Raw genomic sequence first — 44,018 nt, forward strand, 5'->3', positions numbered from 1 at the left:
CAACAACAGGAGACATCCGACCCGCGGGTCTTTTTGTGCCCGTGGTCGGCTGGCGCGCGCTTTTGTTTCGGACCGAACGATTCGGAAGACAGGCTGAGCGCCCGCCGGGATTTCCCGGCAGGTTGATCGTGTGGGTTGTTGTGAGCGGACACACCCGTCCGGTGCGGAACTGGTCCCGGTCCCACAGCGTTGCAGGTGAGGCTGGTCGTCATCCCGCCACGTCGACGTGTTCCTACACGTGACGTCGGTGCGGCCTTTTCACAGCCGCGATGAACTCATGCGCCGAAAAGGCGTCCCAACCCGACCATCAGCAGCAGGCACACAACCGCGCCCGCAAACGAGAGGAGGCGCCACATGATGGACAACACGAGCACCGACTGGCAGCACCGCGCGAGCTGCCGTGACCAGGATCCGGAACTGTTCTTTCCGGTGTCCGAGGTAGGCCCGGGCGCAGAGCAGGTGCAACGTGCCAAAGCAGTGTGTGGAAGTTGCCCCGTGCGTTCCGAATGCCTGGCTTACGCGCAGAGTAACGGACTCGATTTCGGGATCTTCGGTGGGTTGACCCCGGACGAGCGGCGCAAGTCCGCCCGTCGTGCCCGCCGTACCACCGCGTCCACCGGTGCCCAGTCCTCGACTGCCCGGCAGTGACCCAGTGAGGCCCCACCCCGCTGTCGGACACGTACTGGTTGTCGGGCGGGTGCGGTGAGCCCCTGACGGCTCGTTCCGATGCTCGGTCGTGCCCACCCCGGCGTGCGCAGAAGGAAGAGCTCGTACCCCGGTGACCTCGTCACCGGTTCCGGCCGTGTCTCGTGACGGTGTCCGAGTCGCAGATCCCCGCCGATTCGGACGCCGCCACGGGGGCCGCGCCTCCGTGAGTGGTCTCCGGGTGAATCCCATCCGCGGATCCGGTTCAAGTAAGTACTGTGAGCTGTCACTCTCTCGGTGAGAGCTGCCACGGTTCACCTTCCAGGGCGGACGACTTCTTTTCCTCGTCCGTGTCCTGCCGGCCACCCAGAAGTTCCACCCGGGGTGCGGTGGAACGTATTCACCCCGCGCGCGGAAAAGATTCCGTTCGTTGGAAGATTCACGCCTTTCGCGTGGTTGACCCAGACATGCGAGCAGTTGGTGTCACGGAGTTCGGCGGTCCGGAGAAACTACAGGTTCTGGACGTCGCCGAACCACATCCCGAAGCGGGTGAAGTACGTATTCGAGTGCACGCGGCCACGGTCAACCCCACCGACACCGCGCTGCGTGCCGGACAGCACCGCGTCGACGGACTGACCCCTCCCTACATCCCGGGAATGGACGCGGCGGGCGTGATCAGTGAGGTCGGTGATGGTGTCACCACCTGGCAGGTGGGTGATCACGTCATGGCGGTCGTCGTCCCGGTCGATTCGCGTGGCGGGGCGTATGCGGACGAGATCGTCGTTCCCGCGAACTCCGTGGTCTCCGTCCCGGAGGGGGGCGATTTCGCCGCGGCCTCCACCCTTCCCATGAACGGGCTCACCGCGCACCTCGCTTTGGAACAGCTCGCGCTCTCCCCCGGGGAGACCTTGGCGGTCACCGGTGCCGCGGGCGCTTTCGGGGGCTACGTGATCCAACTGGCCAAGACGAAGGGGCTGCACGTGGTCGCCGACGCTTCCGCCGACGACGAGAACCTGGTGCGTGAGCTCGGTGCGGATCGAGTGGTGCGTCGTGGCAACGACGTCGCCGAGCGAATCCGGGAACTGGTCCCCGAAGGGGTGGCCGGAGTCGCCGACGGAGCGGTGCTGAACGGGGAAGTGGCCCCCGCGATCCGGGACGGCGGTGGTCTGGCCGTGGTACGTGGCTGGAACGGCGACCCCGGTCGTGGAATCACTGTGCACCGGGTGATGGTGGTCGAAGCCGTGGAGGACAGTGCCGCGCTGGACGGGCTTCGCAAACAGGCGGAGCAGGGAGTGCTGAGTCTGCGAGTGGCGAGGGTCTTTTCCGCCGATCAAGCGGCCGAGGCCCACCGGGCTCTGGAGGCGGGTGGAACCCGTGGTCGCCTGGTGCTCGACTTCGCCTCCTGAACCTTCGGGAACCTCAACGCCCGTCGGGCCATGAACTCCGGGGGCCCGGCGGGCCCGGGACCGCCCCACCGCCCCGGCTCCCTCCCCGGAGAGGACGAGGTGCCGGCGTGGCAGGCCGCGCTCCGCGGCCCACCTCGTGGGGAGAGCCTTCCGTTGTCTTCCTCCCGACACTCGTTTCGTTCGCGTCTGGCTCTCGGGGTTGCTTGGGTGTGACACTGGTCGTGCCCGAGTGAGGAGCGGACAGCGAAAGCTGCGGGAGGTCGGCGATGTTGGACAAATACGAACGCCGCAGCCTGGAAGAGATCGAGAACCGACTCACCGAGGAGGACCCCGAGCTGGCCCGTGGACTGGCCGAGGGGACCCCGCGCTCCATCTGGAGCAGGATCTCACCGCTACTGGTGCTCGCCGTGGTGGTCATGGGACTTTCCACGGTCCTGCTCGTGCTCGCCGAGTTCGGCGCGGCTTTGATGGCCGCCGCGCTGGCGGGAGCGCTGCTGACGTTCCGGCTCTGGCGCGGGCGGACCGGGTAGGACCGTGCTGACCTCCTCGGGAGGCACCACGGTCCTGCCGCTGGGAACCGGCCGCTACTCCGGCTCGGTCGAGGTGCCCGGAGCGAAGGAGGCGAAGTACGCGGCTGCCATGTCCGAGTTCGCGTAGCCCGCTTCTTCGGCCCGCCGAAAGCGCTCACCGGCCGCACGGATGAGGTCCAGCCGCAAGGAGTCGCCGGCTGCTTCGCGAACCAGGGAAGCGTCCTTGCCCGCACCGTGCACCGTGAAGGACGGGGCGAGCCGATCGTTCAGGATCGCCGCCCCCTTCAGGTGGGCGTACGGGGAATCGGTGGCGGTGCCGTCGATGGCTTCCAGGAACAGGTTCGGGTCCAGTCCGAGGTGCTGGGACAGCGCCAGTGATTCCCCCACGGCGTTGGTGAGCGTGAGCACCCAGCTGTTGACCGCCAGCTTCAGTCGCGTTCCGCTCGCGAGCGTCGCGTCCTCACCCACCCACATGGTGCGCTGCCCGACCGTGTCCAGCATCGGTTGCACGGCGGGGCGAACCTCGGGGTCGGCCGCGGCCAGTACCGTCAGCGTCCCCTGCTCGGCGGGTGAGCGTGTCCCTAGCACGGGGGCGTCGACCAGTGCGACTCCCTGCGCGAACTGTCGGACCCGATCCATTCCCTCCAGACCGATGGTGCCCATCTGCACCCAGACGGAGCCGGGGCCCAGCGCCTCGACGGCCTCGCTGCCCGCGCGCACGGTCGCCTCCGCGTCCAGCAGCATGGTCACCAGGACATCGGCGTTGTGGGCCGCTTCCGCCGGAGTGTCCGCGACCACCGCTCCTTCCGTGCGCAGCGGAGCCGCCCTGTCCTGGGTACGGTTCCAAACCCTGACGTCGAAACCGGCTCCGAGCAGGTTGCTCGCCATTGGAGCGCCCATGGCCCCGGTTCCCAGAAACGCGACCGTCGTCATCGGTTTTTCTCCAGCTCGTCCAGCGTGTTCCCGGGCCTGCGCGGCCCCGGGACCCCGTGGTCGGCGTACCCGTGGCCGGTAGACGTTGCGAGAGCCTCGCGGAATGGTTCGCCTCGACCGGAGTGCCCGGTCGACGTGGATCGAGGCGTCATCTCACGTGCAGTTCCGGGAGCTTCCGGACAAACCGTTCCGCGCGAATCCTAGGACATTTCTCCGGCGATCACCGGTCCGGACACGCTCGGGTCGACACCGGACGACCTGATGCTCCCGTGCGGAACCAGCCTCCGGGAAGCCGCCCCGGTCGCCGGCGGGGGCGGTGACCCGCCCAGCCCCCGTGAATCCTGCGCATCCCCCCGACCGACAGACACCAGACGTGCACCCAGCACGAGCGTTCGGCGTCGACGGTCGAGCGCCTGACGTTCGTAGTCCGGCCTCTCGCAGCCGTGCGGCACGGAAACGCGCTCCGGGGAGCCCCGGTTCCCCGGGCTTCGGAGCGGGAGGCCGGGCGTTCACGCATCGACCTGCCACCGTACGATTGTCGCCGTGGCGATCGACAGGCCCGGTCCGGTGCGTTGGCTGTACTACCAGTACAGCGGCGGACTACCGGAACAGTACCGGGCCCGGGTTCTGCGCGATGCGACCTGTCGGTCCTGGATGTTCCGCGTGCTCGTACGCGGCCTCGTGCGCATTCTGCCGATCGCGGCTCTGCTGTTCTTCCTGCTCGGGCACTTCGGCGGGTCCTGGTCGTTGGCCGCGGGATCGTTGTTGCTGGGTGTGTTGGTGGTCGTTCGGATCGCGTTGACCGGAGCGACCGAGAGCGTCGACGCCCGAACGGTCCGGCACGGTTACTCGCCCGGGTACGCGGCCGCCGTACGAGCGGCCCGGCGCGGGGAGTGAGCCGCCGAGTCCGCGGCGTGGTCCTTCGAGCCTCCCCGCCCAGGTCCCCTCGGGTTCTACTCGGAACCGCCCGAGGGACTCCGCTTGCTCAGACTCGAAAGCAGTCGCTCCATCACCTGTGGATCGACGTCCTCGGAAACGTCCTCGGACTGCTCAGCGGATTGAGAGCGTTTCGGTTCACGGCGGGGGAGCGGGACGTCCGAGGCGCGCATCCCCTGGGGAAGCTCCAGTTCGCACCGCACGACACGCGGCCGGTCCCCGGAGGAGACCACTTCGGTGTGCACACCTGCCAGGTCCGAAGGGACGGTGGGGGGCAGCACGGGCTGGTCGTCCTCGAGCTCTATTACCAGGTTGTTGCCGTGGATACGCAGGCGTACGGAGACGAAGCCGGGGGAGTTCGTGTTGGAGCGCTCGACCACGGCGGAGACCAGTCGGGTGGCGACCTGCGTGGCCTCCTCGGTCATGGGGCGCAGTGACCACTCGCTCAGCGTGAAGCGGACGAACATGTCGGTGCAGTTCACGGCGCTCTGCAGCGCGACGAGCCGGAGGTCGTCGGTCTGCGCGATCTCGGTATCCACCTCGGTCCTTCCCTTGTCGGCATCTCAGCCGGCCGCCGAAAGGCCACACCCTGCCGAACCGTCGACCCCACTTTTGGTTCCGGGGCTTCTCGTGCCCGTCGAGCGGCACGGTACCCGCGGGCGACAGCGACGCGTGTCCTTACATGATTGTGTCCTGCCGAGCTTCGCTCCTGGCGAGCGGGGCGACGACAGCGCAACGTCCGTCCGTGACATGTGCGATGTTCGCATATTTTCGTTTCGCGACAACATCTTACCCGAGCCGAATCAGTGCTACCGGTGGATCGTGTGAACGGGCGCGTCGGCGGGGTTCGAATTCCGGGCGGTCCTCGCGGCCCCGGCGCGAGCGCACGAGGACGCGCGAATGATCTCTGCGGAGCACACCCATCGGTGTCATCGTGGCGACGGGCGGTCGGGCGCTGCCGGTGACCGTCTTGCGATTCATGCACACGCCTGCGGGGCGTGCTCGACGGCGAGCGTTTCGGAGCGTGAAGATGCGCAACTCCACCGCGAAACCGGTTCTCGTGGGGCTGGACGGCTCCCCCACCTCCTTCGAAGCCGTGCGTTGGGCGGCCCGCGAGGCCTCCTTGCGGTCGGCGCCGCTGCACGTGGTGCACGCCGATGTCTCCGCTTCCGATTACGTACCGGACACCCTGGGAACCTCCGCCCCGGAGTCGGCGGACGAAACGGCACGGGAGTTCGTGCGGGACTGGCTGCGCAGCGCGGCGGAGATAGCCACTGCGGAAGCTCCCGAGGTGGTGGTCGAGACGGGTGTGCGCACGGGATCGGCCCGCACCGTGCTGTTGGACGAGTCCGCGACCGCCCGGATCGTGGTGGTCGGCAGCCGGGGGTTGGGCAGCTTCAGCGGAGTGATACTGGGGTCGGTCGCGATCGCGCTGTGCCAGCACGGTCAGTGCCCCGTGGCGGTGGTGCGCGAGCCGGACGACGGGGAGGAGGCGACGGATCGACCGATCGTGGTGGGAGTTGACGGGTCCAGCGCGAGCGAACCGGCTCTGCGGTGGGCTTTCGAGACGGCCTCCGCGAGGTCGGCCGCGTTGCTGGCCGTGCACGCATGGCACGACCTGGTGGTGGGGCAGCTGTGGACCAGGGAGCAGGCCGAGGAACCACGGGCCTCGGTGCAGGCCGACGAGGAACGGCTGCTGTCCGAGGTGCTGGCCGGCTGGCGTGCCGATTACCCGGATGTCGCGGTGCACGAACTCGTCACCTACGGCAAACCCGCGCGGTGCCTCTTGGAGCAGGCCCGGACGGCGCGGTTCGTGGTCGTCGGAGCCCGTGGGCGCGGGGGGCTGGCCGGCCTGCTGCTCGGCTCGACCAGCCAGACGCTGCTGCACCACTCACCCTGTCCGGTCGTGGTGGCCCGCTGAGCGGGGAACGCGGCGGCGGACCGGACCGGCCCGGGACGTCGTTCCCGCCGGAAAGCCCTGATCTGAAGGTCCCGAACGGATCCTTCACGTTTCCACGGAGTGCGCGGAGGCGTTCTGCTCCGAACGACTCCGCGCCGCACGCCTCAGCGCCACGACCGCTTCGACGATCAGCCACACGGCAAGCAGGAAAATGATCAGGTCCAGCGGAGCGAGCACCCACTGGCCCTGCTGGAGGAATTCCAGCAGGTTCAGCACCAGGGCCCAGGTCGTCATCACCAGCAGAAGCACCAGCGGCAACACCACTACCAGGGGATTTCGGTTGTTCTTGGTCACCCAGACGGCCACCACGGCCAGGGCCAGTCCGGCCGTGAGCTGATTCGTGGTGCCGAAGAGTTGCCAGAGCACACCGAAGGTGTAGCCCTTCTCCCCGCCGCCGGGAAGCAGTGCCATGGCCATCGGAACGACCACGGCCGCGGTCGTGGCCACCGTCATGTTCCTGGACAACGCGGAGACACGGGTGATCTCTCCGATCTCCTGCACGACGTAGCGCTGCAACCGCACACCGGTGTCCATCGTGGTAGCGGCGAAGCTGATCACCACTATGGTGGCGAAGACGACGCCGATGCTCACGGGAAGGCCGAGGTTGTTCGCGAATCCGGCCACTCCCTCCACGAAGTTCTGCGTGGCTCCGTCGGAGGCGAGCGCGAAGCTCGAGTAGAGGTCGTTCCACTCCGCGCGGGAACCGACCGCTCCGGCCGTCACGGCCAGCACGGCCGCGAGCGCCAGAGCCCCTTCGCTGACGGCTCCCATGTACCCGACGTAGCGGGCGTCGGTCTCCCGGTGCAACTGCTTCGACGAGGTGCCGGAACAGACCAGGCTGTGGAAACCGGACACCGCGCCGCAGGCGATGGTCACGAACAGGAAGGGGAACCAGCTCGGCGCGTCAGCGGGAACGTCGTTGACCACCGGAGCGGCTATCCGGTCGAAACCGACGATGAGGCCGAGCAGGATGACGCCCAGGCCGACGAACAGCTGGTGGGAGTTGATGTAGTCCCTCGGTTGCAGCAGTACCCAGACGGGGAGTCGGGAGGCCACGAACGTGTAGGCGAACAGTATGACGACCCAGAGCGTTCGTTGCTCGACTCCCAGAGCTCCGGCGAGCGGTTCGACGGAAACGGGGAACTGGGTTCCGAGCAGGATGGTCAGGTACAGGACTACCACGCCGACGACGGAGGGCACGAAGGCCGAGGAGCGAGTGCGGTAGACGTACTGCCCGATTCCGATGGCCAGCGGTATCTGCAGTACCACCGGAAGAACAGCGGCCGGATTCGCCACGAACAGGTTGGCTATCACCACGGCGAACACGGCGTTGACCAGCGTGAGCAGGAAAAAGATGATCAGCAGGAAGAGGGTTCGCGCTCTTTTGCTGATCACTTCCCTGGCCACGGCCCCGATGCTCTGTGCCCTGTGACGTACCGAGATCACGAGTGAGCCGAAGTCGTGCACCCCGGCGGCGAACACCGTGCCCACGGTGATCCACAGCAGCGCCGGTCCCCAGCCCCAGAAGACCGCGATCGCCGGACCGACGATCGGAGCAGCCCCCGCGACCGAGGTGAAGTGATGTCCGAACAGTACGTGTTTGTTGGTCGGTACGAAGTCGACGCCGTCGTTCCGCTGGTGGGCGGGGGTGAGGAACTCGGGGTCCAGGGCATACACGCGGCGTGCCAGATAGGCCGAGTAGTAGCGGTACCCCAGGGCAAAGATCCCCAGGACCACCAGAGCTGGGACGATCGCGGGCATGTCTCACTCCTCCGGCATGGCCGTGATGTCTGACAACGTGGTATAAGCCACCGGCGGAGAGTATCTCCCATTCGGGGGACACACCAGAGTGGAAGGAAGTGACGGGTGCGGTGTTTTCGGTCCACGTGGCGGGAGGCGCTGACCGCCGAACTGTGCTGGGTGGACGGAGAGGGACGTCCCGGGGCGATCGCCGCCACTCCGCTGTCGGACGGGGACACCCCTTGCGTGGCGTTGCCGTACTCCTGGCTGCCCCTGGTCCGTGAGCTCTCCCGCGCGGAGGAGGCCGGGTTCTCCGTGACGGACGGACGTTCCCTCGGGGCGGGGGACGACGGCCTCGTGGCTTACGGTCCGGTACGGGTGCGGGAGGACCTCACCGGGGAGGGCTTCCTCCACGGGCTGCTCGAGCAGGAGCTGTTCAAGTACCCTCCTTCGCGGTTGCTGGCGGACAGCGTGCTCTCACGGCGGGAGAACTGGTGGTGGACGCCGCGGTTGATCGTGGAGATGCCTTCCCCCGATCGTGTGGTTGAGCTCGCCGCGCGCGTCGATCCGGGGAGACACGCCCTGGCGGTCGGTGACGTCTCCGCCCGGCCGGAGGTGAGCACCGTCTCGCTCGACGGATTTACCACTGGTCGGGTGAAGTGCTCGGGGCTGGCCGGAAACGAACCGCTCCGCGCCGCTTCGGGAGTGTTGTTCGGACACGACTACACGGCCTCCGATTTCGAACGGTGGGAGAGTTGGCGGATGTTCGGGCGGTTCTCCGCGGACGAACTGCTGATCGAGCACCGTGAAGGGGACGGGCCGGGACGGCGTCTCGCGCCCTTGGGGCTGCTGGAACGGGTCCGACGCAGGCATCGGTTGGCCAAGGAGTGCCGCCGGGCGATCGTGGCTGCCGAACGGGGCGGTTGAGCGGTCCCCGAACGTCCTCGGCGGGGGTGTTCCTGTCCGGTGGACGGACGTCCTCCGGGGCGGAAGCCGCGTTGTCGTGAGCAGCGATCCGAGCAGGACGGGGACCACCGGAACCACCGGCCCATTCTGGCATCCCGGCCGGTGGCGTCGCTTCTTTTCGGCGGCGTGCCGTGGTGTCCACCGGTTCCGGCGGGGATGACGGGTCCGCGTTTTTCTTGAAAAACTTTTGGAAAAATCGCGATCGATTGTTTCCCGTCGATGCGCGGTTCCGCTCCACCTCCCGCGAAAAGGATCGCGGGGGAGTTCGTGTTCTCCGGGCACCGACGAGCCCGTGAACGAGGCCCGGACGACGCGGCGACGAGCTCGTCGGCGGGAGAACCCGGTTGTTCACCGACTCGTTGCCGGAAACACCCGGCGAACCGGGAGGCGAACGATCGGAGGGGTGCGTTCGCGGCGTTCCGCGGTGCGATCGAGCCGTGAGGAGGGGATCACCAGCCCCGCTCACGCCACTCGGGCAGCTTGGGCCGTTCGGCCCCCAGCGTCGAGTCGTCGCCGTGACCGGGATAGAACCACGTCTCGTCGGGCAGCACCGCGAACACGCGGTTCTCGACGTCGTCGAGCAGCGCCCGGAAGTCCTCCGGTGAGTTGGTCTTGCCCACTCCGCCGGGGAACAGTGAATCCCCGGTGAACAGGTGGGGACGACCGGTCGGGTCCCGGTAGAGCAGGGCGATGGAACCGGGCGTGTGTCCGCGCAGGTGGATGACCTCCAGTGCCGAGTCGCCCACCTGGATGGTTTCCCCGTGCTCGACCTCCCGGTCCGGGGGCACCGGCAGGGGGTGGGCATCATCGGGGTGGGCCACGGTGTAGGAGCCCGTTTGCCCCGCGACGGATCCGAGGGCCTGCCAGTGGTCCGGGTGCTGGTGCGTGGTCACGATGGTGCGCAGCCGTGGTCTGTCCTCGTCGTGGCCGAGCAGGTCCGCCAGCCGTTCGGGATCGTTGGCCGCGTCGATCAGCAGCGCGTCCCCCGTGCTGCTGCACGTGAGCAGGTACGCGTTGTTGTCCATCGGACCGACGGAAATCTTGGTCACGGTCAGCGCGTCGAGCCTGCGCCTGGCGGCGGCCCCGCCCGGTTGTACGTGTCCGGTGTACTGTTCCTGGATCTCCACGTGGTCGAGCCTAACCGGAGTGGTTCCCGGACGCTCACAGCCACGGTGGGAGTTCCGGGGTGGACTCGCCGAGGGCTTCGGGGGCGGTTCGTCCCAGCAGCCACCCCAGTACCGTTCCGGCTCTGCCCCGCACCCGGTGGCGGGGGGAGTGCGGCGCTCCGATCTCCCACTCGGTGCTGTTGCCGTCGTCGAAGTCGATGGTCACCGACAGTGGTGGAACGTCCGGACGGCCACCGAACTGGCGGACCGCGTCGTTGAGCAGCCTCTCGAGATCGTCCCGCGGTATGTCCTCGAAACCGAATCCGCAATCGAGGTCGACCAGGTGGACCCTGACCTCGAGCAGCCGGGCACGCAGCACCTCGTGGGCCGGGACGGGTTTCCCGGGGGCGCCGATGACCAGGGAGTTCCAGGCCTCCTGCGGCAGGGTGCGGGCGGCTTCGAAGAAACGCCCGGACGAGGCGGCCAGGTCCTCGAACAGCAGCCGGTGATTGCGGTGGCTGCCCTCCGCGATGTCCGCGTCCCTGTCCGCCCGGCTCGGGTACATGGGGTGCTCCACGCCGGTTCGCGCCCAGGTGAGCAGGTTCACGCACCCGTCCGCGTTGCGCGCCAGGTGTGAGATCACGTGCGCCCGGCTCCAGCCGGGCAGCGAACTGGGAGCGTGCACCGAGACCTCGTCCATCGTCTCGACGGTCTCGAGCAGCGTGTTCGTGGCGCTTTGCACGGCGGCGATGAGACTGTGGGTTCTCGGCTGTTCCGTCGTGGTGTGTTCGCGTGGATAACCCGTGCGAGACTCGAGTTCGGCCATGCGCCTCCTTCCGGGAGTGCCTCGTTCCCCTCGGGCCCGTGGGGACGGCCGACGAAAGGATGTTCACCCGGTGTGTTCGAGGGTAAGCGTGTTTTCGGCTCCGCGGTAGTGCTCCCGGTCACCGCTGGTCGAGCTCTTCCGGGCGGTGAGGTGCGGGCAGGGGGCTCCGCGCCGTCCGGTGGAATTTCGGTGCGGCGAAAAACGTTCCCCCGCGGGGCCCGGGCCGGTTTCCGCGGCTGAGCAGCCGCGCCGAACAGCTCCGTCGGGCCTCTGCCATAGCATGGGAGCACCACACCCCGTGCCCGCGGATCGACGGTCGATCGGGCAGCGGAAGCGCGCGGGCGGGTAGTGGTGTGCGGTGGCGTACGGCGGACCGACGCCACCCGTGCATCCGCATTGACCACGCACTTTGCGAAGGGATCACCGAGTGGCTGACCGCCTAGTCGTTCGCGGCGCGCGTGAGCACAACCTGAGCGGAATCGATCTCGACCTCCCCCGCGACAGTCTCATCGCCTTCACGGGGCTGTCCGGTTCGGGGAAGTCGAGTCTGGCCTTCGACACTATCTTCGCCGAGGGGCAGCGTCGGTACGTCGAATCGTTGTCGGCCTATGCCAGACAGTTCCTCGGGCAGATGGACAAGCCGGACGTGGACTTCATCGAGGGACTCTCCCCGGCGGTGTCGATCGATCAGAAATCGACGAGCAAGAACCCGCGTTCGACCGTCGGAACGATCACCGAAGTACACGACTATCTGCGTTTGTTGTTCTCGCGGGCGGGCAGGCCCCACTGCCCCGAGTGCGGGGAGTCGATCAGCAAGCAGACTCCGCAGCAGATAGTCGATCAGGTCCTGGACATGCCGGAGCGCACCCGTTTCCAGGTGCTGGCCCCGGTGGTGCGTGGGCGCAAGGGCGAGTACGTGGACCTGTTCGAACAGCTGCAGACCCAGGGCTACGCCCGGGTGCGCGTCGACGGGGCGGTCCATCCGCTGGAGGCGCCCCCCACCCTGAAGAAGCAGGAAAAGCACGACATAGCTGTCGTGGTGGACCGGTTGACCGTCAAACCGAGTGCCAAGCAGCGGCTGACGGACTCGGTGGAGACCGCCCTGCGGCTGGCCGACGGTCTGGTCGTGCTCGAATTCGTCGACGTCGACGAGAAGGAGGGGCAGCGGGAGCGCAAGTTCTCGGAGAATTTCGCCTGCCCCAACGGTCATCCCTTCGGGGTGGAGGAGCTCGAACCGAGGGCTTTCTCGTTCAACTCGCCCTACGGAGCATGCGCGGAATGTGCCGGTATCGGAATCCGCAAGGAAGTGGATCCCGAACTGATCGTTCCCGATGAGGACCTTTCGCTGTCCGAAGGAGCGATAGCCCCGTGGAGCGGGGGTAACACGGCGGAATACTTCACCCGGATGCTGACGGCGCTTTCCGAGGCCGTCGGATTCCGTATGGACACTCCCTGGAAGCGGCTTTCCACCAAGGTCAAGAAGGCGGTGCTGCACGGCACCAACGACCAGGTGCACATGCGCTACCGGAACCGCTACGGCAGGCAGCGTTCGTACTACGCCGCCTACGAGGGCGTCATCCCCTTCCTGGAACGCAGGCTGGAACAGACCGAGTCGGACTACACCAGGGAGAAGTACGAGGGCTACATGCGGGACGTCCCGTGCCCCTCGTGCTCGGGCAGCAGGCTCAAGCCGGAGATCCTGGCGGTGACCGTGGAGAACTCCGAGCTGGGGGAGAAGTCCATCGCCGGGGTCAGCGCGTTGAGCGTGCGGGACTGCTCGGAGTTCCTCAACGGGCTGGTACTCGGCGAACGCGAGCAGATGATCGCGGGCAGGGTCCTCAAGGAGGTGCAGGCCAGGCTCGGCTTCCTGCTCGACGTGGGGTTGGAGTACCTCTCGTTGGACCGGCCCGCGGGGACGCTGTCCGGAGGCGAGGCACAGCGTATTCGGCTGGCCACCCAGATCGGATCCGGCCTGGTGGGGGTTCTCTACGTTCTGGACGAACCGTCCATCGGACTGCACCAGCGGGACAACCGGCGGTTGTTGGACACGTTGAGCAGACTGCGCGATCTCGGGAACACGCTGATCGTGGTCGAGCACGACGAGGACACCGTGCGCAGCGCGGACTGGGTGGTCGACATCGGTCCGGGCGCGGGCGAGCACGGTGGGCACGTCGTGCACGCGGGGCCGGTGAACGAGCTGTTGGCCAACGAGAACTCGTTGACCGGGGATTACCTGTCCAGGCGCAAACGTATCGAGCTTCCCGAAGCGCGCAGGGAACGTGATCCGAAACGTCAGCTGACCGTGGTCGGCGCTCGGGAGAACAACCTCGACGAGATCGACGTCCCCTTCCCGCTCGGTTGTCTGATCGGCGTCACGGGGGTGTCCGGATCCGGGAAATCGACCCTGGTCAACGACGTGCTGGCTTCCTCGTTGGCGAACAAGCTGAACGGGGCCCGCACGGTCCCCGGCAGGCACAAGCGGATCAGGGGGCTGGAACACGTGGACAAGCTCGTCCAGGTGGATCAGTCACCCATCGGCCGGACGCCGCGCTCCAACCCCGCCACTTACACGGGGGTTTTCGATCGGATCCGCAAACTGTTCGCCGCCACGAACGAGGCGAAGGTGCGTGGCTACCAGCCGGGGAGGTTCTCGTTCAATCTCAAGGGGGGGCGTTGTGAGGCCTGCGCCGGTGACGGAACCCTCAAGATCGAGATGAACTTCCTGCCCGACGTGTACGTGCCCTGCGAGGTCTGCAAGGGCGCCCGTTACAACCGGGAGACCCTCGAGGTGCACTACAAGGGCAAGAGCATCGCCGAGGTGCTGGACATGCCGATCGAGGAGGCCGCCGAGTTCTTCAAACCGATCACGGCGATTCACCGCCACCTGAGGACGCTCGTCGACGTCGGTCTCGGTTACGTGCGGCTGGGCCAACCCGCTCCCACCCTCTCCGGCGGAGAGGCGCAGCGGGTCAAGCTCGCCAGTGAGCTGCAGAAGCGTTCGACCGGTCAAACCGTCTACATTCTCGACGAACCGACCACCGGACTGCATTTCGAGGACATCCGGAAACTGCTCGGCGTGGTCAACGGACTGGTGGACAAGGGCAACACGGTGGTCGTCATCGAGCACAACCTCGACGTGATCAAGATGGCGGACTGGCTGCTGGACCTGGGACCCGAAGGGGGTGACGGCGGGGGACGGCTCGTCGCGCAGGGGGCTCCCGAAGAGGTCGCGCGGGTCGGGGAGAGCTACACCGGCCGGTTCCTCGCACCCGTTCTGGCCGAACACGAGTGAGTGCCCGCGTGGTTCGGTCGGGTACTCGCCCGGCAGGGGCGGTCGTCGTGCGAGCGGCGCAGCCGCCCGTAACCGCCTGACCCGCCGAGCAAACCGGCCCGCGAACCCTCCGGGCCGGTTCCCGGTCCGTCCTGCCGGTGCTCTCCGTGCGCGCTTCCCGAACGGGAACTCGCCCACGGAGAGCACCGTTTCCGGTGCGGCGGCACGATATCCGGGGCGGGGCCACGTTCGTGTCCCATGTGGATGATCATTCCGGAGTTTCGCGATATTCTCCGGGACACTATGTACTGCGGCCACACCCGACAGATCGCGCCTTCCGGACGATCGATACTCGTTCTCCGTCCGGAAGCCCTCTGGGCGTCGAGTCCCACGCTTCCGTATCGTCACAGTGTCGGAACGGAAGGTGGTCGCACAGCGTGAACGGGGTCGATTACTACGAGCTGCTCGGGGTGGGCCGAGACGCGTCGTCCGCGGAGATCAAGTCCGCCTACCGCTCCCTGGCGCGCGTGATGCATCCCGACGCCGGAGGAACGGCCGGCACCTTCCGGAACCTGCAGGAGGCCTACGAGACCCTCAGTGATCCGGCTCGCCGAGCCGCTTACGACCGCGGCGACCTCGGCAGCGGAACGGACGGGCGCGCCTCCGGAGGCCCCACGGTCGCACGGCGCCGGAGACGTCCCCACACGCGAAGAACGAGAAGGGACTTCGGCGCCGATCCGAACTTCGTGCCACCGAAGCCGGAACCCGATGTGGATCAGCTGCCGTGGTGGCACGCCGTGAACCCGAAGCAGCCGGTCCGCTACATCCCGCGAGCTCAGCACCGTGGCGGTGCCATGGCGGCAGCCGTCGGGGGATGGGCGCTGTTGTTGCCGGTGGTCCTCGTCAGCGAGGTGTGGCCGCTGCTGCTGGTGCTGTGGTTGATGCCCGCCATAGCCGTGGCCGGGGCCTACCGCTACGCACCGGAGTACTTGCCCGCGGCCTCCGAGGACCGGGCGTTCATCACCGAGTTCGGCCGCTGCACCGTCTTCGGGGAACCGGCCGGGGTCAGAGGCGAACACGGCGAACGACTGACCGCGGAACTGCTGTCCACCTATCTGACCCGTCTTCCCGGGGTCCGGATATTTCACGGCCTCTCCTGGCCCGACTCGGTGTTCGCCGACATCGACCACGCGGTGCTCTGCGGCAGGAGACTGGTGCTCGTCGAGTCGAAAATGTGGCTTCCGGGGCATTACACCGCCGACGCGGACGGCACGTTGCGGCGCAACGGGAGCGTTTTCCGGGGCGGGAGCACCGACCTGGCCGAGAGCATCGCCACCTACCGGGAACTGCTGCGGGACATCGAGGTGGTGGGAGCGCTGGTGCTGTACCCGAGCCGCGCCGGCGAGATCACCGCGAGCGAGTCCCCGGGCACCGTTTACGCGCCCCCGATGACTCCGGCGGGGTTCGTGGACGAGATCGGACACTACCTGGCCGCGGACCCGGCCAGGGTGCATCGGGACGCTTTCCGGCAAGTGCTGGCCCGGGTGGTCCCCTGAACGGGGGCCCGGGCGGCCGTCGGTGCTCGCCTGGCGGGAGCCTCCCCGCGAGCTTCGTGAGCGGGTGCCCGGGGTCGGGCAGCGGTTCGCTCAGCGCGGTTTTCCGGGGACACCGGGACGGGTTTGCCAGGGACGCGGGCCGTCCAGCGGACGGAACTCCACGCCGAGGGCTTCCAGCCTCGGCAGGTGGTACGTCGCGAGCCTTCGGTGGAACTCCGTGAAGTTCCGTGCGCGGGCGGAGAGCCAGGCGACCTCGGCGAGCGCGCACAGTCTCGGGAAGGCCGCGTAATCCACTCTGGAGGGGCTGTCCAGGTGTTCCGTCCACACCTGTGCCTGAGTGCCCAGCACGCGGTGTGCGCTCCCGTCCGGCATGTCCGAGGGGACGGGGTCGTAGTCGTGGACGTCCTCGAGGGTGCGGAGGTATCCGACGGGGACCGGCTCCTCGGGGTGATCCGCCTGCCTGTGGTCCAGGTAGACCTCCTGCTCGGGACACATGATCGTGTCGTGCCCGGCCGCGACCGCCCGCTTGCCGCCTTCCTCCCCGCGCCACGAGGCGACGATGCTGCCGGAGGGCAACGCGCCCCCCGCGTCGAGGACCTCGTCCCAGCCGAGTGCCCTCCTGCCGCGATCCCTCAGGTGTTCGGCCATCCTGCGCAGGAACCAACCGTGCAGGGCAGCCGGCTCGGGCAGGCCCAGCTCGCGACTGCGCTCCCGGCAGCGCCGGTCGTTCTCCCACTCGGTAGCGGGAACCTCGTCGCCCCCGACGCAGACGACGGGGGAGGGGAAGACGGAAACAACGTGGTCGAACACCCGGCGGAAGAAGTCCACGGTGCTTTCCTCCGCGTTGAGCACGTGCTCGCTGACCCCCCAACCCGTCCAGACGTCGAGTCGGCGGTGCGGATCGGTGCCCAGCCGGGGATAGGACGCGATGGCCGCCTGGCAGTGTCCCGGCACGTCCACCTCGGGGACCACGGTGATGTGGTGTTCGGCGGCGTAGGAGACGATCTCGAGCAGGTCCTCGCTCGTGTAGTAACCACCGTGCGGACGGGCCAGGTGCTCGGCTGTCGGTCCGGCCCCGAGCTGTGAACCGGACCGCCAGGCTCCGACCTCGGTCAGTCGGGGCAGCCCGGGGACCTCGATGCGCCATCCCTGGTCGTCGGTGAGGTGCAGATGCAGCACGTTGAGCTTGTGCGCGGCCAACAGCTCGACGAAGCGGAGTACCTCGCGCTTGGGCAGGAAGTGTCGTGCGAGGTCGAGGTGGCACCCGCGCCACGAGAAGCGCGGGTGGTCTTCGAGCTCTCCGCACGGAAGGGTCCACGGTCCGGTACGAACGACCGATTCGCGCCACGCGCCCGCCCCGAGAAGCTGTCTGAGCGTTTGCGCCGCGTAGTGCGCTCCGGCGGGATCGTGCGCTCGTACCGAAACTCCTTCGGGGGTGATGCTCATCCGATAGCTCTCGGGACCGTGGAGCTCCCCGGGGGTGACGCGGAAGGTGATGTGCCCGTTCCGAGCCTCCCGCAGCGGGAGGCCGGTCGCCCCGCCCACCGTCTCCCTGAACCAGCGGACGGCGTCCGCCTCACCCGCGATCGTGGTGTCGGCGTCCAGGACGAGCGTTTCGGGCCGGGGGTGCACGGTTGCCGGACGGGGGACGACCGCGTTCAGCGGGCAGGGGGTTTCGTGGTTCAAGCCTTCACCGCTCCCGCTATTCCGGACACCAGGTGGCGCTGTACCAGCACGAAGAAGACCAGCACCGGGATCGTCATGAGCGTGGAACCGGCCATGATCGCTCCCCAGTCGTTGCCCGTCGGTTTGAAGAAGACGAGGATCGCCAGCGGGAGCGTCTGGTTCTCCGTAGCCGAGATTATGAACGTCTTGGCGAACAGGAAGTCGTTCCACGCGTGGATGAACGAGAGCACGCTCATGGCGACCAGACCGGGTGCTACCAGCGGGAAGAGCACCTGCCAGGTGAATCGGAACCTGCCCGCCCCGTCCAGGGTGGCCGCTTCCTCGAGCTCGTCGGGCACGGCGGCGACGAAACCGCGCAGCATCCAGATCGCGAAGGGCAGGCTGAAAGCCAGGTGCACCAGGACCAGCGAGCCCAGGTGGTTGAGTCCGAACCACGGTGCTACCGAGCCGACCGAACGCATCAGGAAGAAAAGCGGTATCGTCAGTGCCTCGACGGGGACCATCTGGGCGACGAGGATCATCACCAGCAGTACCGTTCTCCCGCGGAACCGGAACTTGGTGAGGGCGACCGCGGCCAGAAACGAGATCAGCAGCGACACCAGGACCACGATTCCGGCCACGACGACACTGTTGAGGAAGTACCGCCCGAAATTGTCCACTGTGAACACGCGGCGGAAGTTTTCCAGCGTGGGCGACAGGGTCCACGGACGCGGATCGGTGGACTGGATCTGTCCGGTCGGTTTGAACGCCGTGAGCAGCATCCAGTACAGCGGGAAGGCGACCACGGCGGCGACGAGGACCGCCACGATCTCCGCCAGGGTCCTGGCCGGACGCTTGACCAGCCCTCTTCGTCCCGTCCCGTGTCGTGTGGAAGTGCGAACCGCGGTCGTCATGTGCTCTCCCCGACTCCTCGTTGCACGCGCAGGTAAATCATCGTGATCAGCAACAGCAGAACGGTCATCACCACTCCGATGGCCGAACCGAGGCCGTAACTGGATCCAGCGAACGCCTCCTGGTAGGCGTACACGTTGAGCACCAGGTTCCGTCCCGCGATGCCGCCTCCGTCGGTCATCACGTAGATCTGGGTGAAGATCTTGAAGTCCCAGATGATCGACTGGATGGTGGCGATGACCAGCAGCGGACGCAGCATCGGCATCAGCACGCTGCGGGTGGTGCGCCAGGTCGAGGCGCCGTCCAGCGCGGCGGCCTCGATCATCTCGCCCGGTATGGCCTTGATGCCCGCGTACATCGTGACCATGACGAAGGGGAAGGAGCACCAGATCACTTCACCCGCGACCAGGGCGAAGGCGACGAAGCGGTCGTAGGTCCAGGAGAACCCCTCCATGCTCTCCAGGCCGATTCCGCTGAGGACCTCGTTGACGAGGCCGAAGTCCTGGTCGAACAGGAACAGCCACACCGTGGACCCGGCCACGGCCGGGGTGGCCCACGCACCCAGGGCGGCCAGGAACAGCAGGGTGCGGGGCAGCCAGCGCACCCTGCTCGCCAACACGGCCAGCGCGATCCCCACCGTCAGACTGCCCAGCACGCAGACCGCGGCGAAGCCGCAGGTGTTGAGCAGCACCATCCAGAACCGCGCGTCCCCGAGCAGGGCGGTGTAGTTGCCGAGTCCGCGGAACTCCAGCGGGGCACCCCCGCTCGCCTGGGCCTGCCCGTACTCGTACAGCGAGAGCTGCACGAGTTGATAGAGCGGGTAGGCCATCACCGCGAGCAGCACGATGCCGGTCGGGGCGAGGTACAGAGCGGCGGTGCGTCCGTTCGTTCGGGGCCCGCGCGGACGCGGCCGACGGCGGTTCCCGGCCCGAGGGGGAGGCAGTCGCCGTGCGGTGTCCGGCTCGGTGCTGGACTGGGCGGTCATCTGATGAAACCCGTTTTCCGGTGTTCGGTGTGCCACCCGTTGGTTCTTGGCCGGGTGCGCTCGTTCGGGGTCCTGCTACGACCGGTCACCGAAACGCCTCGTCCATGCGCCGGGCCGCGTCTTTCGTGGTGCTGCGCACCCCGTTGCCGTTGGCTATTCGCTGCACCATCGTCGGCAGGATCTCCTGGGCGTCGATCTCGGACCACGCGGGTGTGCTCGGAACGAACCGAGTGCCCGACTGCAGCGTTTCGACGAAGGGCTGCACCGTGGGGTCGTCCGAAGCGACCTGGTCCTGAACGCCTTCGAGCGTGGGCAGGTATCCCATGGCTTCGTACATCTGACGCTGGTATTTCTCGCCCGCAAGAACCCGGATGAATTCCTGGGCCAGTGAGGACCTGTCCGAGGAGCGCAGCACTCCGAGAAGGTTTCCTCCGGCGAAGGCTGGCGCGATCGAACCCGGTTCGGTGCCGGGCAGCGGGACGACGTCGTAGTTCTCGCCCGCCGCCCCGGCGTCGACGGCCGAGCGGTTGAAGTCTCCCCCGATGGTCATGGCTGCTTTTCCGCCCGCGAAAGCCTGCACGCTTTCCGTTCCGGTCAACTGCGCGCACTGCTCGGGCGGGCAGACGGAGGGATCGATCAGTTCGGTGTAGCGGCGGATGCCGGTGCGGGCTTCCTCCGCGTCGATCGCCGATTCCCAGGAACCGTTCTTCGTCGCAAGCTCACCCCCGGACGCCCAGATGAACGGCATCATCGCGTAGGTGTACTTCCCGCCAGCCGAGATGCCGTACATGTCCGGACGTTCGGTGTGGACTCTCCGCGCCGTCTCGGCGAGTTCCCCGAGGGTTCGTGGTGGTTCGAGGTTCAACTCCTCGAACACGTCCGTGCGGTAGTAGAGCGCGCGGACACCGGTGAACCAGGGGACACCGTAGGTTTTCCCGTTCACTCCGGCGGTTTCCAGGACCGACTCGGACAGGTCGTCGGCCGCGGGCCACTGCTCGAGCATCTCGTCGAGCTCGGCCATTCCGCCTGCCGCTACGTAACTGGCCAGATCGGTGTTGCCGAATTCGGCCACGTCCGGGGCGCTCGACGGATCGTTGAACGCGCCGGTGAATCGTTCCGACCGAGTGTCCACCGCGATGTAGCGAACATCCACGGTGACGTCGTCGTGGGTGTTCTCGAATTCCCGGACGGCCGAGTTCACCACTTTTTCCTTCGGGGAGCGGTTGGCTTCGTCGAACAGCCACACCCGCAGGGTTCCGGTGCGTTTGTCTGCGCCGGAGCCGGACTGGTCGACCTGGGGCGGTCCACAGCCGACCAGCAGTGTTCCGGCTACGGCCACGGCGGCTAATCTCCAGAACCGCATGACACCTCCGTTGCGTTCAGTGCAACGTTTGTTCTGTTCTGTGCAATAGAGCTGATGCTAAGTGGCCAGTCGGGCCGAAACAAGGTCTAGACCGGTAGAGATGTCGGTGTGCTCGTGCTCGCGGATCGGTGCTCCTGCAGGGTTCCGCCACGAGTCCCCGGACAGTTTTTCCGGTCGAGTCGTTGGTGGGGACGGGGTTTTCTTCGGCGGGGCAGCGCCGATCCCACCCGATCGGCTCGTGCCGCCGCGGTTCCTCCCGTGGTGCTCTCGCGAGGACGGACCCGGCGTCGTGCAGGTGGCCCTGATATCGGGGCACCCGCTCACGAACCCGCGAGAGGTCCCGCTCGGCAACCACCCACGACGATCCGGAGGGAGGACACCGGTCAGCCTCGGAATGCCAACACGACAGCTCCGGGGGCTCCGACGGTCTCGGCGACGGGCCCGAGCCGTCCCGTGCTCCGGTCACGTGGCAACCGGGTGATGGTCCCGGAGTTCTGATTGGACACGTACAACCAGCGCCGACTCGGGGCGAGTGTGCAGTGACGCGGCCAGGCGCCGCCGGTGGAGACGGTGTCGCTCAGCCGGAGCCGAGCTCCTCGGTTCCCGATGGTGAACACGGCCACGGTGTCGTCCCCGCGGTTGGTGACGTAGCAGAACCGCCCCGCGCTGTCGACCGCGATCTCGGCCGGGAAGTTCTCACCGTCGGCGTCCGGCGGTCGGGTGTCGAGGGTGGAGACGGTGGTGAACTCTCCGGAGTTGGCGTGCCACTCCAGCACCGTCACGGTGCTGGCGAGCTCGTTGACCAGGTAGGCGTACCGCCCCTCGGGGTGGAATTCCACGTGCCTGGGGCCGTTGCCGCTCCGGACCGGCAACCGTTGGTTGAGCCGCAGCTTTCCGTCCACTGCGTCCAGGTGGTAGGTGTGCACGGCATCGGCGCCGAGGTCCACGGTGATGACCCACCGGCCGCTCGGATCGGTGATCACCTGGTGTGCTTTGGGGGCGCGTCGTGTCGCGGAGTGCTGAACCAGATCGGTGGGTTCACCGACGGCCCCGTTCCCCTCCAGGCGATGGACCGCGACCGTTCCGTCGGTGTAGTTGGCGGTCAGCAGGAAGCGCCCCGTCGGATGAACGCTCAGGTGTGTGGGGCCTGCGCCTTCGCTGGACCGCGTGTTCAGTATCCGGGGGTTCCACGGGTCGTCGAGGTTCAGCGCAGTGATCGATCCGTTCGGGACCAGCTCGTTGGTGGTGTACAGGACGTGGCGTTGCCGGGAGAAGGCCAACCACGACGCGTCCGGAACTCCGTCGATCGTGCTCCTGGGGCGGAGCGCGCCGGAAGCGGTGTCGTGCGCGACGACCTGGAGGCCCTTTCCGGGAGGGTCGGTCCAGCTGAAGCTGCCGAGGTACACGGGGCGGTGGTGACCGGCAGACTGGGCGCTGCTCGTGCCCGCCAGGACCGTGGTGGTTCCCACCGCGCCGAGCGCGGTGAGGAAAGCGCGACGATTCGGGGTGGTGGCCAATTCGTCTCCTCGAAGTCGTTCGTGCGGACCGGGGAACGGGTCGGTCGTGGTTCGGGGGCGGTTCGCCGGTCCGGCGGCTTCGGTTAGTGTGCCGCACTTTCGCCGAATGGACTAGACCAAAGTTTCGATGAATCGCCGATCGCCATCCGCGGCGCGGCGCCCGTGGCGGAACAGGGGCGGGCAGCCACGCGGTTGTTCGAACCGTTCCCGTCCCGGATGGACCGTGCGGGGCGACCGGATCGCAGAGAGGCGCTGTTCGAGGAGGTGTCCGCAGCGAGAGCGGTGGGGTGGAGCGAGTGCTCCGACGGACGGAACTGCCCGGTGAGCGAAACCTCCGTCAGAAGAAGGTGCGTACGAGATCGACCACTTCGTCTCCGTCGACGAGCGGTATCAGCGGCCACTTGTCGAACACCGTGCACGGATGCGAAAGCCCGCACTCGAACCAGTCGCCGACCTCCGTGGCGGAGTCCGCGGGCACCCGGACGAAAGCGTGCTGGTCGGCCAGTTCCGTCACCCGCGCACCCTTCAGCGGGCGGCTTCCGTCGCCGGTGCGCACCCGCTGCGGCTGTGGGAGGTCCTGGTCGAAGGAGGCATCGCGCCTTCCGAGGGTCAGCAGCACCAGATCCGGTTCGGGGCGGGAGACGACCTGGGCCAGTACGCGCAGTGCGGGGCGGAAGGGCTCTTCGGGACCTGCAAGTCGGTGGGCACGTCCGAAGGGCGACATGGTGCGGTACAAACCGTGGTCGTGGGTTATGTAGGAGCCGCTGCGCAGGACCGGGACGACGGGCCTGTCCAGTCCCCACGGCGTGGTGAGCGCCTCGGCCACCTGGTCGAAGTAGGAGCTCCCGCCCGCTGTCACGAGAATCTCGTCGACCTCGTCGAACAGCCCCGCCTGTGAGACACCGGTGACGACTTCGCGCATCCCGGAGAGGTAGTCGTCCACGGCGACCAGGTCGGTGTCGCTGAGATCGTGCGACATCGCGGCCTCGTAACCGGCGATACCGGCCAGGCGCAGGTTCGGGCTCGCGTGCACCGCCCGCGCGACCTCCAGCGCCTCCGTGGCGTTCCTGACCCCCGTGCGCCCGTCCTGTCCGCCGAGCTCGACCAGTACGTCCACGGGGCGGCGACACTCGGCAGCGGACAGCGCCTGCTCCATCAGTTCCACGTTCCGCGTGGAGTCGACCCAGCAGCAGAAGAGGAATTCGGGGTCCCGTTCCAACTCCGAGGCGAGCCAGGAGAGTCCGTTCGGATCGACGAGTTGGTTCGCCAGCAGGACACGGCTCGTCCCGAACGCTCGGTAGACCCGCAGTTGACTGATGTTGGCTGCTGTGATCCCCCAGGCGCCGTGGTCGAGTTGGCGCTGGAAGAGCTGTGGCGCCATGGTGGTCTTGCCGTGCGGGGAGAGCAGTACGCCGTGACGCGAACACCAGTCGGCCATCGTCGTCAGGTTGTGCTCCAGCGCGGGGCGGTCCAAAAGCAGCAGTGGGCCCACGAATCCGCTGTCCCGGAGGTTCGGGCGCGTCCGGAGGAACTGCTCGACCGTGCTGCCGAAGGCCTCGGAGGGCATTCCCTTGAAACGCCAGTCGATTCGCTCGTCCCGCAGACCGCGTACTGCCGCTCGGTCCATAGTCGCCGCCCGCACCGAACCTCCAGTTGCATCGAACGCAATGAGTGTTGCATATATTGGTACGGTGCTGTTTAGCATCCCGGTGGGTGCGCGTCAACGTGGACAGCGGGTGTCCGCGAACCGAAACCCCTGCGCAGCGCGATAGTGAGTATGAGGGAGCGGCTCGTGTGCGGAGTCGCCGCCCCGGACGGATCGAGGGCGAGGGAATGAGTCAGAGCCTGCAGCGTGGACTCGCGTTGCTCAACACCTTGGCGGAAGGGCCGCGGAACCTCGATCAGCTGGCGGAAGCAGCGGGAGTGCACAAGTCCACCGCGATGCGACTGCTGCGCTCCCTCGAGTCCGCGAGGTTCGTGAACCGCCCCGACGCGCACCACTACAGGCTGGGGAGCGCGTTGTTCGAACTGGCCAACTGCGCGCTGGACGGGATCGACGTGCGTGCCGCCGCCCGCGGGAAGCTGCGGGAACTGGGCGAACGCACCGGCCACACGGTGCACTTGGCGGTGCGGGAAGAGGACAGAGCCGTCTACGTGGACAAAGTGGACAGCAGTCGTTCGGTGCGGATGTACTCCAGGGTAGGGGCGCGAGCTCCACTGCACTGCACCGCGGTCGGGAAGGTGCTGTTGTCGGGCATGCCCGAACAGGACAGGAGGGAACTGGCCGCGAGGCTGGAATACCCCGCGTTGACCGAACGCACCGTCACCGGCGCGGAGTCGCTCCTGGCGGAAGTGGACCGGGTGCTGGCCGAGGGGTGCGCCTTCGACCGCGGGGAGCACGAGGACTTCGTGCACTGCGTCGCGGCCGGAGTGCGCGATCCCCGTGGAGCGGTCGTCGCCGCGGTCTCCGTCTCCGTTCCGAAAGTGCTGCTCGACTTCGACGAGTTGCTCGGCTGGAGCGGGGAACTGAAAGAAGCGTGCGCGCACATCTCGGCCGAACTCGGCTGGCAACCGCACGGATGATCCGATTCGAGAGGAAGAGCGCATGTCGACAAGCGTTATAACCACTCCGAACGCCCCGAGGCCTCCGGCCGGTGTGCCGCTGTCCCAGGCGGTGCGCAAGGGGAACCTCGTGCAGGTCTCCGGACAGACCGGAGTCGATCCCACCACCGGAGAGCCCGTTTCCGGTTCGGTGGCCGAGCAGACGGAACAGGCCCTGCGCAACGTGTTCGCCATCCTCGACGAGGCGGGGTCCGGGCCCGGGGACGTTCTCATGCTGCGGGTGTATCTCACCGACGTGGCGCACTTCGCGGAGATGAACGAAACCTACGCCAGGGTGGTCGGGGAGCCGTATCCGGCGCGGACCACCGTCTACGTCGGGCTTCCGCCCGCCCTGCTGGTCGAGATCGACGCGCTGGCGGTGCTCGGGGACGAGTAGGACCTCGGTCGGCGCGGCGACCGGGACGACGATCCCGCCCGCGGGAGCGTGCTCGCCCGAGGTGCTCGCCCATCTGGTGAAGTCGCGGTCGGGGGACGGCGCGACGGCCCGGAATGCCGGGACGTCCGCCGTTTCGCGTGCGTCAGTTGACGGGGCCCGTGTACTTCTCACCGGGTCCCTGGCCCGGCGGGTCCGGTTCCGCCGAAGCCTCCCTGAAGGCCCGTTGCAGCGTTTGCAGACCGTCCCGCATCGCTCCCGCGTGGGGGCCGAGGTACTCGACGGAAGAGGTGATCAGTCCGGCCAGCGCGGTTATCAGCCGACGTGCCTCGTCCAGGTCACGCACGGGAGCCGTGTCGGGATCCTCCTCGGCCAGCCCCAGTTTCTCCGCCGCCGCCGACATCAGCATCACGGCCGATCGGCTGATTATCTCCACGCTTGGAACACTGTCCAGGTCACGGACGTTGTCCGTAGTACCCGCGGTGTCGAGGTGCTGCCCGTACTCACTGTCGGTCGTTCGTCCGGTGGGCTCGGGGGGCTCGGTTGGCTGCGGCTCGGTCACGCCTGTTACTGTTGCATGCGCGCAACGCCCCCGAACCTCGGGGGCGTAAAAGTGGAGCCCCGCTCCCACCCGCGTGGCTGATTCGCAGGCTGCCGGGTCCCGATCCCGCCACGGACGTCGTCCGACGGTGGATTGAAACGGTATTGCCATACCGGTTCGATCGGTTGGAGTAAGAGGGTCCCGTCAGGTCTGCAGGCCCACGGGACGGCTGCATTGCTCTAGGGGCGAGCTTCACGCCGCGGTGCAGCATAGGAACGCCATCGAACCGAGGAGGCCCCATCAGCTCCGAGACGCGCATCAACGACCGTATCCGTGTGCCAGAGGTCCGCTTGGTCGGGCCGAACGGGGAACAGGTCGGCATCGTCCGTATCGAGGACGCACTTCGGTTGGCCGAGGAAGCGGAGTTGGATCTCGTCGAGGTCGCTCCCCAGGCTCGCCCGCCGGTGTGCAAGCTCATGGACTACGGCAAGTTCAAGTACGAGAGTGCGCAGAAGGCTCGCGAATCACGCCGTAATCAGCAGCAGACCGTCATCAAGGAGCAGAAGCTCCGCCCGAAGATCGATCCGCACGACTACGAGACCAAGAAGGGTCACGTTTCGCGCTTTCTCGGTCAGGGGCACAAGGTCAAGGTGACGATCATGTTCCGCGGCCGTGAGCAGTCGCGCCCCGAGCTGGGGTTCCGGTTGTTGGAGCGGCTGGCCGACGATGTCTCCGAGCAGGGCTTCATCGAGGCCAAACCCAAGCAGGACGGCCGCAACATGACCATGGTGCTGGCGCCGCACAAGACCGGTAAGGGCAACAAGACAAAGGCGAACGCGTCATAACCGTCCAGCGGAATCGGGATCGACGGCGGCCGTCCACCCGGTCGTGACTTCACCCCGGAACGCAAGCCGGGCGGGATTTCCTGTTGGGATTCTGCCCGGCGTTCGCACGAAAAGAGGACGAAAATGCCGAAGAACAAGACTCACAGTGGCACTTCCAAGAGGTTCAAGGTCACCGGCTCGGGGAAGCTGCGTCACGAGCGTGCCGGCCGCAGGCACATCCTGGAGAAGAAGTCCAGCAAGCTGAAGCGTCGTCTGAAGGGCACCACCGAGGTCTCCCCCAACGACAAGAGGCAGGTCAACAAGTTGCTGGGGCGCTGAAGCCGCCACGTCTTCGCCGGGGGCCGCGGGGCAGCCGTGCCGTCCGGAACGAGTGACAGCCTTATCCTCCGGGGCGGAGGGCCGCCCCCAATACGATCGACAGGACGAAACCAATGGCACGCGTCAAGCGAGCGGTGAACTCTCAGAAGAAGCGTCGGAAGGTTCTCGAGTCGGCGAAGGGTTATCGCGGGCAGCGTTCTCGGCTCTACCGCAAGGCGAAGGAGCAGATGCTGCACTCGCAGGTCTACTCCTACCGGGACCGCCGCGCCCGCAAGGGTGACTTCCGCAAGCTGTGGATCATGCGTATCAACGCCGCCAGCAGGCAGAACGGTCTCAGCTACAACAAGTTCATGCAGGGCCTGAAGGCCGCCGAGGTCGAGGTGGACCGCAAGATGCTCGCCGAGATGGCGGTCAACGATCCGCAGGCGTTCACCGCGCTGTGTGACAAGGCTCGCGGCAGCCTGCCGGAAGGCGCGGCCTGATCTCGGCTCGACCGAGCGCCCGGCGTAGCGACGTGATGAGCGAGGAGGGAATGGCGCGCCCCGGAACCGTGGAGACTCCGTTGACGGAGCGCTCCTCGAGGGTGAGCGCCGCCCGCAAGCTCACACGTCGTGCCGGGCGTGAGCGCGCCGGGATGTTCCTCGCCGAAGGTGCGATGGCCGTGACCGAGGCCTTGGACGCCTTGTCGGGGCAACATCCCTCCGGGGGCGCTTCCACCGGAGTGCGCGAGGTATTCGCCACTCCCGAGGCCCTGCGGCGTAACCCGGAAATCACCGATCTTTGTGCCGCGGTGGGAGTGTCGCTGCGAATCGTGACGGAACGGGCCGCCGCCACGCTCTCCGAAACGGTGACCCCGCAGGGGCTGGTCGCCGCGTGCGGTCTGCCACGCCCCTCGATGGACGGTGTCCTGGCTGCTCGCCCCCGACTGGTCGCCGTGTTGTCCGACGTCGCCGACCCGGGCAACGCCGGCACCGTCGTGCGCGTCGCCGACGCCGCGGGAGCCGAAGCGGTGCTGTTCGCGGGAGACACCGTCGATCCCTACAACGGGAAGGCGGTCCGGGCCTCCACCGGCAGCGTTTTCCACCTCCCGCTGGTTCGGGAGCGTGACGTGAGCGCCGTGTTCGCGGCCTGTCGGGATGCGGGCATGAAGTTGATCGGCGCGGAGGGTGGCGCGGGGGAGGACCTGCACACCGCCGAGCGTCGGGGACGGCTGGACGGCCCGACCGCCTGGGTTTTCGGCAGCGAGGCCCACGGGCTCGGAGAACGCTCCGCGGAGTTGGATCACGCCCTGCGCGTCCCGATCTACGGTCGTGCGGAGAGTCTCAATCTCGCCACGGCCGCGGCGGTCTGCCTGTACACCTCGGCCCGGCGCGTCCACCCGCGCGACGCGTGACGGAGGCACGGCAGTTCTCCGCCCCACCGTGATCGAACTCGCTCGTGACGGCGCAGGGGAGTTCGCGGGCATCGCATAGACTGTCCACGAGCAGGGAAAGAGTTTTCACACGTCAAGATCGGTTCGCGTGAGCGGGCCGTCGGATACGGGAGTTACACAGCGACGATGTCTGGAGCCAACGACCCGTACGACCCGAAGGAGGTCGTCGCGCTCGCACCGGAGACGCTGCAAAGCGCGGTCGACGACGCCCGCAAGGCCTTCGAGGACGCCGCGGATCTCGACGAGCTGGCCGCCGCCAAACCCGCTCATCTGGGGGAGCGTTCCCCGGTGCTGACCGCGCGTCGTGAGATCGGGGCGCTGCCCCCGCAGGCGAAGGCGGACGCGGGAAAACGGGTCAACGAGACGCGCCGGGTGATCCAGGAGGAGTTCGACAAGCGGCACGCCGAGTTGCAGGCCGAGCGTGACGAGCGGGTGCTGAGGGAGGAAACAGTCGATGTGACGCTTCCCACCGATCGTGTTCCCTCCGGTTCGCGGCACCCGATCACCCAGCTCATCGAGCGCATATCGGATGGGTTCGTGGCGATGGGGTGGCAGGTTTCGGAGGGTCCGGAGCTGGAAGCCGAGTGGTTCAATTTCGACGCGCTGAACTTCGGCAAGGATCACCCGGCCCGCACCATGCAGGACACCTTCCACGTGGCCCCGGAGGACTCGGGGCTGGTGCTGCGAACCCAGACCTCCCCGGTGCAGGTGCGTGCGCTGCTGAACAGCGAACCCCCCGTGTACCGGGTTTCCCCGGGCAGGGTGTTCCGTACCGATGCGCTCGACGCCACGCACACACCGGTGTTTCACCAGGTCGAGGGGCTGGCTGTCGACGAGGGGCTGACCATGGCCCATCTCAAGGGAACGCTGGACGTTTTCGCCCGTTCCATGTTCGGACCCGAGTCGCGCACCCGGTTCAGGCCGAGCTTTTTCCCGTTCACCGAGCCCTCGGCCGAAGTCGATGTCTGGTTCCCCGAGAAGAAGGGGGGAGCCGGCTGGGTCGAGTGGGGCGGCTGCGGCATGGTCCACCCGAACGTGCTTCGTGCCTCCGGGGTCGATCACGAGACCTACTCCGGATTCGCTTTCGGTATGGGGCTGGAACGGACGCTGCAGTTCCGCAACGGCATCCCCGACATGCGGGACATGGTCGAGGGGGATGTCCGATTCACCGAGGCGTTCGGCATCGAGTACTGAGTCCGGCCGGTGGACCGGGCGTTCATCGGTACTTCTGACCCCACCATGATCGAGAGAAGGGCTGCGATCCAGTGCGGATTCCGGTTTCCTGGCTGGCCGAGCATCTTGAGTTGTCCGAGGAAACGAGCGCGGAGACCTTGGCCGAGGCGTTCGTGCGCATCGGAATGGAAGTGGAAGAGGTCACTCACCTCACCCCGATCACCGGCCCCCTCGTCGTGGGCCGGGTCGCCGAGGTCGAAGAGCTGACCGGTTTCAAGAAGCCCGTTCGTTACTGCCGGGTCGAGGTCGGGGAGTCCGAGACGGGCGAGGAGCGGATTCGGGGCATCGTGTGCGGTGCCACCAATTTCAGCGCGGGCTCGTTGGTCGTGGTGGCGCTGCCCGGAGCGGTGCTGCCGGGAGACTTCGAGATCACCGAGCGCAAGACTTACGGCCGGGTCAGCGAGGGCATGATCTGCTCGGCTCGCGAACTGGGGATCGGTGAGGACCACGACGGCATCCTGGTGCTGCCTCCGGGATCGGCCGATCCGGGAAGCGACGCGGGCGAGATCGTCGGTCTGGACGACTCGGTCATCGAGCTGTCGATCACCCCGGACAGGGGGTACTGCTTCTCGGTTCGCGGCCTGGCCCGTGAGCTGTCCAACGCTTTGGACGTGCCTTTCGGGGACCCGGCCAACCGTTCGATCCCGGATGACGACCGCCCCTCGCGAGTCGTGCGCATCGAGGACGAGACCGCTTGCTCACGGTTCGTGTTCCGTCGGTTGACCGGTGTCGACCCCGCCGCCCCCACGCCCTGGTGGATGCAGCGTCGACTCGCCCTGGCCGGGGTCCGTTCGATCTCGTTGCCCGTGGACGTGACCAACTACGTCATGCTGGAGCTCGGCCAGCCGCTGCACGCCTGGGACGCGGCCAAGGTCTCCGGTGACGTGGTCGTGCGGCGCGCCGCTGCGGGCGAGACCCTGACCACGCTGGACGATGTGCGGCGCGAGCTGGATCCGGACGACATCGTCATCTGCGACGACTCCGGGCCCGTATCGCTGGCCGGTGTCATGGGCGGGGCCAGCACCGAGATCGGGAGGGACAGCAACGACGTCCTGCTGGAGGCGGCCAACTGGGACGCCGCGAGCATCACGCGTACGACTCGCAGGCACCGTCTTCCCAGCGAGGCGGGGAAACGGTTCGAGCGTGGCGTGGATCCCGCGGTCGCCGCGGTAGCCGCCGAACGAGCGGCTCGACTGCTCGTCGAGTACGGCGAGGCGACGATCAGCGCGGGCCGTACTGATGTCGGTGAGCCGATCGCGCCCGCTCCGGTGACGATGCCGCTCGCGCTGCCGGACCGGATCGCGGGCGTGCGCTACGAACGCGGGGTCACCGTGCAGCGGTTGACCCAGATCGGGTGCCGGATCGAGGTGGGCACCTCCGCGGACGGGGTCGGTGTGGTCACGGCCACTCCGCCGAGCTGGCGCCCCGACTTGTCCCAGCCCGCCGACCTGGTCGAAGAGGTGCTGCGCCTGGAGGGGTACCACACGATTCCCTCCGTCGTGCCCGCTGCTCCGGCCGGGGACGGCCTCGACGCGGCGCAGCTGCGCCAGCGCGCGGTTTCCCGGGCGCTGGCGCACGACGGTTATGTCGAGGTGCTGCCCTTCCCGTTCACGGGGGAGGAGACCCTCGACGCCTTCGGGCTGGAGGACAGCGACCCCAGGCGCAACGCGCTGCGCGCGGCGAACGCTCTCGAAGCCGACCGCTCCCTGATCAGCACCACTCTGCTGCCGGGACTGCTGGACTCGTTGCAGCGCAATCTGTCCCGCGGTCGGCGCGATCTCGCTTTGTTTCACATCGGTCAGGTGGTGTTGCCGGAGAAGGAGCAGCGGGCCGTTCCGGAACTGGGCGTGGAAACCCGGCCCTCCGAGGAGAGTCTGGCGGAACTGCGCTCCGCGATGCCTGCACAGCCGAAGCACGTGGGAGTGGTGCTCACCGGGCAGCGGGAGCGTTCCGGCTGGTGGGGTTCCGGACGAGCGGCAGGCTGGGCCGATGCCGTGCAGGCCGCGCGGCTGGTCGCGGACACGGTCGGGGTGTCCCTGGGCGTTTCCGCCGGGGAGAATCCACCGTGGCACCCGGGGCGTTGTGCCGAGCTCACGGTGGGCGGCACCGTGGTCGGCCACGCCGGGGAGCTGCACCCGAAGGTGATCGAAGCGCTCGAGCTGCCGAAGCGCACCTGCGCGATGGAGCTGGATCTGGACGCGTTGCCGTTGACCGAGAGCAGGCCGGCACCGGTGGTTTCGTCCTACCCGCCGGTCCGTCTCGATCTCGCTCTGGTGGTCGACGAGGGGGTTCCCGCCGCGGAGCTCGCCGAGTCGCTGCGGACGGGTGGTGGCGGTCTCGTCGAGGAGATCCGTCTGTTCGACGTCTTCACGGGGGAGCAGCTCGGTGCGGGCAAGAAGTCGTTGGCCTTCGCGCTGCAGCTGCGTGCTTCGGATCGCACGTTGACACAGCAGGAGGCGACCGAGGTTCGGGACGCCGCTCTCACCGCGGCGAACGAGCGCTTCGGGGCCACGCTGCGGGGGTGAGCGCTCCCGACGCACAGTGGGGACATTCGGGTGACCGGTCCGGTGACGGGCCGGTCACCCGATTTTTGTCCGGTCCCGGAAGCTCCCGGAAGGCCCAGGAAGGTGGATCGGCGAACCGCCGGGAGGTTCGCGCCCCGGTGTGCGGTGCCTCCGACTCACGCACTCCGAACCACTCGGGCCGCGTGGGCTGAGTACCGGAGCCGGGCGAGGCCTTCTGCTGGAAGTTCTTACGGAGTAACGCGAGTAACTGTCGAAAACGCTTGATTGATATTGCATGGTTGTGCATAATCATTCGTATGGCTATACGGGTGGCTGTGGGCGGTGCGAGCGGTTACGCGGGCGGTGAGCTTCTCCGGCTGCTTCTCGCGCATCCGCAGGTGGAGATCGGTGCGCTCACGGCGGGAGGCAGTGCCGGGAGTTCGTTGGGTGAGCACCACCCGAACCTGGTCGCGCTCTCCGACCGGAAGCTGGAGGAGACCAGCACGGAAGTGCTCGCCGGGCACGACGTGGTGTTTCTCGCGCTGCCGCACGGGCATTCCACCGAACTCGCCGCCGAACTCGGCGACACCGTGGTGATCGACTGCGGAGCCGATCACCGGCTCGAGGACCCCGACGACTGGCAGCGGTGGTACGGCGGGCGCCATCCGGGGAGCTGGCCGTACGGCGTACCGGAACTGCCCGGAGCGAGGACGAAACTGCGCGGGGCCGCCCGCATCGCTGTCCCCGGGTGCTTCCCCACGGTGGTCTCGCTGGCCTTGGCGCCCGCTTTCGCCGCTCACGCGGTGGGCCCCGAGGCCGTGGTCGTGGCCGCGACCGGCAGCTCCGGGGCGGGACGTGCGCTGAAGTCCCACCTGCTCTCCGCGGAAGTGATGGGCTCGGCCAGTGCTTACGGCGTGGGAGGAGCGCATCGGCACACCCCGGAGATGGTGCAGAACCTCAGTGCGGTCGCCGGTGAGCGGGTGAAGGTCTCGTTCACTCCGGTGCTGGCTCCCATGCCCAGGGGAATCCTGGCCACCTGCAGCGCTCCGCTGCGGGACGACGTCGACGCGCACCGGGTCAGGGAGAGCTACCTGGCGGCCTACGCGGACGAGCCGTTCGTCCACGTGCTCGACGAAGGGCAGTGGCCACAGACCTCGGCCACGATCGGGGCCAACACGGTACAGCTGCAGGTGACCGTCGACGTCGACGCGGGCAGAGTGGTCGCGGTCGGCGCCGAGGACAACCTCACCAAGGGAACGGCGGGTGGGGCTGTGCAGTGCATGAATCTCGCGCTGGACCTGCCGGAGGAAACCGGTCTGCCGCTGTCGGGGGTGGCCCCGTGAAGAACCTGACCCTGCGGGTCCACGGGCAACGACTCGCGGTGACCGCCCCGAAGGCCGGCGCGGAACCGAAACCAGGGCTTTCCGCTCCGCTGACGGCCGAGCTGAACACTGCCGGGAGCAGGACGCTGGTGCTCGACTACGAGCAGGCCGCCGGCGACTCCGGGAACTCGAACTGCCAGGGGCCCTTTCGGGTCCTGGAGGTGGTCGGTCCGCTGGATTTCGAGCTGACGGGCGTCCTCGCGAGCGTTCTGAACCCTCTCGCCGAGGCGGGGATCAGCGTGTTCACGCTCGCCACCTTCGAAACGGACTGGATTCTCGTCCCCGCGGGGTCGCTGGCGGCAGCGGTCCACGCCCTGCGAGCGGCGGAGCACACCGTGGTCGACCACGCCGAAGGAGAACATTGAGCACCCACGACGAGATCGACGGCACGTCTCCCGGGGCGGGGGAGCACGCGGTGCGGGGCGGGGTGACCGGCCCCGGCGGATTCCGGGCCTCCGGTGTGGCCGCGGGAATAAAGCAGGGCTCCTCGGCGGACCTCGCCCTGGTCGTCAACGACGGCCCCCGCAGGGAGGCCGCCGGACTGTTCACCACGAACAAGGTGAAAGCGGCTCCGGTCCTCTGGTCCGAACAGGTGCTGCGCGAGCGGCGGCTCCACGCGGTGGTGCTCAACTCCGGGGGCGCGAACGCGTGCACGGGACCGGAAGGATTCCAGGACACCCATGCCACGGCGGAGAAGGTCGCCGAGGAGCTCGGCATCGGGGCCATCGACGTGGCCGTCTGCTCCACCGGTCTCATCGGACAGCGGTTACCCATGGACGCCGTACGAAGCGGTGTGCCGGTCGCCGTTGCCGGGCTCGCCGATTCCGAGCGTGCGGCCACCGACGCGGCCACCGCCGTGCTGACCACCGACACGGGACCCAAGCAGGCTTTCCGTGAACACGGCGCGGGCTTCTCCGTCGGGGGGATGGTCAAGGGAGCGGGGATGATCGCCCCGAACCTGGCGACGATGCTGGCCGTGGTGACGACCGACGCCGTCGTCGACGGTGACACGCTGAACGCGGCGTTGCGGCAGGCCGCCGGTACGACTTTCGAACGGTTGGACGTCGACGGGGGGACCTCCACCAACGACACGGTGTTGCTGCTCTCCTCCGGGGCCTCAGGAGTCGCCCCCGAAGCCGGGGAACTCACCGAACTGCTCACCGAGACGTGCAACGACCTGGTCCGCCAGCTGCAGTACGACGCCGAGGGAGCCACGAAGGCGGTCGACATCACGGTGCGCGGGACCCTGCGGGAGTCCGACGCAGTTCACCTCGCGCGGCTGGTCGCCGAGGACAACCTGGTCTGCACCGCGTTGTTCGGATCGGATCCGAACTGGGGACGCATCGCCATGGCGGTGGGGCGTTCCGACGTCGAGATGGACGCGCACCGCATGGAGATCGCCGCGAACGGGGTGACGCTGTACTCGGAGGGCACCCCGGTGGTCGACCGGAGCGAGGTCGACCTGTCCGGCCGCGAGATCGAGATCGTGATCGACCTCGGGCTCGGTGAGCACGAAACGACCGTGCTCACCACCGATCTGTCCCACGGATACGTCGAAGAGAACAGCGCCTACTCCTCATGACCGAGACACGAGCCGATGAACGGTTGGCCCACGCGGCCGGGAAAGCCGGTGTGCTCACCGAGGCGCTGCCGTGGCTGGAGCGTTTCCGCGGCGCGACGGTGGTGGTCAAGTACGGCGGCAACGCGATGACCGACGAAACGCTCAAGCGGGCTTTCGCCGAGGACATGGTCTTTCTGCGGCTGGCGGGGCTGCGGCCGGTCGTCGTGCACGGCGGCGGTCCGCAGATCACGAGCATGCTGGACAGGCTCGGTGTGCAGGGGGAGTTCCGCGGCGGACTCCGCGTGACCTCTCCCGAGGTGATGGAAGTCGTCCGGATGGTGCTGGTCGGACAGGTCGGTCGCGAACTCGTCGGCCTGATCAACCAGCACGGTCCGCACGCGGTGGGAATGTCCGGAGAGGACGCCCAGCTGTTCACCGCGCGCAGGCGCAACGCTGTGGTGGACGGTGAGCCGGTGGACATCGGTTTGGTCGGTGACGTCGACAGCGTCGACCCCGCGGCCGTGCTCGACCTCATCGCGGCGGGACGGATCCCCGTGATCTCCACCGTGGCCCCGGACGCCGACGGGGTGGTGCACAACGTGAACGCCGACACGGCCGCGGGAGCACTGGCTGAGGCGCTCGGTGCGGAGAAACTGGTGGTCCTCACCGACGTGGAAGGGCTCTACACCGACTGGCCGGACCGGAACTCGCTGGTTTCCAGCCTGGACACCCGACGGCTGCGTTCCCTGCTGCCGACGTTGGCATCCGGGATGATCCCCAAGATGGAGGCCTGCCTCCAGGCCGTTTCCGGGGGAGTGCCGAGGGCGCACGTGATCGACGGCAGGTTGGCTCACTCGGTGCTGCTCGAGGTGTTCACGAGTGAGGGCATCGGAACCATGGTCGTTCCGCCAGAACCAGAACCAGGAAAGGACGAGAACTGATGTCCTCCGGAGGCAACGACAACGCCGGCGCGGCACGGCGTTGGCGGGAATCGATCATGCAGACCTACGGCACACCGCCGCTGGAACTGGTCAGCGGTTCCGGTTGCGAGGTCACCGACGTCGAGGGGCACACCTACCTCGATCTCCTCGGCGGCATCGCCGTCAACGTGCTCGGTCACGCCCATCCGGCCGTGACGCGGGCGGTGAGCGAGCAGATCGCGACACTCGGCCACGTCTCGAACTTCTACAGCCACGAGCCGGAGCTGCGGCTGGCCGAGCGACTGCTCACGCTGATCGGAGTCCCCGAGAGCGGGCGTGTGTTCTTCTGCAACTCGGGGTCGGAGGCGAACGAGGCCGCGTTCAAGATCGCCCGGCGTACCGGGCGTCCCGGAGTGGTGGCGGCCTCCGAAGGGTTCCACGGGCGGACGATGGGCGCGCTGGCGTTGACGGGACAGCCCGCCAAACGGGAGCCCTTCGAACCACTGCCCACCGGCGTCGAGCACGTCCCCTTCGGGGACACCGCCGCGCTCGAGGCGGCGGTGAACGAGGACACCGCGGCGATAGTGCTCGAACCCGTCCAGGGGGAAGCCGGGATCGTCATTCCCCCCGAGGGGTATCTGCGGGCGGCACGGGAGATCGCGGACCGCGCGGGTGCCCTGCTGGTCCTCGACGAGGTGCAGACGGGGATCGGTCGCACCGGACACTGGTTCGCCTTCCAGCGGGAAGGCGTGCTGCCCGATGTGCTCACCCTGGCCAAGGGGCTCGGGGGCGGACTGCCCCTGGGGGCGTGCATCGGGATCGGTGAGGCGGCCGCCATGTTGAACCCGGGCCAGCACGCCACCACGTTCGGCGGCAACCCGGTCTGCTGCGCGGCGGCGCTCGCCGTGTTGGACACGATCGAGTCCGAACAGCTGCTCCGCCACGGAACCGGGCTGGGCGAGGAGCTGGTCACCATGATCGAGCGACTCGGCCACCCGCTGGTCGGGGAAGTACGCGGGGCGGGGATGCTCATCGCCGTCGAGCTCAACGAAAAGCTCGCTTCCGTGGTGGTGGAGACGGCACGACAGCGTGGCTACCTGCTCAACCCCGTCCGTCCGGACGCGGTACGACTGGCGCCGCCGCTGGTCCTCGAACGGCAGCAGGCACAGCGGTTCGTCCGTGACCTGGGCGAGGTGTTGTCCGAGGCGCTTTCGATGTCCACAGGCGGAGAAGAGGGAACCCGATGACACTGCGGCACTTTCTGCGGGACGACGACCTGAGTCCCGCCGAACAGCTCGAGATTCTCGAGCTGGCGGACGACTTCAAGAACGGACGGGGGAGCTCAACACCCCTGGCCGGGCCGAAATCGGTCGCCGTCATCTTCGAGAAGACGTCCACCAGGACACGGCTCTCCTTCGAGACGGGGATAGCGCAGCTCGGAGGACACCCCGTGGTGGTCGACGCCCGAACGATGCAGCTCGGGCGGGAGGAGACGATCGAGGACACCGCTCGCGTGCTCGCCCGCTACGTCGACGCGGTGGTCTGGCGAACCTTCGCCCAGGCGCGGATCGACGCGATGAGCTCGGCTTCGGACGTCCCCGTCGTCAACGCGTTGACCAACGAGTTCCACCCCTGCCAGGTCCTCGCCGACCTGCAGACCGTCCGGGAGCGCCACGGCCCGTTGCCCGGGCTGACGCTCACTTATCTGGGTGACGGTGCCAACAACATGGCGCATTCCCTGCTCGTGGGCGGGGCGACCGCGGGCATGAACGTTCGCGCGGCGGCCCCGCACGGCTTCGCGCCGGAGCAGTGGGTGCTAGACGCGGCGCGGAAGCGCGCGGCCGAGACCGGCGGTTCCGTGGAGGTCTTCGACTCCCCGACCGGGGCCGTGTCCGGAGCGGACGTCGTGGCGACCGATTCGTGGACCTCGATGGGGCAGGAGAACGACGGGAAGGACAGGGTGGGACCTTTCCGGCCCTTCCAGCTCAACGCCGAGCTGCTCGCGGCCACGGGCAAGGAGGAGACCAGCGTGCTGCACTGTCTGCCCGCCCACCGCGGGTGGGAGATCACCGACGAGGTGCTGGACGGGCCGTCCAGCGCGGTGTTCGACGAGGCCGAGAACAGGATGCACGCCCAGAAGGCGCTGTTGACTTGGTTGGTGCAGCGACGATGACCACGAGGGTGGCGCGTCAGGCGCGCATAGTCGAACTGGTCACCGGCAAGGAGATCCGCAGCCAGACCGAACTGGCTGGACTGCTGGCCGAGGACGGCATAGACGTCACCCAGGCCACGCTCTCCAGGGACCTCGACGAGCTCGGTGCGGTCAAGCTCAGGGGACCGGACGGCGGTCAGCCGGTTTACGTCATCCCGGAGGACGGTAGTCCGGTCCAGGGGGTTCAGGGCGGTACCGCTCGGTTGAGCCGATTACTCGGGGACCTGCTGGTCAGCGCGGAGGGATCCGGCAACCTCACCGTGTTGCGGACCCCGCCGGGAGCCGCGCAGTTCCTCGCCAGCGCCATCGACCGATCGGCCATGGAGGAGGTCGCGGGCACCATCGCCGGTGACGACACGCTGATGGTGGTGGCGCGCGAACCCCTCACCGGCGGCGAGCTCGCGGAACGACTGCGCGAACTCGCCGCGCAACAATCGAATTCAACCCAGGATGCCGAGGACTCCGCCCGTGGGCGGGCGGTGCGGCACGACAGGACCACACCGTACGAGGAGCAGAATCATGAGTGACAGGGTCGTACTCGCGTACTCCGGAGGACTGGACACCTCCGTGGCCATCGGTTGGATCGCCGAGGAGACGAACGCCGAGGTCGTCGCCGTCGCGGTCGACGTGGGGCAGGGCGGCGAGGACCTGGAGACGATCCGCAAGCGCGCACTGGCCTGCGGCGCCGCCGAGGCCGTGGTCGCGGACGCACGCGCCGAGTTCGCGGAAGAGTACTGCCTGCCCGCGCTGCAGGCCAACGCCATGTACATGGACCAGTACCCGCTGGTCTCGGCCCTGTCCAGGCCGTTGATCGCCAAGTACCTCACCGACGCTGCGAGGGAGCACGGTGCGGACACCGTGGCGCACGGCTGCACCGGCAAGGGCAACGACCAGGTCCGTTTCGAGGTGGGCATCGGCGCGCTCGCCCCGGAGATGAAGGTGCTCGCACCGGTGCGCGACTTCGCCTGGACGAGGGAGAAGGCGATCTCCTGGGCCGAACGGAACGGGTTGCCGATCGACGTCAGCAACAAGTCGCCCTACTCGGTCGACCAGAACGTCTGGGGCCGCGCGGTGGAAACGGGCTTCCTCGAGGACATCTGGAACGCCCCGATCGAGGACGTCTACTCCTACACCGCGGATCCCACGCAGCAGCGGGAGCCGGACGAGGTCGTGATCGGCTTCGACCGCGGGGTGCCGGTGACGATCGACGGAGCCGCCGTCACACCACTGCAGGCGGTCACCGAGCTGAACCGGAGGGCGGGCGCCCAGGGCGTGGGCAGGCTCGACATGGTCGAGGATCGGCTCGTCGGCATCAAGAGCAGGGAGATCTACGAGGCTCCCGGAGCGTTGGCGCTGATCACGGCGCACCGTGAGCTCGAAGCGGTGACTCTGGAGCGGGACCAGGCCCGGTTCAAGCGGACCGTGCAGCAGCGCTGGGGCGAACTCGTCTACGACGGCCTGTGGTTCTCCCCGCTGAAGAGCTCGCTGGACTCCTTCATCGCCGACACGCAACGTCACGTCTCCGGTCAGATCAGGATGACGCTGCACAACGGCAACGCCGTGGTGACCGGCCGCAGCAGCGACCAGTCGTTGTACGACTTCAACCTCGCCACCTACGACGAGGGCGACAGCTTCGATCAGGAACTGGCCAAGGGCTTCGTTCAGCTGTGGGGCCTTCCCAGCAAGATCGCCTCCAAGCGCGAGCAGTACAGCTGAGCACCGGGCGGGGGCGTTTCCGGTACGTCCCGCGGCCCCCGCTCACCGCCGTCGACCGTGCCCGTACTTCACTCTCGAGGAACTTCGCGTGTCCGAACAGGAGAACTCCGTGGACGACCAGTCGCGACCTACGATGCTCTGGGGAGGACGATTCGCGTCCGGTCCCTCGGAAACCATGGCCGCGCTCAGTCTGTCCACCCATTTCGACTGGTGCCTGGCCCCGTACGACATCGCGGGCTCGGCCGCGCACGCCCGGGTGCTCCACAGCGCCGGCCTGCTGACGGCCGAGGAGCTCGACCGGATGCTGGCGGGCCTCGACGAGCTGTCGGAGGACGTGCGGGCCGGCCGTTTCCGGCCCGCACCGGAGGACGAGGACGTGCACACCGCGCTGGAACGCGGTCTGCTCGAACGCGTCGGCGCGGAACTGGGCGGCAAACTGCGTGCGGGGCGCTCGCGCAACGATCAAGTGGCCACCCAGTTCAGGATGTGGCTGCGGGATGCCGTGCGCAGAGTGGTCGCGGCGACCCTCGACGTCGTCGACGCGCTGCGGGAGCAGGCGGCGAGTCACCCCGACGCCGTGCTGGCTGGGCGGACCCACCTGCAGCACGCGCAACCCGTGCTGCTGGCGCACCACCTGCTCGCGCACTCCCAGGCGCTGCTGCGTGACGTCGAGAGGTTGCGGGACTGGGACGCGCGGACCGCGGTGTCCCCGTACGGATCCGGTGCGCTGGCCGGGTCCTCGCTCGGCCTGGATCCCGATGCCATAGCCACCGAGCTGGGATTCGAGCACGGGGTGGACAACTCCATGGACGGGACTTCGGCCCGGGACTTCGCGGCGGAGGCCGCTTTCGGCCTCGGGATGCTCGGGGTGAACCTCTCCCGGATCGCCGAGGAAGTGGTGCTGTGGAACACGGCAGAGTTCGGCTACATAACGCTGCACGACTCCTGGGCCACGGGCAGCTCGATCATGCCCCAGAAGAAGAATCCGGACGTGGCCGAGCTCGCCCGGGCGAAGTCCGGGAGGCTGCTCGGAAATCTCACCGGCTTGTTGACCAGCCTCAAGGCACAGCCACTCGCCTACAACCGGGATCTGCAGGAGGACAAGGAGCCACTGTTCGACTCGGTGCATCAGCTCGAGATGGTGTTGCCCGCGATGGCGGGAATGCTGGGGAGCCTGACTTTCCACACCGAGCGCATGGCCGAGATGGCTCCCTCCGGGTTCACGCTGGCGACCGACCTGGCCGAGTGGTTGGTGAGGCGCGGGGTGCCGTTCCGTGTCGCTCACGAGGCCTCCGGGGAGTGCGTGCGTGTGGCCGAGGAACGCGGTGTCGGACTCGGCGAGCTCACCGACGCGGAGCTGGCGGACGCGCATCCCGAACTCACGAGCGAGGTGCGCGAGGTGCTGACCGTGGAGGGGTCCGTGAGGGCCCGGAACTCGCGCGGTGGTACCGCGCCTGCCAGGGTCGCCGAGCAGGCGGCTCGCGTGGCGGAGCGGGTGGCCGAGCACCGTGCCTGGCTGCCGGGTTGATCACCGTTTCGCCCACCGCGCGGTTCCAGGGCCGTGAGCGGGGTGGGCGCGGTCTCCGCCGGAAGCGTTCGATTTCCCGGTAGTGTCACCACCGTGACTGATTTGACACGTTCCGAACTCGCCCGGGATCCCCTCCGCGTGGCGCGTTGCCTGCTCGGCAGCGAGTTGTGGTCGACCTCTCCCGAGGGAGAGGTCGGTGTGCGATTGGTGGAGGTGGAGGCGTATCGCGGAGGGGACGACCCCGCGTCGCACTGCTACCGGGGACGTACCGCGCGCAATTCGGTCATGTTCGGCCCGGCCGGACACCTGTACGTCTACTTCGTCTACGGGATGCACTTCTGCATCAACGTGGTCTGCTCGCAGGACGGTGTTCCGGGAGCCGTGCTCCTGCGTGCGGGGGAGGTCCTGAGCGGTGCCGCGCTTGCCCGCAATCGGCGTCCCGCCGTTCGCAAGGACACGGCACTGGCCAGCGGTCCGGCTCGGCTGGCCGGGGTGCTGGGGATCACCCGTGAGCACAACGGCACGGACCTCGTAGCCGGAGACTCGTCGCTGCGTTTGTTCCGCGGAGCAGAGGTCGGTGACGAGGAGGTCCGCAGCGGCCCCAGGGTGGGTGTCTCCACCGCCACCGAGCTTCCCTGGCGTTCCTGGGTGCACGGTTCACCCGCCGTCAGCTCGTACCGGCGAGGCGGGCGACGTCGGGTGCGGGACGGCGTCTGACTGATGTCTTCCGTCCGGGGCGCCGTGGGGGCGCCGAAGCGGAACCTCCGCGTCGTCCGGGCCCCGGCTGGGAGCGCGCTTCGGAGGTGAGCGAGACTGGAACCGTGAGTGAGCACATCCTTGACGAGCTTTCCTGGCGCGGGTTGGTCGCACAGACCACCGATCTCGAATCGTTGCGGCGTGATCTCGACTCATCGCCACTCACGTTGTACGCGGGCTTCGACCCGACCGGACCGAGCCTGCATGCCGGTCACTTGATTCCGTTGCTGACGCTGCGTCGTTTCCAGCGCGCCGGGCATCGTCCGCTGGTTCTCGCCGGCGGCGCCACCGGTCTGATCGGCGACCCGCGCGACGTGGGGGAGCGCAGTCTGCACGACGAGAGCGTGATCTCCGAGTGGACCGAGGGGATCCGTCGGCAGCTCGGGCTCTTCGTCGATTTCGACGACTCGGCCACCGGTGCGGTCATGGAGAACAACGTCCACTGGACAGCCGAGTTGTCGGTGACCGCCTTCTTGCGCGACGTGGGCAAGCACTTCCCGCTCAACGCGATGTTGTCCAGGGACACCGTCAAGAGGCGGTTGGAGACGGACGGCATGTCCTACACCGAGTTCAGCTACATGCTGCTGCAGGCCAACGACTACGTGCAGCTCTACCGGCGGTACGGCACGCGTCTTCAGCTCGGTGGCTCCGACCAGTGGGGCAACATCGTCGCAGGGGTGGACCTGCTGCGCAGGCAGGAAGGCATCACCGCGCACGCGCTCACCATGCCGTTGGTCACGGACTCGGAGGGGCGCAAGTTCGGCAAGTCCACCGGGGGAGGCAACCTCTGGTTGGACCCGGGGATGACCTCGCCCTACGCCTGGTACCAGTACTTCTTCAACGCCGCCGACGCGGACGTGGGCAAGTACCTGCGATTGTTCACCTTCCTGGAGCGCGCGGAGATCGAGGAGCTGGAGCAGGCGACGCTCGAGCGTCCGAGTGAGCGGCTGGCGCAGCGCAAGCTCGCGGAAGAGCTCACCACGCTGGTTCACGGGACGGCCGCCACCGAGCAGGTGATCGCAGCGAGTCGGGCGCTGTTCGGACGGGGAGACCTCGGGGAGCTGGACGCGGGGACGCTCGACGCGGCGCTGGCGGAAGTGCCGAACGTACGACTGCGGCTCTCCGACCAGCCGAGCATCGTGGACCTGCTCGTGGAGAGCGGTCTGGTCACCGGACGCAAGGCCGCGCGTCGCACGATCGACGAGGGCGGCGCCTACGTGAACAACGTGAAGGTGCGGGACGACACCTGGTGTCCGGCCAAGGAGGACCTGCTGCACGGGACCTGGTTGGTACTGCGTCGTGGTAAGCGTCACACGGCCGGTGTGCGGTTGGTCTAGTACGGTCGCAGGTGCAACGGCGGAGCGTTGGACCTGCTCCTTCGCTTCGACCGGCGGCACTTTGGGCCCGCTTGACACCGGGAGGGGTGCCGTGTAAATTAGTTCTTGTCGACGCGAGGTCGGTCTCTGGAGGTCGTGTTCGACGGACTCCGGAGCGGTGAGTACAGTCGACTGCGAAGTTGGCTGGGTTTCATCGTTGAAGCTTGAACAAAATTGGTGCGATCCTGTCGGCATCGATGGGCACCCCCCTTCGGGGAGGCGTGATCCCGGGTGTTAGATTGGAAAGTGCCTCAATCGCAGGGTCTTTGGGTGTGTTTCCGAGGGTCTGTGGTTGGTGTGCCTGCCGGTTGGTGGGTGTGTTCTTTGAGAATTCAACAGTGCCTTGACGCGTGTGTGGCTCTTGTTTTTTGTTTTTTTGTGT

At 67.7% G+C, this 44,018-nt stretch carries 40 protein-coding genes; 27 read left to right on the plus strand and 13 right to left on the minus strand.

Annotated elements, in window-relative coordinates:
- Positions 1-357 precede the first annotated feature (357 nt).
- The 3 genes from FHR84_RS08175 to FHR84_RS08185 all read left to right on the plus strand — a co-directional run bounded on the left by FHR84_RS08175 (position 358) and on the right by FHR84_RS08185 (position 2,581).
- The gene (locus tag FHR84_RS08175) at positions 358-648 is read left to right on the plus strand and encodes a WhiB family transcriptional regulator (protein ID WP_179534929.1); all 291 of its coding nucleotides are present in this window, start codon (positions 358-360) and stop codon (positions 646-648) included.
- 464 nt (positions 649-1,112) lie between these two features.
- A complete protein-coding gene (locus tag FHR84_RS08180; RefSeq protein ID WP_179534835.1) occupies positions 1,113-2,051 on the plus strand; it encodes a quinone oxidoreductase family protein in 939 nt (312 codons plus the stop codon).
- Between the two features lie 266 nt (positions 2,052-2,317).
- Positions 2,318-2,581 carry a DUF3040 domain-containing protein gene (locus tag FHR84_RS08185; RefSeq protein ID WP_179534836.1) on the plus strand — a complete coding sequence of 88 codons (264 nt, stop codon included), beginning with the start codon at positions 2,318-2,320 and terminating at the stop codon, positions 2,579-2,581.
- 54 nt (positions 2,582-2,635) lie between these two features.
- Here the strand turns inward: FHR84_RS08185 and FHR84_RS08190 are convergent, their stop codons facing one another.
- Positions 2,636-3,514: an NAD(P)-dependent oxidoreductase gene (locus FHR84_RS08190; protein ID WP_179534837.1), complete on the minus strand. Its 879-nt coding sequence runs from the start codon at positions 3,512-3,514 to the stop codon at positions 2,636-2,638.
- A gap of 543 nt (positions 3,515-4,057) precedes the next feature.
- On the opposite strand from FHR84_RS08190, the gene FHR84_RS08195 reads away from it, so the two are divergent.
- Positions 4,058-4,411 (plus strand): DUF5313 family protein, encoded by a 354-nt coding sequence (locus FHR84_RS08195; RefSeq protein ID WP_179534838.1) that lies wholly within the window; start codon positions 4,058-4,060, stop codon positions 4,409-4,411.
- Between the two features lie 56 nt (positions 4,412-4,467).
- On the opposite strand, the gene FHR84_RS08200 is transcribed toward FHR84_RS08195, so the two are convergent.
- Positions 4,468-4,989, minus strand: a complete 522-nt coding sequence (locus tag FHR84_RS08200; protein WP_179534839.1) for a hypothetical protein — start codon at positions 4,987-4,989, stop codon at positions 4,468-4,470.
- Between the two features lie 491 nt (positions 4,990-5,480).
- Between FHR84_RS08200 and FHR84_RS08205 the strand changes: the two genes are divergently transcribed.
- A complete protein-coding gene (locus tag FHR84_RS08205; RefSeq protein WP_179534840.1) occupies positions 5,481-6,371 on the plus strand; it encodes a universal stress protein in 891 nt (296 codons plus the stop codon).
- A gap of 84 nt (positions 6,372-6,455) precedes the next feature.
- Here the strand turns inward: FHR84_RS08205 and FHR84_RS08210 are convergent, their stop codons facing one another.
- Positions 6,456-8,171 carry a carbon starvation CstA family protein gene (locus tag FHR84_RS08210; RefSeq protein ID WP_179534841.1) on the minus strand — a complete coding sequence of 572 codons (1,716 nt, stop codon included), beginning with the start codon at positions 8,169-8,171 and terminating at the stop codon, positions 6,456-6,458.
- Between the two features lie 105 nt (positions 8,172-8,276).
- Here FHR84_RS08210 and FHR84_RS08215 point away from each other — a divergent pair, with 105 nt between their 5' ends.
- Positions 8,277-9,077, plus strand: coding sequence for a hypothetical protein (locus FHR84_RS08215; RefSeq protein WP_179534842.1), 801 nt, complete (start codon positions 8,277-8,279; stop codon positions 9,075-9,077).
- A 488-nt stretch (positions 9,078-9,565) separates the two neighbouring features.
- On the opposite strand, the gene FHR84_RS08220 is transcribed toward FHR84_RS08215, so the two are convergent.
- Both FHR84_RS08220 and FHR84_RS08225 read right to left on the minus strand, forming a co-directional pair.
- Positions 9,566-10,243, minus strand: coding sequence for an MBL fold metallo-hydrolase (locus tag FHR84_RS08220; protein WP_179534843.1), 678 nt, complete (start codon positions 10,241-10,243; stop codon positions 9,566-9,568).
- Positions 10,244-10,277: 34 nt separating this feature from the next.
- Positions 10,278-11,048: a maleylpyruvate isomerase family mycothiol-dependent enzyme gene (locus tag FHR84_RS08225; RefSeq protein ID WP_179534844.1), complete on the minus strand. Its 771-nt coding sequence runs from the start codon at positions 11,046-11,048 to the stop codon at positions 10,278-10,280.
- A gap of 427 nt (positions 11,049-11,475) precedes the next feature.
- Here FHR84_RS08225 and uvrA point away from each other — a divergent pair, with 427 nt between their 5' ends.
- Positions 11,476-14,340: an excinuclease ABC subunit UvrA gene (gene uvrA, locus FHR84_RS08230; RefSeq protein ID WP_179534845.1), complete on the plus strand. Its 2,865-nt coding sequence runs from the start codon at positions 11,476-11,478 to the stop codon at positions 14,338-14,340.
- A gap of 416 nt (positions 14,341-14,756) precedes the next feature.
- A complete protein-coding gene (locus FHR84_RS08235; protein ID WP_179534846.1) occupies positions 14,757-15,875 on the plus strand; it encodes a DnaJ domain-containing protein in 1,119 nt (372 codons plus the stop codon).
- A gap of 90 nt (positions 15,876-15,965) precedes the next feature.
- On the opposite strand, the gene FHR84_RS08240 is transcribed toward FHR84_RS08235, so the two are convergent.
- The 6 genes from FHR84_RS08240 to FHR84_RS08265 form a co-directional block, all read right to left on the minus strand.
- Positions 15,966-17,561: a beta-N-acetylhexosaminidase gene (locus tag FHR84_RS08240; RefSeq protein WP_179534847.1), complete on the minus strand. Its 1,596-nt coding sequence runs from the start codon at positions 17,559-17,561 to the stop codon at positions 15,966-15,968.
- Positions 17,558-18,454: a carbohydrate ABC transporter permease gene (locus tag FHR84_RS08245; RefSeq protein ID WP_179534848.1), complete on the minus strand. Its 897-nt coding sequence runs from the start codon at positions 18,452-18,454 to the stop codon at positions 17,558-17,560. The genes FHR84_RS08240 and FHR84_RS08245 overlap by 4 nt, the downstream gene beginning before the upstream one ends.
- Positions 18,451-19,437 (minus strand): carbohydrate ABC transporter permease, encoded by a 987-nt coding sequence (locus FHR84_RS08250; RefSeq protein WP_218862367.1) that lies wholly within the window; start codon positions 19,435-19,437, stop codon positions 18,451-18,453. Before FHR84_RS08250 ends, FHR84_RS08245 begins: the two co-directional genes overlap by 4 nt.
- Before the next feature lie 85 nt (positions 19,438-19,522).
- On the minus strand, positions 19,523-20,800 hold the full coding sequence (locus tag FHR84_RS08255; protein WP_179534849.1) for an extracellular solute-binding protein: 1,278 nt from the start codon (positions 20,798-20,800) through the stop codon (positions 19,523-19,525).
- A 383-nt stretch (positions 20,801-21,183) separates the two neighbouring features.
- Positions 21,184-22,317, minus strand: coding sequence for a lactonase family protein (locus tag FHR84_RS08260; RefSeq protein ID WP_179534850.1), 1,134 nt, complete (start codon positions 22,315-22,317; stop codon positions 21,184-21,186).
- Positions 22,318-22,654: 337 nt separating this feature from the next.
- The gene (locus tag FHR84_RS08265) at positions 22,655-23,944 is read right to left on the minus strand and encodes an amino acid deaminase (RefSeq protein WP_179534931.1); all 1,290 of its coding nucleotides are present in this window, start codon (positions 23,942-23,944) and stop codon (positions 22,655-22,657) included.
- Positions 23,945-24,150: 206 nt separating this feature from the next.
- Here FHR84_RS08265 and FHR84_RS08270 point away from each other — a divergent pair, with 206 nt between their 5' ends.
- Positions 24,151-24,900: an IclR family transcriptional regulator gene (locus FHR84_RS08270; protein WP_179534851.1), complete on the plus strand. Its 750-nt coding sequence runs from the start codon at positions 24,151-24,153 to the stop codon at positions 24,898-24,900.
- 22 nt (positions 24,901-24,922) lie between these two features.
- Positions 24,923-25,315 (plus strand): RidA family protein, encoded by a 393-nt coding sequence (locus tag FHR84_RS08275; RefSeq protein ID WP_179534852.1) that lies wholly within the window; start codon positions 24,923-24,925, stop codon positions 25,313-25,315.
- Positions 25,316-25,457: 142 nt separating this feature from the next.
- Here the strand turns inward: FHR84_RS08275 and FHR84_RS22330 are convergent, their stop codons facing one another.
- Positions 25,458-25,874 (minus strand): DUF1844 domain-containing protein, encoded by a 417-nt coding sequence (locus tag FHR84_RS22330; RefSeq protein ID WP_425489873.1) that lies wholly within the window; start codon positions 25,872-25,874, stop codon positions 25,458-25,460.
- A gap of 248 nt (positions 25,875-26,122) precedes the next feature.
- Between FHR84_RS22330 and infC the strand changes: the two genes are divergently transcribed.
- The 17 genes from infC (at position 26,123) to tyrS (ending at position 43,597) form a co-directional block, all read left to right on the plus strand.
- Positions 26,123-26,698, plus strand: coding sequence for a translation initiation factor IF-3 (gene infC / locus FHR84_RS08285; RefSeq protein ID WP_179534933.1), 576 nt, complete (start codon positions 26,123-26,125; stop codon positions 26,696-26,698).
- A 123-nt stretch (positions 26,699-26,821) separates the two neighbouring features.
- On the plus strand, positions 26,822-27,016 hold the full coding sequence (gene rpmI / locus FHR84_RS08290; RefSeq protein WP_179534853.1) for a 50S ribosomal protein L35: 195 nt from the start codon (positions 26,822-26,824) through the stop codon (positions 27,014-27,016).
- Between the two features lie 113 nt (positions 27,017-27,129).
- The gene (gene rplT / locus FHR84_RS08295; protein WP_142076546.1) at positions 27,130-27,498 is read left to right on the plus strand and encodes a 50S ribosomal protein L20; all 369 of its coding nucleotides are present in this window, start codon (positions 27,130-27,132) and stop codon (positions 27,496-27,498) included.
- Between the two features lie 35 nt (positions 27,499-27,533).
- Positions 27,534-28,409, plus strand: coding sequence for a TrmH family RNA methyltransferase (locus tag FHR84_RS08300; RefSeq protein WP_246300324.1), 876 nt, complete (start codon positions 27,534-27,536; stop codon positions 28,407-28,409).
- Positions 28,410-28,574: 165 nt separating this feature from the next.
- Complete coding sequence (pheS, locus tag FHR84_RS08305) at positions 28,575-29,642, plus strand: phenylalanine--tRNA ligase subunit alpha (protein ID WP_179534854.1); 1,068 nt, start codon at positions 28,575-28,577, stop codon at positions 29,640-29,642.
- Positions 29,643-29,713: 71 nt separating this feature from the next.
- A complete protein-coding gene (gene pheT, locus FHR84_RS08310; protein WP_179534855.1) occupies positions 29,714-32,206 on the plus strand; it encodes a phenylalanine--tRNA ligase subunit beta in 2,493 nt (830 codons plus the stop codon).
- 296 nt (positions 32,207-32,502) lie between these two features.
- Positions 32,503-33,528: an N-acetyl-gamma-glutamyl-phosphate reductase gene (gene argC / locus FHR84_RS08315; RefSeq protein WP_179534856.1), complete on the plus strand. Its 1,026-nt coding sequence runs from the start codon at positions 32,503-32,505 to the stop codon at positions 33,526-33,528.
- Positions 33,525-33,932, plus strand: coding sequence for an ACT domain-containing protein (locus FHR84_RS08320; protein WP_218862370.1), 408 nt, complete (start codon positions 33,525-33,527; stop codon positions 33,930-33,932). The genes argC and FHR84_RS08320 overlap by 4 nt, the downstream gene beginning before the upstream one ends.
- Positions 33,933-33,946: 14 nt before the next feature.
- Entirely contained in the window at positions 33,947-35,149 is a 1,203-nt protein-coding gene (gene argJ / locus FHR84_RS08325) for a bifunctional glutamate N-acetyltransferase/amino-acid acetyltransferase ArgJ (RefSeq protein WP_425489877.1), read from the plus strand.
- Positions 35,146-36,069 carry an acetylglutamate kinase gene (argB, locus tag FHR84_RS08330; protein WP_179534857.1) on the plus strand — a complete coding sequence of 308 codons (924 nt, stop codon included), beginning with the start codon at positions 35,146-35,148 and terminating at the stop codon, positions 36,067-36,069. Before argJ ends, argB begins: the two co-directional genes overlap by 4 nt.
- The gene (locus tag FHR84_RS08335) at positions 36,069-37,295 is read left to right on the plus strand and encodes an acetylornithine transaminase (RefSeq protein ID WP_179534858.1); all 1,227 of its coding nucleotides are present in this window, start codon (positions 36,069-36,071) and stop codon (positions 37,293-37,295) included. The genes argB and FHR84_RS08335 overlap by 1 nt, the downstream gene beginning before the upstream one ends.
- A complete protein-coding gene (argF, locus tag FHR84_RS08340) occupies positions 37,292-38,221 on the plus strand; it encodes an ornithine carbamoyltransferase (protein ID WP_179534859.1) in 930 nt (309 codons plus the stop codon). The genes FHR84_RS08335 and argF overlap by 4 nt, the downstream gene beginning before the upstream one ends.
- Positions 38,218-38,787 (plus strand): arginine repressor, encoded by a 570-nt coding sequence (locus tag FHR84_RS08345; RefSeq protein ID WP_179534860.1) that lies wholly within the window; start codon positions 38,218-38,220, stop codon positions 38,785-38,787. Before argF ends, FHR84_RS08345 begins: the two co-directional genes overlap by 4 nt.
- On the plus strand, positions 38,780-39,976 hold the full coding sequence (locus tag FHR84_RS08350; RefSeq protein ID WP_179534861.1) for an argininosuccinate synthase: 1,197 nt from the start codon (positions 38,780-38,782) through the stop codon (positions 39,974-39,976). The genes FHR84_RS08345 and FHR84_RS08350 overlap by 8 nt, the downstream gene beginning before the upstream one ends.
- Positions 39,977-40,109: 133 nt before the next feature.
- A complete protein-coding gene (gene argH, locus FHR84_RS08355) occupies positions 40,110-41,504 on the plus strand; it encodes an argininosuccinate lyase (RefSeq protein WP_218862580.1) in 1,395 nt (464 codons plus the stop codon).
- Between the two features lie 102 nt (positions 41,505-41,606).
- Positions 41,607-42,221, plus strand: coding sequence for a DNA-3-methyladenine glycosylase (locus tag FHR84_RS08360; protein ID WP_218862582.1), 615 nt, complete (start codon positions 41,607-41,609; stop codon positions 42,219-42,221).
- Positions 42,222-42,325: 104 nt separating this feature from the next.
- A complete protein-coding gene (gene tyrS / locus FHR84_RS08365) occupies positions 42,326-43,597 on the plus strand; it encodes a tyrosine--tRNA ligase (protein WP_179534864.1) in 1,272 nt (423 codons plus the stop codon).
- Between the two features lie 190 nt (positions 43,598-43,787).
- Here tyrS and FHR84_RS21975 read toward each other — a convergent pair.
- The coding region (locus FHR84_RS21975) for a hypothetical protein (protein WP_218862372.1) at positions 43,788-44,018 on the minus strand (231 nt) is incomplete at its 5' end.

The sequence above is a fragment of the Actinopolyspora biskrensis genome (assembly GCF_013408175.1).
Taxonomy (GTDB): domain Bacteria; phylum Actinomycetota; class Actinomycetes; order Mycobacteriales; family Pseudonocardiaceae; genus Actinopolyspora; species Actinopolyspora biskrensis.

Coding starts and splice junctions, on each gene's coding strand:
- FHR84_RS08175 (WP_179534929.1), top strand. CDS start 358: ATGGACAACACGAGCACCGACTGGCAGCACCGCGCGAGCTGCCGTGAC.
- FHR84_RS08180 (WP_179534835.1), top strand. CDS start 1,113: ATGCGAGCAGTTGGTGTCACGGAGTTCGGCGGTCCGGAGAAACTACAG.
- FHR84_RS08185 (WP_179534836.1), top strand. CDS start 2,318: ATGTTGGACAAATACGAACGCCGCAGCCTGGAAGAGATCGAGAACCGA.
- FHR84_RS08190 (WP_179534837.1), bottom strand. CDS start 3,514: ATGACGACGGTCGCGTTTCTGGGAACCGGGGCCATGGGCGCTCCAATG.
- FHR84_RS08205 (WP_179534840.1), top strand. CDS start 5,481: ATGCGCAACTCCACCGCGAAACCGGTTCTCGTGGGGCTGGACGGCTCC.
- FHR84_RS08210 (WP_179534841.1), bottom strand. CDS start 8,171: ATGCCCGCGATCGTCCCAGCTCTGGTGGTCCTGGGGATCTTTGCCCTG.
- FHR84_RS08225 (WP_179534844.1), bottom strand. CDS start 11,048: ATGGCCGAACTCGAGTCTCGCACGGGTTATCCACGCGAACACACCACG.
- FHR84_RS08245 (WP_179534848.1), bottom strand. CDS start 18,454: ATGACGACCGCGGTTCGCACTTCCACACGACACGGGACGGGACGAAGA.
- FHR84_RS08250 (WP_218862367.1), bottom strand. CDS start 19,437: ATGACCGCCCAGTCCAGCACCGAGCCGGACACCGCACGGCGACTGCCT.
- FHR84_RS08255 (WP_179534849.1), bottom strand. CDS start 20,800: ATGCGGTTCTGGAGATTAGCCGCCGTGGCCGTAGCCGGAACACTGCTG.
- FHR84_RS08265 (WP_179534931.1), bottom strand. CDS start 23,944: ATGGACCGAGCGGCAGTACGCGGTCTGCGGGACGAGCGAATCGACTGG.
- FHR84_RS08270 (WP_179534851.1), top strand. CDS start 24,151: ATGAGTCAGAGCCTGCAGCGTGGACTCGCGTTGCTCAACACCTTGGCG.
- FHR84_RS08275 (WP_179534852.1), top strand. CDS start 24,923: ATGTCGACAAGCGTTATAACCACTCCGAACGCCCCGAGGCCTCCGGCC.
- rpmI (WP_179534853.1), top strand. CDS start 26,822: ATGCCGAAGAACAAGACTCACAGTGGCACTTCCAAGAGGTTCAAGGTC.
- rplT (WP_142076546.1), top strand. CDS start 27,130: ATGGCACGCGTCAAGCGAGCGGTGAACTCTCAGAAGAAGCGTCGGAAG.
- FHR84_RS08300 (WP_246300324.1), top strand. CDS start 27,534: ATGAGCGAGGAGGGAATGGCGCGCCCCGGAACCGTGGAGACTCCGTTG.
- pheS (WP_179534854.1), top strand. CDS start 28,575: ATGTCTGGAGCCAACGACCCGTACGACCCGAAGGAGGTCGTCGCGCTC.
- argC (WP_179534856.1), top strand. CDS start 32,503: ATGGCTATACGGGTGGCTGTGGGCGGTGCGAGCGGTTACGCGGGCGGT.
- argB (WP_179534857.1), top strand. CDS start 35,146: ATGACCGAGACACGAGCCGATGAACGGTTGGCCCACGCGGCCGGGAAA.
- FHR84_RS08335 (WP_179534858.1), top strand. CDS start 36,069: ATGTCCTCCGGAGGCAACGACAACGCCGGCGCGGCACGGCGTTGGCGG.
- argF (WP_179534859.1), top strand. CDS start 37,292: ATGACACTGCGGCACTTTCTGCGGGACGACGACCTGAGTCCCGCCGAA.
- FHR84_RS08345 (WP_179534860.1), top strand. CDS start 38,218: ATGACCACGAGGGTGGCGCGTCAGGCGCGCATAGTCGAACTGGTCACC.
- FHR84_RS08350 (WP_179534861.1), top strand. CDS start 38,780: ATGAGTGACAGGGTCGTACTCGCGTACTCCGGAGGACTGGACACCTCC.
- argH (WP_218862580.1), top strand. CDS start 40,110: ATGCTCTGGGGAGGACGATTCGCGTCCGGTCCCTCGGAAACCATGGCC.